Origin of the sequence: Nonomuraea sp. NPDC049400 (genome assembly GCF_044466425.1) — a bacterium.
Classification (GTDB): Bacteria; Actinomycetota; Actinomycetes; order Streptosporangiales; family Streptosporangiaceae; genus Nonomuraea.
This window is the reverse complement of sequence record NZ_JBITMP010000057.1, coordinates 1-56,642: the sequence shown is the minus strand read 5'-3', so window position 1 is coordinate 56,642 and position 56,642 is coordinate 1. Positions and strand designations below refer to the sequence as shown.

Annotated in this window: 50 protein-coding genes (1 of these 50 running past the window's edge); 22 read left to right on the top strand and 28 right to left on the bottom strand. The window is 70.5% G+C overall.

All coding sequences use genetic code 11. The features are described 5' to 3' along the window. The 4 genes from ACIBVN_RS50365 to ACIBVN_RS50350 form a co-directional block, all read right to left on the bottom strand. On the bottom strand, positions 1-130 hold the start of the coding sequence (locus tag ACIBVN_RS50365; RefSeq protein ID WP_397148274.1) for a peroxiredoxin. The gene continues 344 nt to the left of window position 1, outside the view; 130 of the gene's 474 nt are visible here — the first part of the coding sequence; its start codon is at positions 128-130; the stop codon falls past the left edge of the window. Positions 131-148: 18 nt separating this feature from the next. Next, a complete protein-coding gene (locus ACIBVN_RS50360; protein WP_349457697.1) occupies positions 149-577 on the bottom strand; it encodes a DUF3052 domain-containing protein in 429 nt (142 codons plus the stop codon). A 117-nt stretch (positions 578-694) separates the two neighbouring features. Then, the gene (locus ACIBVN_RS50355; RefSeq protein ID WP_397148271.1) at positions 695-1,102 is read right to left on the bottom strand and encodes a secondary thiamine-phosphate synthase enzyme YjbQ; all 408 of its coding nucleotides are present in this window, start codon (positions 1,100-1,102) and stop codon (positions 695-697) included. Positions 1,103-1,111: 9 nt separating this feature from the next. Beyond that, on the bottom strand, positions 1,112-1,294 hold the full coding sequence (locus tag ACIBVN_RS50350) for a DUF1918 domain-containing protein (protein WP_397148269.1): 183 nt from the start codon (positions 1,292-1,294) through the stop codon (positions 1,112-1,114). A gap of 106 nt (positions 1,295-1,400) precedes the next feature. On the opposite strand from ACIBVN_RS50350, the gene ACIBVN_RS50345 reads away from it, so the two are divergent. The 6 genes from ACIBVN_RS50345 to ACIBVN_RS50320 all read left to right on the top strand — a co-directional run bounded on the left by ACIBVN_RS50345 (position 1,401) and on the right by ACIBVN_RS50320 (position 10,824). Beyond that, positions 1,401-2,819 (top strand): ATP-binding protein, encoded by a 1,419-nt coding sequence (locus ACIBVN_RS50345; RefSeq protein ID WP_397148267.1) that lies wholly within the window; start codon positions 1,401-1,403, stop codon positions 2,817-2,819. Beyond that, positions 2,816-3,469 (top strand): response regulator, encoded by a 654-nt coding sequence (locus tag ACIBVN_RS50340; RefSeq protein ID WP_397148265.1) that lies wholly within the window; start codon positions 2,816-2,818, stop codon positions 3,467-3,469. The genes ACIBVN_RS50345 and ACIBVN_RS50340 overlap by 4 nt, the downstream gene beginning before the upstream one ends. Positions 3,470-3,838: 369 nt before the next feature. Beyond that, positions 3,839-6,586: a pyruvate dehydrogenase (acetyl-transferring), homodimeric type gene (gene aceE, locus ACIBVN_RS50335; RefSeq protein WP_397148263.1), complete on the top strand. Its 2,748-nt coding sequence runs from the start codon at positions 3,839-3,841 to the stop codon at positions 6,584-6,586. 270 nt (positions 6,587-6,856) lie between these two features. Continuing rightward, positions 6,857-8,473 carry an IS200/IS605 family accessory protein TnpB-related protein gene (locus tag ACIBVN_RS50330; RefSeq protein ID WP_397148261.1) on the top strand — a complete coding sequence of 539 codons (1,617 nt, stop codon included), beginning with the start codon at positions 6,857-6,859 and terminating at the stop codon, positions 8,471-8,473. Positions 8,474-8,563: 90 nt separating this feature from the next. Next, positions 8,564-10,066, top strand: a complete 1,503-nt coding sequence (locus ACIBVN_RS50325; RefSeq protein WP_397148259.1) for an alpha/beta hydrolase — start codon at positions 8,564-8,566, stop codon at positions 10,064-10,066. 23 nt (positions 10,067-10,089) lie between these two features. Then, positions 10,090-10,824 (top strand): maleylpyruvate isomerase family mycothiol-dependent enzyme, encoded by a 735-nt coding sequence (locus ACIBVN_RS50320; protein ID WP_397148257.1) that lies wholly within the window; start codon positions 10,090-10,092, stop codon positions 10,822-10,824. Positions 10,825-10,988: 164 nt separating this feature from the next. On the opposite strand, the gene ACIBVN_RS50315 is transcribed toward ACIBVN_RS50320, so the two are convergent. After that, positions 10,989-11,348 (bottom strand): VOC family protein, encoded by a 360-nt coding sequence (locus ACIBVN_RS50315; protein WP_397148255.1) that lies wholly within the window; start codon positions 11,346-11,348, stop codon positions 10,989-10,991. Positions 11,349-11,429: 81 nt separating this feature from the next. Continuing rightward, on the bottom strand, positions 11,430-12,158 hold the full coding sequence (locus ACIBVN_RS50310; RefSeq protein ID WP_397148253.1) for a helix-turn-helix transcriptional regulator: 729 nt from the start codon (positions 12,156-12,158) through the stop codon (positions 11,430-11,432). Positions 12,159-12,747: 589 nt separating this feature from the next. Here ACIBVN_RS50310 and ACIBVN_RS50305 point away from each other — a divergent pair. After that, a complete protein-coding gene (locus ACIBVN_RS50305; RefSeq protein WP_397148251.1) occupies positions 12,748-14,409 on the top strand; it encodes a TROVE domain-containing protein in 1,662 nt (553 codons plus the stop codon). Positions 14,410-14,412: 3 nt separating this feature from the next. Here ACIBVN_RS50305 and ACIBVN_RS50300 read toward each other — a convergent pair whose 3' ends face one another. After that, positions 14,413-15,390, bottom strand: coding sequence for an aldo/keto reductase (locus ACIBVN_RS50300; protein ID WP_397148249.1), 978 nt, complete (start codon positions 15,388-15,390; stop codon positions 14,413-14,415). Between the two features lie 32 nt (positions 15,391-15,422). Beyond that, on the bottom strand, positions 15,423-15,821 hold the full coding sequence (locus ACIBVN_RS50295) for a sensor histidine kinase (RefSeq protein WP_397148247.1): 399 nt from the start codon (positions 15,819-15,821) through the stop codon (positions 15,423-15,425). Between the two features lie 99 nt (positions 15,822-15,920). Here ACIBVN_RS50295 and ACIBVN_RS50290 point away from each other — a divergent pair, with 99 nt between their 5' ends. From ACIBVN_RS50290 to nirD, 6 genes are all read left to right on the top strand, one after another. Continuing rightward, entirely contained in the window at positions 15,921-16,397 is a 477-nt protein-coding gene (locus ACIBVN_RS50290; RefSeq protein ID WP_397148245.1) for a GNAT family N-acetyltransferase, read from the top strand. 205 nt (positions 16,398-16,602) lie between these two features. Further along, positions 16,603-17,913, top strand: a complete 1,311-nt coding sequence (locus ACIBVN_RS50285; RefSeq protein WP_397148243.1) for an MFS transporter — start codon at positions 16,603-16,605, stop codon at positions 17,911-17,913. A 1-nt stretch (position 17,914) separates the two neighbouring features. Continuing rightward, on the top strand, positions 17,915-19,927 hold the full coding sequence (locus ACIBVN_RS50280) for a molybdopterin oxidoreductase family protein (RefSeq protein WP_397148241.1): 2,013 nt from the start codon (positions 17,915-17,917) through the stop codon (positions 19,925-19,927). After that, on the top strand, positions 19,924-21,321 hold the full coding sequence (locus ACIBVN_RS50275; protein ID WP_397148239.1) for an FAD-dependent oxidoreductase: 1,398 nt from the start codon (positions 19,924-19,926) through the stop codon (positions 21,319-21,321). The genes ACIBVN_RS50280 and ACIBVN_RS50275 overlap by 4 nt, the downstream gene beginning before the upstream one ends. Beyond that, on the top strand, positions 21,318-23,747 hold the full coding sequence (gene nirB / locus ACIBVN_RS50270) for a nitrite reductase large subunit NirB (RefSeq protein WP_397148237.1): 2,430 nt from the start codon (positions 21,318-21,320) through the stop codon (positions 23,745-23,747). Before ACIBVN_RS50275 ends, nirB begins: the two co-directional genes overlap by 4 nt. Then, the gene (nirD, locus tag ACIBVN_RS50265) at positions 23,744-24,064 is read left to right on the top strand and encodes a nitrite reductase small subunit NirD (RefSeq protein WP_397148235.1); all 321 of its coding nucleotides are present in this window, start codon (positions 23,744-23,746) and stop codon (positions 24,062-24,064) included. The genes nirB and nirD overlap by 4 nt, the downstream gene beginning before the upstream one ends. Here nirD and ACIBVN_RS50260 read toward each other — a convergent pair. Next, positions 24,061-24,714: a response regulator gene (locus ACIBVN_RS50260; RefSeq protein WP_397148233.1), complete on the bottom strand. Its 654-nt coding sequence runs from the start codon at positions 24,712-24,714 to the stop codon at positions 24,061-24,063. The two genes, nirD and ACIBVN_RS50260, sit on opposite strands and share 4 nt — an antisense overlap. After that, positions 24,711-25,781, bottom strand: a complete 1,071-nt coding sequence (locus tag ACIBVN_RS50255) for a sensor histidine kinase (protein WP_397148231.1) — start codon at positions 25,779-25,781, stop codon at positions 24,711-24,713. Before ACIBVN_RS50255 ends, ACIBVN_RS50260 begins: the two co-directional genes overlap by 4 nt. Positions 25,782-25,869: 88 nt before the next feature. Between ACIBVN_RS50255 and ACIBVN_RS50250 the strand changes: the two genes are divergently transcribed. Beyond that, a complete protein-coding gene (locus ACIBVN_RS50250; RefSeq protein WP_397148229.1) occupies positions 25,870-26,916 on the top strand; it encodes a hypothetical protein in 1,047 nt (348 codons plus the stop codon). 302 nt (positions 26,917-27,218) lie between these two features. After that, on the top strand, positions 27,219-27,791 hold the full coding sequence (locus ACIBVN_RS50245; RefSeq protein ID WP_397148227.1) for a nuclear transport factor 2 family protein: 573 nt from the start codon (positions 27,219-27,221) through the stop codon (positions 27,789-27,791). A 659-nt stretch (positions 27,792-28,450) separates the two neighbouring features. Here ACIBVN_RS50245 and ACIBVN_RS50240 read toward each other — a convergent pair. Beyond that, entirely contained in the window at positions 28,451-29,110 is a 660-nt protein-coding gene (locus ACIBVN_RS50240) for a FadR/GntR family transcriptional regulator (protein WP_397148225.1), read from the bottom strand. A 90-nt stretch (positions 29,111-29,200) separates the two neighbouring features. Continuing rightward, positions 29,201-30,229, bottom strand: coding sequence for an ADP-ribosylglycohydrolase family protein (locus tag ACIBVN_RS50235; protein WP_397148223.1), 1,029 nt, complete (start codon positions 30,227-30,229; stop codon positions 29,201-29,203). A 74-nt stretch (positions 30,230-30,303) separates the two neighbouring features. Between ACIBVN_RS50235 and ACIBVN_RS50230 the strand changes: the two genes are divergently transcribed. Further along, on the top strand, positions 30,304-32,226 hold the full coding sequence (locus ACIBVN_RS50230; protein ID WP_397148221.1) for a Xaa-Pro dipeptidyl-peptidase: 1,923 nt from the start codon (positions 30,304-30,306) through the stop codon (positions 32,224-32,226). Positions 32,227-32,261: 35 nt separating this feature from the next. On the opposite strand, the gene ACIBVN_RS50225 is transcribed toward ACIBVN_RS50230, so the two are convergent. The 6 genes from ACIBVN_RS50225 to ACIBVN_RS50200 form a co-directional block, all read right to left on the bottom strand. Further along, positions 32,262-33,983 (bottom strand): RNA polymerase sigma factor, encoded by a 1,722-nt coding sequence (locus ACIBVN_RS50225; RefSeq protein ID WP_397148219.1) that lies wholly within the window; start codon positions 33,981-33,983, stop codon positions 32,262-32,264. Between the two features lie 44 nt (positions 33,984-34,027). After that, the gene (locus ACIBVN_RS50220) at positions 34,028-35,218 is read right to left on the bottom strand and encodes an FAD-dependent oxidoreductase (RefSeq protein WP_397148217.1); all 1,191 of its coding nucleotides are present in this window, start codon (positions 35,216-35,218) and stop codon (positions 34,028-34,030) included. Next, a complete protein-coding gene (locus ACIBVN_RS50215; protein WP_397148215.1) occupies positions 35,215-35,937 on the bottom strand; it encodes a hypothetical protein in 723 nt (240 codons plus the stop codon). The genes ACIBVN_RS50220 and ACIBVN_RS50215 overlap by 4 nt, the downstream gene beginning before the upstream one ends. Positions 35,938-36,000: 63 nt before the next feature. Further along, the gene (locus ACIBVN_RS50210) at positions 36,001-36,210 is read right to left on the bottom strand and encodes a hypothetical protein (RefSeq protein WP_349457725.1); all 210 of its coding nucleotides are present in this window, start codon (positions 36,208-36,210) and stop codon (positions 36,001-36,003) included. Next, entirely contained in the window at positions 36,197-37,147 is a 951-nt protein-coding gene (locus ACIBVN_RS50205) for a hypothetical protein (protein ID WP_397148213.1), read from the bottom strand. The genes ACIBVN_RS50210 and ACIBVN_RS50205 overlap by 14 nt, the downstream gene beginning before the upstream one ends. Further along, positions 37,144-37,869 (bottom strand): hypothetical protein, encoded by a 726-nt coding sequence (locus tag ACIBVN_RS50200; RefSeq protein ID WP_397148211.1) that lies wholly within the window; start codon positions 37,867-37,869, stop codon positions 37,144-37,146. Before ACIBVN_RS50200 ends, ACIBVN_RS50205 begins: the two co-directional genes overlap by 4 nt. Positions 37,870-38,073: 204 nt before the next feature. Between ACIBVN_RS50200 and ACIBVN_RS50195 the strand changes: the two genes are divergently transcribed. Continuing rightward, positions 38,074-39,333 (top strand): Scr1 family TA system antitoxin-like transcriptional regulator, encoded by a 1,260-nt coding sequence (locus ACIBVN_RS50195; RefSeq protein WP_397148209.1) that lies wholly within the window; start codon positions 38,074-38,076, stop codon positions 39,331-39,333. Between the two features lie 185 nt (positions 39,334-39,518). After that, on the top strand, positions 39,519-40,352 hold the full coding sequence (locus ACIBVN_RS50190) for an SAM-dependent methyltransferase (protein WP_397148207.1): 834 nt from the start codon (positions 39,519-39,521) through the stop codon (positions 40,350-40,352). A gap of 88 nt (positions 40,353-40,440) precedes the next feature. Here the strand turns inward: ACIBVN_RS50190 and ACIBVN_RS50185 are convergent, their stop codons facing one another. Then, positions 40,441-41,259: a DUF4253 domain-containing protein gene (locus ACIBVN_RS50185; RefSeq protein ID WP_397148205.1), complete on the bottom strand. Its 819-nt coding sequence runs from the start codon at positions 41,257-41,259 to the stop codon at positions 40,441-40,443. A gap of 108 nt (positions 41,260-41,367) precedes the next feature. On the opposite strand from ACIBVN_RS50185, the gene ACIBVN_RS50180 reads away from it, so the two are divergent. Further along, positions 41,368-41,946, top strand: a complete 579-nt coding sequence (locus tag ACIBVN_RS50180) for an HAD family hydrolase (protein ID WP_397148203.1) — start codon at positions 41,368-41,370, stop codon at positions 41,944-41,946. Here ACIBVN_RS50180 and ACIBVN_RS50175 read toward each other — a convergent pair. Then, positions 41,943-42,593, bottom strand: a complete 651-nt coding sequence (locus ACIBVN_RS50175) for a TenA family protein (RefSeq protein WP_397148201.1) — start codon at positions 42,591-42,593, stop codon at positions 41,943-41,945. The genes ACIBVN_RS50180 and ACIBVN_RS50175 overlap by 4 nt on opposite strands. A 166-nt stretch (positions 42,594-42,759) precedes the next feature. Continuing rightward, positions 42,760-43,899, bottom strand: a complete 1,140-nt coding sequence (locus ACIBVN_RS50170; RefSeq protein WP_397148199.1) for a TIGR03118 family protein — start codon at positions 43,897-43,899, stop codon at positions 42,760-42,762. A gap of 121 nt (positions 43,900-44,020) precedes the next feature. Here ACIBVN_RS50170 and ppgK point away from each other — a divergent pair, with 121 nt between their 5' ends. After that, positions 44,021-44,743, top strand: a complete 723-nt coding sequence (gene ppgK, locus ACIBVN_RS50165) for a polyphosphate--glucose phosphotransferase (protein ID WP_397148197.1) — start codon at positions 44,021-44,023, stop codon at positions 44,741-44,743. Between the two features lie 99 nt (positions 44,744-44,842). Beyond that, on the top strand, positions 44,843-48,718 hold the full coding sequence (gene hrpA / locus ACIBVN_RS50160; protein WP_397148195.1) for an ATP-dependent RNA helicase HrpA: 3,876 nt from the start codon (positions 44,843-44,845) through the stop codon (positions 48,716-48,718). Here the strand turns inward: hrpA and ACIBVN_RS50155 are convergent. Together ACIBVN_RS50155 and ACIBVN_RS50150 are read right to left on the bottom strand one after the other, a co-directional pair. After that, positions 48,708-49,307 carry a Uma2 family endonuclease gene (locus tag ACIBVN_RS50155; protein WP_397148193.1) on the bottom strand — a complete coding sequence of 200 codons (600 nt, stop codon included), beginning with the start codon at positions 49,305-49,307 and terminating at the stop codon, positions 48,708-48,710. The genes hrpA and ACIBVN_RS50155 overlap by 11 nt on opposite strands. A gap of 116 nt (positions 49,308-49,423) precedes the next feature. Next, positions 49,424-51,427 (bottom strand): catalase, encoded by a 2,004-nt coding sequence (locus ACIBVN_RS50150; protein WP_397148191.1) that lies wholly within the window; start codon positions 51,425-51,427, stop codon positions 49,424-49,426. A 75-nt stretch (positions 51,428-51,502) separates the two neighbouring features. Between ACIBVN_RS50150 and ACIBVN_RS50145 the strand changes: the two genes are divergently transcribed. Continuing rightward, positions 51,503-52,156, top strand: a complete 654-nt coding sequence (locus ACIBVN_RS50145) for an HAD family hydrolase (protein WP_397148189.1) — start codon at positions 51,503-51,505, stop codon at positions 52,154-52,156. A gap of 77 nt (positions 52,157-52,233) precedes the next feature. On the opposite strand, the gene ACIBVN_RS50140 is transcribed toward ACIBVN_RS50145, so the two are convergent. From ACIBVN_RS50140 to ACIBVN_RS50120, 5 genes are all read right to left on the bottom strand, one after another. Next, positions 52,234-52,560, bottom strand: a complete 327-nt coding sequence (locus ACIBVN_RS50140) for a DUF5709 domain-containing protein (protein WP_397148187.1) — start codon at positions 52,558-52,560, stop codon at positions 52,234-52,236. 36 nt (positions 52,561-52,596) lie between these two features. Further along, on the bottom strand, positions 52,597-53,157 hold the full coding sequence (locus tag ACIBVN_RS50135; RefSeq protein ID WP_397148185.1) for a hemerythrin domain-containing protein: 561 nt from the start codon (positions 53,155-53,157) through the stop codon (positions 52,597-52,599). Positions 53,158-53,168: 11 nt separating this feature from the next. Beyond that, the gene (locus ACIBVN_RS50130; RefSeq protein WP_397148183.1) at positions 53,169-53,444 is read right to left on the bottom strand and encodes a MerR family transcriptional regulator; all 276 of its coding nucleotides are present in this window, start codon (positions 53,442-53,444) and stop codon (positions 53,169-53,171) included. Positions 53,445-53,447: 3 nt separating this feature from the next. After that, the gene (locus ACIBVN_RS50125) at positions 53,448-54,701 is read right to left on the bottom strand and encodes an MFS transporter (protein WP_397148181.1); all 1,254 of its coding nucleotides are present in this window, start codon (positions 54,699-54,701) and stop codon (positions 53,448-53,450) included. Positions 54,702-54,805: 104 nt separating this feature from the next. Next, on the bottom strand, positions 54,806-56,539 hold the full coding sequence (locus ACIBVN_RS50120; protein ID WP_397148179.1) for an ABC transporter ATP-binding protein: 1,734 nt from the start codon (positions 56,537-56,539) through the stop codon (positions 54,806-54,808). Positions 56,540-56,642 lie beyond the last annotated feature (103 nt).

Below are 56,642 nucleotides of genomic sequence, written 5' to 3'. Positions count from 1 at the left end.
CCAGCACGACGTTGGAGCCCCGGAACTGAGACAGGCTCACCGGGGTGCCGTGCTGGTCCTGCAGCTCGAAATCCGGAGCCAGGGCGCCGACCTCGGCAGGATTTGCGTTCACAGCATCATCCTGCCGCACGGAAGGCGCTCCGGCTCCCTACCGTTTGCCCTTGGGCGTGACGAGCCTGGTCCCGGACCAGTCGGGTGCGGCGGAGATGCTGCTGGTCTGCGAGAGACCCGCGGTGGCGGCATCCTCCCCGATGTCGCTCGGCTCCACGTGGCCCTCGCGCCCGGCCTTGGGAGTCAGCAGCCAGATCTGGCCGCCTTCGGCGAGTGCTCGCATGGCGTCGCTGAGGGCGTCGAAGAGATCCCCGTCGCCGTCGCGCCACCACAGCAGCACCACGTCGACGACGTCGTCGCTCTCCTCGTCCAGCAGCTCGTTACCGGTCAGGTCCTCGATGGAGTCGCGAAGCTCGTCGTCGACGTCCTCGTCCCAACCGATCTCCTGCACCACCTGACCCGGCTTGAGGCCGAGCCGTTCGGCCAGGCCGCGCTCGCCCTGCGCCTGACCCGCGGTCGCGCTCACGTTTATCCCTCCTGCTTGAGTGGCCCCGCTTATGCGGTTTATCGCTTCGGCACAGTCCACACGCTGTGACCCTCAGTCGTCAACGGTCGCCACGGGTACGGCCGTAGTCGGCCAGAATCAATCAGACAAAAACGACAGGCGAACCTGGCGTTGCGGGTTGTCGACGTTCAGATCGACGAGTGCGATCGACTGCCACGTGCCGAGCGCCAATCGCCCGCCCAGCACGGGGACGGTGGCGTACGGCGGGATCAGCGCCGGCATGACGTGCGACCGTCCGTGACCAGGCGAACCGTGGGCGTGACGCCAGCGGTCGTCGGGCGGCAGCAGATCGCGCAGCGCGGCGATCAGGTCGTCGTCACTGCGCGAGCCCAGCTCGAGCAGGGCGACGCCGGCGGTCGCGTGGGGCACGAAAATGTGCAGCAGCCCGTCCTCGCCCTGCGCACGCACGAAATCAGCGCAGTCGCCCGTGATGTCGTGCACCGTCTCTCGTGACCCCGTGGCCACAGAGATGATTTCAGATCTCACAGGGAAATCTTACTTATGCACCACGACAGCATCCGGACCGGGAAACACCAGCCCAGTGTGCCCATCGTCGAAGCGCACCATATAGGGAGGTCCGCCGTCGGGGCCCTGGACCTCCATGATCACACCACTCCGGTCCCCTTCGCCGACGATATGCCCGTGCACCAGGAGCCGGTCTCCTACCGCAGCATTCATACCTCCCACATTGGTACGCGGAAAGCCGTACGAAAAGAGTGATTCGCAACTTTTGCTCCCCCTGCAGGGGGAGGAAGAAAGATGACCGAAACGTTACGCTGCGCTGATGTGGCGTTTCGGGCTGCGCGGCCGGATGGCGGCGTCGTACGTGCTGGTCACGGCCACCGCGGTGCTGCTGGTCGAGGCCGTGATCGTGGCCCTGTACGTGATCCCGCAGGCCAACGCGACCGACCTGGCCTCGGTGCTGCGGGACCAGGCGGGACGGGACGCCAAGGTGCTCAGCCAGGAGGCGGCCAGGCTGCCGCCGCCGCTGCCCGATGCCTCGGGCCGCGATCTCCTGCAGCAGGCGATGTCGAGGGCCCAGCGGCGGACCCTCGTGGGCGGCGCCGGGCCGCCCGAGCCGGGTTTCGCCATGCTGGAGACGCTCGTCGACCCGGAAGGCGTGATCGTCGCCAGTTCCGCGCCGGAGATCTACGGGCTGGACACCCGTCTGGACGTCCCGCTGCCGGGCCGTGAGGGAGGCGGCGGCAGGGCCAGGGCCAGGACGGGCCCGGCGGTCTGGCACTTCAGCCCCGTGACCGTGAAGACGCCGGTGGGCCTGCAGATCATCGGCTACGTCTACGTCCAGGCCCCGGCGGAGGCCGCGCCCGCCGCGCCGGTCCTGGGCTCGCTCGTGCCGCTGCTGGCGCCCGGGCTGCTGGCGCTGGGCCTGGTGGTGCCGGTCGGGCTGGTGTTCGGCCTGCTCAGCACGCGCCGGCTGACGGGCAGGGTACGCCGGCTGGCCGAGGTCACGACGGCCGTGGCCGGGGGCGACTTCCGGCCCAGTGTCAGGGTCACGGGCGCCGACGAGGTGAGCACGCTTGAGCGCTCGTTCAACGTCATGACCGACCGGCTCGGCGCGGCGGTCGAGGCGGCCAGGCTGACCGCGCGGGCGGAGGCCCGCCAGGCCGAACGCGGCCGGATCGCCAGGGAGTTGCACGACTCGATCTCCCAGGATCTGTTCTCGCTGAGCCTGCTGGCCGGGGGCATGCGCAGGGCCGCGCCCGACGCCCTGCGCGAACAGGCCGAGGCGATGGAGCGCACCGCCGCCCGCACGATGCGCGAGATGCAGGCGCTGCTGCTGGAGCTGCGGCCGGTGGCCTTGGAGGACGCGGGCCTGCTGCCCGCGCTGGAGGAGCTCTGCCACGCGTACGCGACGCGGCTCGGCGTCGAGGTCGAGGCCGTGCTGGCGGAGGTCGCGCTGTCGCCTGCGGCCGAGCACGCCGTGCTCCGCCTCGTCCAGGAGGCGCTCGGCAACGCGATCAAGCACGCCGAGCCGGCCAAGATCACGGTACGGCTGAGCCGCGACGGCGGCCCGGTCACCGTGGAGGTGTCGGACGACGGCCAGGGCTTCGACCCCGCCGGCGTGGCCGCCAGGCACGGCATGGGCCTGGCGCTGATGCGCGAGCGGGTGGAGGAGCTCGGCGGCCGATGGGAGATCCACAGCGACGGGAGCGGCACAACAGTGAGAGCGAGCCTGCCATGACGATCCGGGTCCTCATCGTCGATGATCACGAGGTGGTGCGCCAGGGGCTGCGGTTCGTCCTGGAGCAGGAGGAGGGGATCGAGGTCGCCGGCGAGAGCGGCGACGGGGCGGCGGCGCTGCACGCCGTCCGTGGGCTCCGGCCGGACGTGATGCTGCTCGACCTGGTCATGCCCGTCATGGACGGGCTCGCGGTGCTGGAGAGGCTGCGCGGGCAGGCCGAGCGGCCCGCGATGATCGTGCTGACCTCGTTCCAGGAGGAGGACAGGGTCGTGGAGGCGGTACGGCTGGGCGCACTGTCGTACCTGTCCAAGACGACCGCGGTCGACCAGGTGGTGGCGGCCGTGCGCGCCGCGGCCCGCGGCGGCAGCGTGCTGGAGCCCGGGATCGCCGCGCTGCTGCTCAGGCAGGTACGCCAGGGCGGGCGCCCGCGGCCGCTCGACCTGCTGACGCCCAGAGAGCGGCAGGTGCTGTCGGCCGTGGCGAGGGGGCGGTCGAACTCGGAGATCGCCAGGGACCTGCGCATGGGCAGGGAGACCGTCAAGACGCACGTCTCCAGCATCCTGGCCAAGCTCGGCGTGGTCGACCGCACCCAGGCCGCGATCTTCGCGCTCCAGCAGGGCCTCGTCCCCCTGGACGAGGCCCTGGGGTGAGGCTTGACCGGCCCCGCGGAGCCGTACCGGGAGGGTGGCGGTTAGACTCCCTCGGTCACATCGCGCTGTCGCGGGTGAGAACCTCCCGTCTGCGGGGGAGAGTGGAGAGTACGGGCAGCGGCTAGGGGACATTCGAGCGAAATTTCGTCTGTTTTCCTGTCTTGTTAAATTGCTCCCGCGATGTAACCTTTGGGGGCGATTCGTCCTACCATCGGTGGTCTAGGCCATCTGATCGTCTCTGCCAGCAGAGACCTCTGGTTACCGGCCAGTAGAGATGCGTTTTCTACGGCTAGCGACCAGGATGGAAGGCGACCCGCAGGGCTAGACCCAAAAGACCAGACATCAGTCATCCTCGGAAGGCGAGACCCAGTGGCTTCCGGACGCCAGCGATTCTCGATCATCAGCGACGGCCTACCCAGCCAGCTGCCTGATGTCGACCCCAGCGAGACCAACGAGTGGCTCGAGTCTCTCGACAACGTCGTCAAGACCGAAGGCCGCACCAGAGCCCGCTACCTCATGCTGCGCATGCTGGAGCGGGCGCGCGAGCACCAGGTCGGCGTGCCGGGTTTGCGGAGCACCGACTACATCAACACCATCCCGCCGGAGCGCGAGCCCTGGTTCCCGGGTGACGAGCACGTCGAGCGCCGCATCCGCGCCTACATCCGCTGGAACGCGGCCATCATGGTGTCCAGGGCCAACGCCCGCACCAACGTCGGCGGCCACATCGCCACCTACGCCTCGGCCGCCTCGCTCTACGAAGTCGGCTTCAACCACTTCTTCCGCGGCAAGGACCACGGCGAGTCCGGCGACCAGGTCTTCTTCCAGGGGCACGCGGCGCCCGGCATCTATGCCCGCGCCTTCCTCGAGGGCCGGCTCAACGAGGCCCAGCTCGACGCGTTCCGCCAGGAGCTGTCGCACGGCTTCCACGGCCTGCCCTCCTATCCCCACCCCCGGCTCATGCCGGACTTCTGGGAGTTCCCGACGGTCTCCATGGGCCTCGGCCCGATCGGCGCGATCTACCAGGCGCGGTTCAACCGCTACCTGCTCAACCGGCAGATCAAGGACACCAGCCGCAGCCACGTGTGGGCGTTCCTGGGCGACGGCGAGATGGACGAGCCCGAGTCGCTCGGCGCGATCGGCCTGGCGGCCCGCGAGGAGCTCGACAACCTCACGTTCGTGATCAACTGCAACCTGCAGCGGCTCGACGGACCGGTACGCGGCAACGGCAAGATCATCCAGGAGCTGGAGTCGTACTTCCGCGGCGCCGGCTGGAACGTGATCAAGGTCGTGTGGGGCCGCGACTGGGACCCGCTGCTCGCGGCCGACGTCGACGGCGTGCTGGTCAACCAGATGAACACCACGCCCGACGGCCAGTTCCAGACCTATTCCGTCGAGTCGGGCGCCTACATCCGCGAGCACTTCTTCGGCTCCGACCCGCGCCTGCGCAAGATGGTCGAGCACCTGACCGACGACCAGATCCGCAAGCTGTCGCGCGGCGGCCACGACTACCACAAGGTCTACGCGGCCTTCAAGTCGGCCCGCGAGCACGTCGGCCAGCCGACCGTCATCCTCGCCCAGACCATCAAGGGCTGGACCCTGGGCAAGGACTTCGAGGCGCGCAACGCCACCCACCAGATGAAAAAGCTCACCAAGGCCGAGCTGAAGGAGTTCCGCGACCGGCTCTTCCTGCCGATCCCGGACTCTGCGCTGGAGGGCGACCTGCCGCCGTACTTCCACCCGGGCGAGAACGACCCCGAGATCCAGTACATGAAGGAGCGCCGCGCGGCGCTCGGCGGCGTGCTGCCCAAGCGGGTCGTGCGCGCCAAGCCGGTCACGCTGCCCGGCGACGAGGTCTACGGCGGCTTCGCCAAGGGCTCGGGCAAGCAGCAGGTCGCCACCACCATGGCGTTCGTGCGGCTGCTCAAGGACCTCATGCGCGACAAGGAGATCGGCCACCGGTTCGTGCCGATCATCCCGGACGAGGCCCGTACGTTCGGTCTGGACGCCATGTTCCCGACGGCGAAGATCTACTCGCCGCACGGCCAGACGTACGAGGCCGTCGACAGGGAGCTGCTATTGTCGTACAAGGAGGCCGTGCAGGGGCAGATCCTGCACGAGGGCATCAGCGAGTCGGGCTCGATGGCCTCGGCCATCGCGGCCGGCTCCGCCTACGCGACGCACGGCGAGCACATGATCCCGGTCTACATCTTCTACTCGATGTTCGGCTGGCAGCGCACCGGCGACCAGATGTGGCAGCTGGGCGACCAGATGGGCCGCGGCTTCCTGCTCGGCGCCACCGCGGGCCGCACCACGCTTAACGGCGAGGGCCTGCAGCACGAGGACGGCCACACGCCGCTCATCGCCTCGACCAACCCGGCCGCGGTCTCCTACGACCCGTCCTGGGCGTTCGAGGTGGCCCACATCGTCAAGGACGGCCTGCGGAGGATGTACGGCGACCAGCCGGAAGACGTCTTCTACTACCTGACCGTCTACAACGAGCCCTACCTGCAGCCCGCCCAGCCCGCGAACCTCGACGTGCAGGGCCTGCTCAAGGGCCTGTACAAGTTCGCGGAAGGGCCGCAGACCCAGGGGCCCAAGGCCAACATCCTGTCCTCCGGCGTGGCGGGCCCGTGGGCCATGGAGGCGCAGCGGCTGCTGGCGGAGGACTGGGGCGTGTCGGCCGACGTGTGGTCGGCGACGTCGTGGTCCGAGCTGCGTCGCGAGGCCATGGCCTGCGAGGAGCACAACCTGCTCAACCCCGACGCCGAGCAGCGGGTCCCCTACGTGACCCAGGTGCTCTCCCGGGCGCAGGGCCCGTTCGTGGGCGTCAGCGACTACATGAAGGCCGTGCAGGACCAGATCGCGCAGTGGGTGCCGGGTGACTGGTCCTCGCTGGGCACCGACGGGTTCGGCCTGTCCGACACGCGCTCGGCGCTGCGCCGCCACTTCCACGTGGACGCCGCCTCGATCACGCTGGCCGTGCTGACCAGCCTGGTCAAGCGGGGTGAGCTCGACGGCGAGGTGCTGCGCGAGGCCATCGCCCGCTACCACCTCAAGAACGGCGTCACCGAGGCCGGTGGCGCGGAGAGCAACGACACCCAGTCGATGGGCGTCTGAGTCATCCACGAGCGGCGCTCCCCGCGAAGATCTTTCGCGGGGGCGCCGTTCGGCCTGTGGGGCTACGCCGCAGCCACCGGCAATCTCGTGCACGTGCTCCATTCAGCGGGTTAACTTCTAGTATCGTTACGGCAACGCAACGTGAAGACTGGGAGAGGTAAGTGCCCGTCATGCTGGCGTGCCTGTTCGGCCGCGACCGAAAAGCGCTGACGGCGCGTCCACGTCGGTCGACCGCGGACCGCGCCGGCATCGCGCCGGAGGCCCTCCAGCATGGCTGAGCTGCGCCCGATCGCCCCCGCCTTCGTGGTGCCCGGCCCGTCTGGTGTCGCTGTCCGTGATCGGCTCAAGCACCTCACGCCTGAGGATGACACGGTGCTGCGCCTGGTCGGCGCGCATCTGGGCGCGCTGGCTTCGGCCGACTTGAAAACCCGGTGCGCTGATGGGCTGGGGCACTGCACTGACTCGTGGGCGGCGCGTAAGCGTGAGCTGACCGGGTTGTCGTCGGCGCGCTGGGCTGGGGCCATCACCAAAGCGTCCCATGATCAGTGGGCGCTGGCCCGCCGCTGTCAGGCCGACCACATCCGCGACCTCCAGGCCGCCATCGCCACGATCACCCGTCGGCTGTCACTGCCCATCGGGAAAAAGGGCACCCGCAAGGAGCCGGGCGGCTACCGCTCGGCGCAGGAATGGTTCGCCAAATCCCGCCGCCTGCACCTCCTGCAAGACCGGCTCAAGCGTCTGCGGGCCGACCAACAGGCCGGGCGGGTGCGCGTGGTGCGGGGCGGCAAACGCCTGCTGAACACTCGCCACCACTTGGACGCCGCGGGGCTCACCACCGATGAGTGGCGGCAGCGCTGGGAGGCTGAGCGCTGGTTCCTGGCCGCCGACGGCGAGTCCGGCAAACGCTACGGTAACGAGACCATCCGCATCACCCCGGACGGCGAGGTGTCGATCCGGCTGCCTGCGCCGCTGGCCCACCTGGCGAACGTGCCGCACGGCCGCTACGTGCTGGCCTCCCGAGTGCGTTTCGCCCATCGGGGCAGCGAATGGGCCGATCGGATCGAGGCCAACCGAGCCGTGGCCTATCGCATTCACCTGGATGTGGCGCGCGGGCGCTGGTACATCACTGCCTCCTGGCAGATCCCTGCTGCCCCGACCGTGCCCCTCTCGGTTGCGCTCGCCGCAGGGGTGATCGGGGTGGACACCAACGCCGACCACCTGGCCGCCTGGCGCCTGGACGTCCACGGCAACCCGATCGGCAACCCCCGCCGCTTCCACTTCGACCTGTCCGGCACTGCCGAGCATCGTGACGCGCAGGTTCGCCATGCTCTGACCCGGTTGCTGCACTGGGCGCGCGCGTGCGGGGTGAAGGCCATCGCCATCGAAGACCTCGACTTTCAGGCAGAGAAGAGCCGGGAGAAGCACGGCCGCCGCAAACGCTTCCGCCAGCTCATCTCCGGCATGCCCACCAGCAAGTTGCGCGCCCGGCTCATCTCGATGGCCGACCAGAGCGGGATCGCGATCATCGCCGTCGACCCGGCCTACACCTCCAAGTGGGGCGCCCAGCACTGGCAAAAGCCCCTCACCACCACCAAACGTACGACCACCCGCCACGACGCAGCCGCCGTGGCGATCGGCAGACGCGCCCAAGGGCACCCGATCCGGCGACGGACGGCACCGCCCCCTGCCCACCAGAGCGATGGGCAGGGGCATCGGACCGTCCAGGCCAGAGCGGAAACCCGCGGGCGTGAGGGACCCCGCCCCCGCATCCCCGGACCACGGACACGATCCGCCGGCGCCGGACGCGGCGCGAACGCGGGCGACCAGAACGCTCAACACCGTTCGGAGCGTTCGGCTGAGCATGCGCAACCCATGTTCAGACCTTAGGAACGTTACGTGCCGCCTCACCCGGGTATGGTGCGCCGTCCCGTATTGTGGGCACTACTTCCCCCTGAGAGACGAGGGGAAATCTGTTCTATGCGACGCGTCCTAGCCGCCGCCCTGCTCATGACGGCCGCCGCCGGCTGCTCCACAGTTCCGGCCGCCGAGCCCGCCACGCAGTCCACGGCGCACACTGACACGATCGACTGGGGACCGTGCACCGACATCAAGCGCCCTGACGGCGAGCCGCCGGCCCGCCAGGACTCGTCCGTACGGTGTGGGAAGCTCGCGGTGCCCCTGGACTACGCCAAGCCCGACGGAGAGAAGATAGAGCTGGCGCTCATCAAGCTGGCGGCCACGGGCAAGGGCAAGAAGCTGGGCTCGGTGGTGTTCAACTTCGGCGGCCCAGGCGCCTCGGGCGTCGACACCCTCGACCAGGCCGGCAAGGCGCTCACCGCGCTGCGCGACCGCTACGACCTGGTCAGCTTCGACCCGCGCGGCGTCCAGCGCAGCTCCGGGGTGCGCTGCGGCGACACCGCCGAGATGGACAGGTACACCTCTTTGGACACCCTGCCCGTCGACAACGAGACGCACCAGGAGACCGCGGCGGCCAACAAGCAGTTCGCGGCGCTCTGCAAGCAGGACTCCGGGAAGATCCTCCCGTACATCGGCACCGTGAACGCCGCCCGCGACATGGACAGGATCCGCGCCGCGGTGGGCGATCCGAAGCTCAACTACGTCGGCATGTCGTACGGCACGCAGCTCGGCGCCGTGTACGCCACCGAGTTCCCCAAGAACGTGGGCCGCATGGTGCTCGACGCGCCGCTGGACCCGACGGTGACGTTCGAGCAGCGGACGCTGGTGCAGACGCGGGGGTTCCAGCGGGCGTACGAGAGCTTCCTGCGGGCGTGCGTCAAGAACAAGTGCGACATCGGCAAGGACCAGGCCACCGCCAACGCGAACATCGAGAAGCTGATGAACCAGCTCACCGACAAGCCGCTGACGGTCCGCGGGCGCGAGCTCACCCAGGGTCTGGCCGGCACGGGCGTGGCGGCGGCGCTGTACTCGGAGCTGACCTGGCCGTTCCTGGAGCAGGCGCTCAGCGAGGCGCTCAAGGGCCGGGGCGAGGCGCTGATGTACCTGGCCGACTCCTACACGGGCCGCGCCGAGGACGGTAAATACTCGACGCAGATGACCAGCTTCCCGGCCATCACCTGCGTGGACACCTCCGAGCGGCCCAGCGAGCAGGAGATCCGGCGCACGGAGGCGGCCGCCATGAAGATCTCGCCGCTGTTCGGCAGCGAGGGCTCGGGCGGGCTGTGCCGGTTCTGGCCGGTGAAGGGGAGCGACGGGGCACGGCACGTGAACGCCACCGGGTCCGCGCCGATCGTCGTGGTCGGTGGCAAGGGCGACCCCGCCACGCCGTACGAGTGGGCGCCCAAGCTGACGGCCCAGCTCAAGACCGCCACCCTGGTCACGTACGAGGGTGAGGGGCACGGGGCCTACCTGTCGGGGAGCAAGTGCGTGCAGGGGCTCGTCGACGGGTTCCTGATCGACGGCAAGCTCCCGGCGAAGGGCGCCACCTGCCCGGCGGCCTGATCCGGCCCGTCTAGTGTGGCGCTGTGACGTACGACTCGCTTATCGACACAGAGGCCGCGCGCCTCGGCGCCCTGGCCGCGGACCTGTCCGTCCCGGTGCCCACGTGCCCGGGATGGACGCTGGCCGACCTGGTCACGCATGTCGGCCAGACGCATCGCTGGGCCGTCCACGTGCTGCGCGACCAGGTCCAGGAGCGGATCTGGTCGCGCCAGGTGCCCAGCGGGCTGGCCGAGGGCCGAAGCGGCGACGCGGCGTGGCTGGCCGCGGGGGCCGCCGAACTGCTCGACACGCTCCGCGCCACCGACCCGTCGCTCGCGGTGTGGACGTGGGGCCCTGACCGGCAGGCGTCCTGGTGGCCGCGCCGCATGGCCTTCGAGCTGGTGATCCACCGGGCCGACGCGGAGCTGGCGCTCGGCATCGACCCGGTCATCCCGGCGGAGGTGGCGATCGACGGCGTCGAGGAGTTTCTGCACAACCTGCCGTACGCCGGCTGGATCACCCGGCGGCTGGCGGAGCTCGGCGTGGAGGGGGCCACGATCCACCTCCACGCGACCGACGCCGACGGCGAGTGGACCATCACCCAGGGCCCGGCCGGGAAGATCTCCTGGGAGCGCGGGCACGCCAAGGGCGACAGCGCGGTCCGGGGGAAGGCCCAGGACCTGCTGCTCCTGTTGTACGGCCGGCGCTCACCCGACGCGCTCACGGTCCACGGCGACGCGGACCTCCTCGGCCGCTGGCTGGCCACGGCCGCTTTCTGAGCTTGGGTGGCCCTGGACGCGCCGCCGCTCGGCGATCGGCGGCGTGCCCAGGGCCGGGTGAACCGCTCTGTGCGAAGCGAACCGTCCGTGTGCCGGAGTCGGCGGGGAAGGCGCTCCCTCCGGCCCGCGAACGGATGATCACCCAGGTGTCGTGACGTCGCCGATCACCTTCGGTGGAAGATCCCGAAGACGCTGCCCGACGTGTCACGCAGGTAGGCGAAGTCGGTGCCGGCGCCGTCGTCGATCACCTTCATGATCACCTTGCCGCCGAGCGACTCACTCTTGGCGCAGGCCGCCTCGACGTCGGCAACCTGCACGTGGAAGATCGCATGCGCGGGGAACTCGCCCTTGGTGTTGAACAGCCCGCCGGCGGGCTGCTCACCACCCGGATACTTGATCATCCGGTAGTCGAGCGGCCCCTCGTCGTCCCGGGCGAACGTCCAGCCGAACAGCCCGCCGTAGAACGCCTGCGCGCCCTCGGGGTCGTCGGTCGCCACCTCGAACCAGGTCACCGTGTTGTCCATCGTCGTCTCCAACTGTTTTTTCTCGAACAAGACAACGATCTAACGGGTTGGCGACAACCCTATGTCGGTGTTTTCGGTTGACTAATCGAGCACAGTGCCGTGCACGATCATCTCGGGCACGTCGGGGGCGAAGCCTTCCAGCGGCCGGTCGGGACAGCGCTCGGCGGTCACGGTCGCGGCGGCGATCCGATCGAGCCGGAAGACCCGCACGTCCTCGCGCAGCCGGCACCACGCCACGAGATACCAGAACCCGCCCCGGCCGCCCAGGAACACGCCAGGCTCCACGTCGCGGGAGGTCAGCATGCCCTTGGCGTCGGCGTAGTCGAGCCGGAGCACGCGCCGCCGCAACAGCGCCTCCTCGATGGTCCGGGAGATCCCCTCGGCGCCGAGCGGCTGGGTCTGCGCGCCCGGCTCGGGCGGCAGGTGGACGAGCTGCACCCGTCGCGCCAGCTCCCTGGCCAGCTCGCCCTCGGGCCCCGGCATCGCGGCCACCACCTTGCGTAACGCGCTGCGCGCCTGCCGCCCGAACGGCTGGTCGCCGGCCTGGCTGAGCGCCACCGCGATGGCCACCGCCTCGGCCGGGGTGAAGTTGAGCGGGGGGAGGGTCATCTTCTTGTCGATGGCATAACCGCCCTTGCGGCCCGGCTCCGCGTAGATCGGCACTCCTGACTCCTGCAGGGCGGTGATGTCGCGCTCGATCGTGCGCACGCTCACCTCGAACCGCCTGGCCAGCTCGCGTGCGGAGCGGCAGCGGGGCGCGATGGCGCGCAGGTCCTCGACGAGCGCGTAGAGCCGGTCGGTACGATTCACAGCCGCGACGCTACGCCCCGCCACCGACAATCGCGGCGAGTCCTGCGGCCCGGCAACCCCTGCCTCACCGCACGGCCACACGGGTCTCACGCTCCGGACGCGCCCAATAATCAGATGTGATTCGGCGCACTGATCGCTACTGTGGACGACAGCTCACAGGACAGAGGGAGGTGCGGGTCGAAATGGTGTCGGTCATCTTTCTGAAACAAAGAACACATCCGGTGCCGGGCACAAATCCGCGCTCTCTGGAGTCGCCTGAGCAGGTCAGGTCCGGTGCCGGCACGGGTCGAATCTCGTCGGTTATCGCCTTTTAAGCGGGTGGTCGCGGGTTCGAATCCCGTCGCGGACCTCGGGTTCGCGTAGCTCAGTGGCCAGAGCACCAAACGGCCGGTGAGTCCGCCAAATCCGTGCCGGCTCCAGATCTGATCGCCCCGCATTCCCGCTGATGGTACGGGTCGAATTCCGATCGGTTATCACAGGTTCGATTCCTGCCGGGGGCACCCCCTTGCCCCCGGCGCCCATTTGGCGGGCAATCCGGTCGGAGCCACCACATCCGTGCTGCCCGCATGGCTGACAAGGAGCGCAAACAATGGCTCGTGATCCCCTCGCGGCGGTCTCGGCGATCGCCACCCCGCAGACGCGCCCCATTCCCGGCCGTGCCGACCAGGTGAGGAACGCGGCGGGCGGCTACGTCTTCGACAAGGACCTGTGGCGCAAGCTGGAGGACTTCCTGATCCTCGGCACCACGGGCGGCACCTACTACGTCACAGCGGACAAGCTGACGGCCGACAACGCCGGCGTGCTGTTCCAGGCGATCGCCGAGGACGGCCCGCGCGTGGTCGGGCTGCTGACCGCCGTCTCGACGGCCCGCCCGCCGCGGGCGCCGAAGCAGCGCCCCGCCCTGTTCGCCCTGGCCGCCTGCTACGCCAAGGGCGACGCGGACACGCGGCAGGCCGCGAAGCACGCGCTGGCGAAGGTGGCACGCACCACCGACCATCTCGCCCAGTTCTTCGGCTACTACAAGAACCTGGGTGGGAAGGCGACGGCTCGGGGGACCGCTCCCGTGGCCGGCCGTTCGCTGCGTACGGCGCTGGCCTCCTGGTTCCTGACCGGGAGCGCGGACGATGTGGCGTTCAAGGCGTGCAAGGCGCGCCAGCGCAAGACGCCACAGGGCGAGGCGTTCGACCTGCGTGACGTGCTGCGCATCGCCCACCCCGCCGCGGACGACGAGCAGCGCAAGGTGCTGTTCGGGTGGATCGCGGGGAACGTGGCGGACGAGCGGGCTCGCGAGGCGCTGCCGGCCGTGCACCGGTTCCTCACGGCGAAGGCCGTCACCGGCGCGGACGAGGCCGTGCGGGTGGTGACGGAGCTGCGGGTGCCGTGGGAGTTCCTGCCTGACGCGATGCTGCGCGAGCCGAAGGTGTGGGACGCCCTCGTCGAGACGATCGGCATGACGGCGCTGCTGCGGAACCTCGCCAGGATGACCCGCATCGGCGCCCTCACGCCGATGGGCGAGGCCACCCGGCGTGCGGTCGCCCGGCTCACCGACCGCGAGGCGCTGCTGAAGGCCCGCGTCCATCCCATGGACGCCTGGCTGGCCATGCGCGTCTACGCGTCCGGGCAGGCCCGGCCGAACCCGCGCGCCGACCGCCAGACGTGGCAGCCCGTGCCGGCCGTCCTGGACGCGCTGGAGGAGACGTACGAGCTCTCCTTCGGCTCGGCCGAGCCGTCGGGCAAGCGGCTGCTGGTCGCGGTGGACTCCTCCGGCTCGATGTCGTACGGCGACGTCCGCGCCGGCGGCTCGCCGCTCGGCACGCCGTACGAGGTCGGCTGTGCGATGGCCGTCATGCTGTCCCGCATCGAGCAGGGCAACGTGCACGTCATCGACGTCGACACGATGGTCCATGCCTCGAAGGTGACCCCTCGCACGAACCTGCGCGAGATCGCCTCCTGGCAGCCGTCCGGTGGCGGCACCGACCTGTCGCTGCCGTTCACCTGGGCGGCCAGGAAGCGGCTGAAGGCGGACGGGATCGTGCTGTTCACCGACAACGAGACCTGGGCGGGCCCCGCCCACCCGACCCAGGCCCTCGGGGCCTACCGCCGCAAGATCAACCCGCGGGCCCGCGTCGTCGTCGCCGCGATGACCGCCGCCGGTTACTCGATCGGCGACCCGGATGATGACGGAGTGCTCAATGTCGCCGGGCTGGACGCCTCGCTCCCGCTCGTCGTCAACGGATTCATCCGCCCCTGAGCGCTACCAGCGGTGGTGAACCTGGGGGCGGATCAGGTCGTCGTAGACCTCCTGGACCGCCTTCAGGGTCGCCGCGTCGAGCGGGGGCAGGGCCGCCGCGGACGCGTTGGCGGTGGCCTGGGCCGGGTTGCGGGCGCCCGGGATGACCACAGAGACGCCCTCCTGGTCCAGGATCCAGCGCAGGGCGAACTGGGCCATCGTCACGCCCGGGGGCACCAGCGGGGCCAGGCGGCGGACCGCCTCCAGGCCCGTGCCGAAGTCCACGCCCGAGAAGGTCTCACCGACGTCGAACGCCTCCCCCTGCCGGTTGTAGTTGCGGTGGTCGTCCGGGCCGAAGGTCGTGTGCTCGTCGTACCGGCCGGACAGCAGTCCGCTGGCCAGCGGGACCCGGGCGATGATGCCCACCCCGGCGGCGCGGGCGGCGGGCAGGACCTGCTCCAGCGGCTTGAGCCTGAACGCGTTGAGAATGATCTGCACGGACGCCACGCCCGGCCGCGCGATCGCCGTCAGCGCCTCCTCGCACGTCTCCACGCTGACCCCGTACGCCGCGATCTTCTGCTCGGCCACCAGCGTGTCAAGGGCGTCGAAGACCGCGTCCGTCGAGTACACCGCAGTCGGCGGGCAGTGGAGCTGGACCAGGTCGATGGTGTCCACGCCCAGGTTGCGCCGGGAGCGCTCGTTCCAGGCACGGAAGTTGGACATCACATAGTTCGAGGGGAGCTGCTCGAGCCGGCGGCCCATCTTGCTGGCCACGGTCAGCTCCGGGCGGCCCTTGGCGAAGCGGCCGACGATCTGCTCGCTGCGCCCGTCGCCGTAGACGTCGGCCGTGTCGATGAAGGTGACGCCCGCGTCCACGGCGGCACTCAGGGTGGCGACGGCGTCGTCCTCCGTCACCTGCCCCCAGTCGGCGCCGAGCTGCCACGCGCCCAGGCCGACGATGCCCACCTGGCGTCCTGTCCGTCCCAACGTGCGTTTTTCCATAGGCAACAGTGTCCAGGATGGTCACGTGGACCCTAGCCGAGGGGCGCGACGGCGCTCACCGTGGTGCCCCCGCCGAGCACACTGTTGATCTTCAATGTGCCGGAGATCCTCGCCAGGCCGGCCTTCATGGCCAGCAGGCCCCGCCCCTCCGTCTCCAGCGGGAAACCGACCCCGTCGTCGCTGATGGTCAGCCGCAACCCGCGCGCCCCCGCGGTGACCGCGATCGACGCGGTACGCGCCCTGCTGTGCCGCTCCACGTTGTCGAACGCCTCCCGCACGGTGGCCACGACCGCCTCCGCGACCGGCGCCGGCACCTCGCGTCCCGGCAGCGCCCACACCTCCACCGCGATCCCCGTCCGGTCCTCCCACCGGGTCAGGTAGTCCTCCAGAACCTGCGAGAGCCCACGCTGCCCGTCCAAGCGAAGTTGCATGTTTCCCCCGTTCCCCGTTGTTCTCTCTGGTTTGATCCCCATAACTTGAGAAAAGTTCCATTTTGCGTACTCGGTGGGGTCCCCTCCAGACTGAACGGCATGATTCGACCCGCCACGCCCGCCGATGTGTCCCAGATCGTCAGCATGATCCGTGAGCTCGCCGAGTACGAGAAGGCCGCGCACGAGGTCCGGGTGACCGAGCAGCAGCTCGACGCCGTGCTCTTCTCCGACCGCCCCGCCGCGTTCGTCCACATCGCCGAGGAGAACGGCGAGGTGGTGGGCTTCACGCTGTGGTTCCTCACCTTCTCGACCTGGCGCGGAGTGCACGGCATCTACATGGAGGACCTCTACGTACGCCCCCAGCACCGCGGCGGCGGCCACGGTCTGGCGCTCATGCGGGAGCTGGCCGCGATCTGCGCCGAGCGCGGTTACCAGCGGCTCGAATGGTCGGTCCTCGACTGGAACGAGCCCAGCATCGGCTTCTACGACAAGCTGGGCGCGGTGCGCCAGGACGAGTGGCTGAAGTACCGGCTGACCGACGAGCCGCTCCAGCGCCTGGGCGCCCGCCGGGACTGATCCTCACGTACGGTGACGTGATCGACGCCGATGTTTCGGCGGGCAACAGTTGATCATTACGAACATGTTTCGTCCGTGACGCTTGTGCGTGGCTTGTTACAGCGGTGAATCACTCGTAACGAACGCACAGCCACGGATTGTCAAAGTGCGTAACGAGCGCTTCCTACCTTGGAGATCCCCCGGACGCCGAGTGTAGGAGAGTTCGATGGCGCGGTGGATCGCTGAGTGGCACCCCGATGACCCAGCCTTCTGGGAGAGTTCAGGCAAGCGTGTCGCACGGCGCAACCTGATCTTCTCGATCTTCGCCGAGCACCTCGGCTTCACCGTGTGGACGGTGTGGAGCATCGTGGCCACCAAGATGGGGGCCTACGAGTTCTCAACCGACCAGCTCTTCTGGCTGGTCGCGCTGCCGAACCTGGTCGGCTCGGTGCTACGCGTGCCCTACACGTTCGGCCCGGCCAAGTTCGGCGGGCGCAACTTCACCGTGGTGAGCGCCACGCTGCTGCTCATCCCCGCCGTGCTGCTCGGGGTGGCGGTCAACAACCCGGCCACGCCGTACTGGCTCTTCCTGGTGATCGCGGCCCTGGCCGGCTTCGGCGGCGGGAACTTCGCCTCCAGCATGGCCAACATCACCTACTTCTACCCCCGCAAGAAGCAGGGGGTCGCGCTGGGCCTGAACGCGGCCGGCGGCAACATCGGCGTCAGCTCCGTCCAGCTCGTCATGCCGCTGGTGATCGGCGCCCTCGGCCTGGCCGCCGCCGGATGGTTCTGGATCCCGTTCGTCGTCGTGGCCGCCGCCTGCGCGTGGTTCTTCATGGACAACCTCACCAGCGCCAAGGCCGACCCGCGCCAGCAGCTCGCGGTGGCGGGCAAGGCCCAGACGTGGATCATGTCGTTCCTGTACATCGGGACGTTCGGCTCGTTCATCGGCTACTCCACGGCCTTCCCGCTGCTCAGCAAGAGCCTCTTCCCCGAGGCCCCGTTCGCCGCGGTGGCGTTCGTCGGGCCGCTGCTGGGCTCGCTGATCAGGCCGGTGGGCGGCTGGCTGGCCGACAAGCTCGGCGGCGCCCCCGTCACGCTGTGGAACTTCGCCGGGATGGGCGGCGGCGTGCTCCTGGTCTGGCTGGCCAGCTCCTCCGGCAACTTCTGGCTGTTCTTCCTGTCCTTCCAGCTCCTGTTCGTGACCGCCGGCATCGGGAACGGCTCCACGTACCGGATGATCCCGGCCATCTTCCAGGCCAAGGCGATCGCCGAGCGCGGCGAGAGCGAGGAGAGCCTGCTGCACGGCAAGCGCCAGGCGTCCGCCGCCATCGGCATCATCTCGGCGGTCGGAGCACTGGGCGGGTTCCTCATCAACCGGGCGTTCGGGATGTCGTTCGCCGCCGCCGGGACCCCGGCACCCGCCTTCCTCGCCTTCGGGGTCTTCTACGTGACCTGTTTCGCCCTGACCTGGTGGTGCTACACCCGCAAGGTCGGCGCCTCCGTCGTGGCCAGCCTCGCCTATGCCCGGGTCTGACGTGACGAACACTCACTGCCCGTACTGCGCGCTCCAGTGCGGCATGGAGATCGGCCCCGGGCTGGCCATCAGCCCCAGGACCGACATCCCCGCCAACGCCTCGGGCGCGCTGTGCCAGAAGGGCTGGACGGCGGGCGAGCTGCTCACCAACGGCGAGCGCCTGACCACCCCGCTCCTGCACGGCGAGCCCGTGGAGTGGGACGTCGCCCTCGACTACGTGGCGGAGCGGCTGGCCGCCATCCGCGCCGAACACGGCCCCGACGGCGTGGCCGTGTTCGGCGGCGGCGGGCTCACGAACGAGAAGGCCTACACGCTCGGCAAGTTCGCCCGGGTCGCGCTGGGCACGAGCCAGATCGACTACAACGGCCGGTTCTGCATGTCGTCGGCCGCGGCCGCCTCGATCAAGGCGTTCGGGATGGACCGCGGCATGCCGTTCCCCATCACCGACCTGGCCGAGGCCGACGTGGTGCTCCTGGCCGGCGGGAACGTCGCCGAGACCATGCCGCCGTTCGTGCGCCACCTGAGCGGCCCGCGCGTGATCGTCATCGACCCGAGGCGCACGCAGACGGCCAAGCTGGCCTGGCTGCACCTGCAGCCCACGCCCGGCACCGACCTGGCCCTGGCGCTCGGGATGCTGCACCTGGCCATCGCCGACGAGCTCGTGGACGAGGCGTACGTGGCCGCCCGCACCACCGGCTTCGAGGAGGTCCGCACGTCGCTGGCCTCCTGGTGGCCGGAGCGGGTGGAGCGGATCACCGGGGTGCCGGTCTACCGGATGCGGCAGGCGGTCAGGGCACTGGCCGCGGCGGGCAACGCCTACATCCTGACCGGGCGCGGCGCCGAGCAGCACGCCAAGGGCACCGACACGGTCAGCGCGTTCATCAACCTGGCGCTGGCGCTGGGCCTGCCCGGCCGGCACGGCTCCGGGTACGGATGCGTGACCGGTCAGGGCAACGGACAGGGCGGCAGGGAGCACGGGCAGAAGGCCGACCAGCTCCCCGGCTACCGCAAGATCGACGACCCGGCGGCGCGGGAGCACGTGGCCGGCGTGTGGGGGGTCCCCGCGGACAGCCTCCCGGGGCCCGGGCGGTCGGCGTACGAGCTGCTCGACGCACTCGGGACCCCGGGCGGGCCGCGGGCGCTGCTGCTGTTCGGGTCCAACCCGGTGATCTCCGCGCCGGCCGCCGAGCACGTGGCCGAGCGCATCGCCTCCCTGGACCTGCTCGTGACCTGCGACTTCGTGATGTCCGAGACCGCCGCGCTGGCCGACGTGGTGTTCCCGGTGACGCAGTGGGCCGAGGAGAGCGGCACCATGACCAACCTCGAGGGCCGCGTCCTGCTCCGCAGCCAGGCCGTCGCGCCGCCCGAGGGCGTCAGGAGCGACCTCGACGTGATCGCCGGACTGGCCGAACGGCTCGGGCACCGCTTCGAGACCGAGCCGGTCAAGATCTTCGACGAGCTGCGCCGGGCGAGCAAGGGCGGGCTGGCCGACTACTCGGGCATCACCTACGAGCGCATCGCCGCCGAGAAGGGCGTCTTCTGGCCCTGCCCGGAGCCCGGGCACCCCGGCACGCCGCGCCCGTTCCTCGACTCCTTCGCCACTCCGGACGGCCGGGCCAGGTTCGTGCCCGTCCAGCACCGGCCCGCGGCCGAGGAGACCGACGAGGACTACCCGGTCTACCTGAGCACCGGCCGGGTGCTCGCCCACTACCAGAGCGGCGCCCAGACCCGCAGGATAGCGCCGCTCGTCCAGGCCGCCCCCGAGCCGTTCGTCGAGCTGCACCCGGACCTCGCCGAGCAGCTCGACATCTCGCCGGGGGACATCGTGCGCGTCAGCAGCAGGAGGGGCGAAGGCAAGGCCGTGGCCAGGATCAGCGACGCCATCAGGCGCGACACCGTTTTCATGCCCTTCCACTGGGAGGGCGCCAACCGGCTCACCAACCCGGCGCTGGACCCGACGTCGAGGATGCCGGAGTTCAAGGTCTGCGCGGTCAGGGTGGAGAGGGACTCATGATGAGGCTCGTCGTCGTCGGCAACGGGATGGCCGGGTCGCGGCTGGTCAGCGAGGTACGCGACCGGGACCCGCACATCAAGATCACTGTTTTCGGCGCGGAGTCGCGCCAGCCGTACAACCGGGTGCTGCTGTCCAACGTGCTGGCCGGCAGCTCGCGCCCCGATCAGGTGCGCCTGGTCGACTCCTCGTGGTACGACGCCCACCACGTCGAGGCCGCGTTCGGCGACGCGGTCGCCCACATCGACAGGGACACCAGGCACGTGGTGACCGAGAGCGGGCGGCGCGAGCCGTACGACCTGCTGGTCCTGGCCACCGGCAGCGAGGCGATCGTGCCGCCGATCCCCGGCGTGGAGCGGGCCATCCCGTTCCGCACGCTCGACGACTGCGAGCGCATCATGGAGGTCGCGCGGCAGGCCCGCAGGGCCGTGGTCGTCGGCGGCGGACTGCTCGGCATCGAGGCGGCCCGCGGGCTGGCCGGGCGCGGGCTGCCCGTGACGCTGCTGCACCTGGCCGGGCACCTCATGGAGCGCCAGCTCGACGTCGAGGCGGGCGAGGTGCTCGGCGAGACGCTGGCCGGGCTCGGCGTGGACATCCGCACCGGCGTCAGCGCCGAGTCGGTGGCGGAGGACGGCGTCCGGCTGACCGGCGGCGAGCTGGTCGAGGCGGACCTCGTGGTCCTGGCCTGCGGTGTGCGCCCCGTCACCGGGCTGGCCTCTGAGGCAGGGCTGGAGGTGCGCCGCGGGGTCGTCGTGGACGACGAGCTGCGTACCGACGACCCGTCGATCTTCGCCATCGGCGAGTGCGCGGAGCACGACGGCACCGTGTACGGCCTGGTCGCGCCCGCCTGGGAGCAGGCCACCGTGGCCGCCGACGTCATCACCGGCGGCAAGGCGCTCTACCGGGGCTCCAGGCTGGTCACCAGGCTCAAGGCCAGGAGCGTCGAGCTGGCCGCGATGGGCGAGACCCAGCTCACCGAGGAGCACGCGGAGGTGGTGCGCTTCAGCCACCGGGCCCGCGGCACGTACCGCAAGCTCGTCATCCGCGACGGGCGGCTGGTCGGCGCGATCGTGCTGGGCGAGAGCGACGCCGTGGGCACGCTCACCCAGCTCTTCGACCGCGGCGCGCCGGTGCCGGGGGACCGGGCGGGGCTGCTGTTCCCGGGGTTGTCGACGGCGCCGGTGGCAGAAAGCCCGACGCTGATCCCGGACGCGGCCAAGATCTGCCAGTGCAACAACGTGACCAAGGGCCAGATCAGGGCGTGCTGGGAGGCCGGGGCACGCGACGTGGCCGGAGTGGCGGCCGCGACCAGGGCCACGACCGGGTGCGGCACCTGCCGCGACGCGGTTGAGGGCATCGTCGGCTGGCTGTGCGAGCAGGAAGGGATTTCCGTATGAGCAGGATCGTCGTCGTGGGATACGGGCCGACGGCCCACCGGCTCGTCGAAACCCTGGTGAACAAGGGCTTCGACGGCCGGATCACCGTCATCGGGGAGGAGCCGCGCCCGGCGTACGACCGGGTGGCCCTGACCTCCTATCTGTCCGGCACCACCGCGGAGGACCTCACCTACCAGGTGCCCACAGGCGTCGTGACGAGGCTGAGCAGCCGCGTCACCGGGATCGACAGGGACGCCCGCCACGTCACCCTCGCGGACGGCGGCACCGAGTCCTACGACGTGCTCGTGCTGGCCACCGGGTCGGCGCCGTTCGTGCCGCCGGTGCCCGGCGCCGAGCACGCCTTCGTCTACCGGACCCTCGAGGACCTGGACGCCATCAGGGTGGCCGCCAAGGACGCGGTCGAAGGCGTCGTGGTCGGCGGCGGGCTGCTCGGTCTGGAGGCCGCCGACGCGCTGCGGGCGCTCGGGCTGAAGGCGCACATCGTCGAGATGAGCCCCTGGCTGATGCCGCGGCAGGTGGACGAGGGCGGCGGCTCGGTGCTGAAGTCGCACATCGAGGGGCTCGGGCTGAGCGTGCACGCCGGAGCCGGCGTACAGGAGATCGTCGCCGGCGACGACGGCCAGGTCGTGGGGCTGCGCAAGCCGGACGGGACGCTGGTGGACGCCCAGGTCGTGGTCTTCTCGGCGGGCATCAGGCCGCGGGACGAGCTGGCCAGGTCGTCCGGCCTGGAGGTGGGCGAGCGGGGCGGCATCGTGGTGGACTCCTCGATGCTCACCTCCGACCCCTCGATCTACGCGATCGGCGAGTGCGCGCTGGTCGGCGGCATGGTCTACGGGCTCGTCGGGCCGTGCAACACGATGGCCGAGGTGGCGGCCGACCGGATCATGGGCGGCGCCTCGGCCTTCGAGGGCGCCGACATGTCCACGAAGCTCAAGCTGCTGGGCGTCGAGGTGGCGCAGTTCGGGGCGATGACGGGGGCGCTCGACGTCACCTACATGGACCCCGTGGGCGGCGTCTACAAGAAGCTGTTCATCAGCGACGACGCGAAGACGCTGCTCGGCGGCATCTGCGTGGGCGACGCCTCCCCATACACCTCCCTGCGGCCCTTCGTGGGCAAGCAGCTGCCCGCATCGCCGTCCGACCTGCTCTTCAGCGGCGCCGGGGCCAACCTGGACCTGCCCGACGAGGCGCAGGTGTGCTCGTGCAACAACGTGTGCGCGGGCGACGTCCGCACGGCCATCGCCGACAAGGGCGTCACCGACGTGCCCGGCATCAAGGCCTGCACGCGCGCCGGCACGACGTGCGGCAGCTGCGTGCCGATGCTCAAGCAGCTGCTGGAGAAGTCGGGCGTCGAGGTCAGCAAGGCGCTGTGCGAGCACTTCACGTACTCGCGGGCCGAGCTCTTCGACATCGTACGCGTCCGCAAGATCACCACGTTCTCCCAGCTCATCACCGAGCACGGCCAGGGCAGGGGCTGCGACATCTGCAAGCCGGCCGTGGCCTCGATCCTGGCCTCCCTGCACAACGGGCACGTGCTCGAAGGCGAGCGGGCCACGCTGCAGGACACCAACGACCAGTTCCTGGCCAACATGCAGAAGAACGGCACCTACTCGGTCGTTCCCCGCATCCCCGGCGGCGAGATCACGCCCGACAAGCTCATCGTGATCGGCGAGGTGGCCCGCGACTTCGGGCTCTACACGAAGATCACCGGCGGGCAGCGCATCGACCTGTTCGGGGCCCGGGTCGACCAGCTCCCGGAGATCTGGCGGCGGCTGGTGGACGCCGGGTTCGAGTCGGGCCACGCGTACGGCAAGGCCCTGCGCACGGTGAAGTCGTGCGTGGGCTCGACCTGGTGCCGCTATGGCGTGCAGGACTCGGTCGGCCTGGCCATCGCGCTGGAGCTGCGCTACCGCGGCCTGCGCTCACCGCACAAGCTCAAGTCGGCCGTCTCCGGCTGCGCCCGCGAGTGCGCCGAGGCCAGGTCGAAGGACTTCGGGATCATCGCCACCGAGCAGGGCTGGAACCTGTACGTCGGCGGCAACGGCGGCTTCAAGCCCCGCCACGCCGACCTGCTGGCGACGGACCTGAGCACGGACGAGCTGATCAGGACCATCGACAGATTCCTCATGTTCTACATCCGCACGGCCGACCGGCTGCAGCGCACCGCCGCCTGGCTCGAGTCGCTGGACGGCGGGCTCGACTACCTCCGCGAGGTGATCATGGAAGACTCGCTCGGCATCTGCGCCGACCTGGACGCGCAGATGGAGCACCACATCGCCACGTACGCCGACGAGTGGGCGGCCACCCTGGACGACCCCGAGAAGCTGAGCAGGTTCGTCAGCTTCGTCAACGCCCCCGGCGTGCCCGACCCGTCGATCGTCTTCGCCAGCGAGCGCGGCCAGATCAAGCCGGTGATGGCCCGATGAGCTGGACGCGGATCTGCGACTACGAGGCCATGCTGCCGGAACGCGGCGTCTGCGCCCTGGTGAACGGTGTGCAGGTGGCCGTCTTCCGCACCTACGACGGCACGCTGCACGCGCTGGACAACCTCGACCCGTTCAGCGGCGCGTACGTGCTCTCGCGCGGCATCGTCGGCACCAGGAAGGGCGAGCCGACCGTGGCCTCGCCGCTGCACAAGCAGGTGTTCTCGCTGGTGTCGGGGCGATGCCTGGACGAGGACGCGGTGTCCGTGCCGGTCTATCCGGTACGGGTGGCCGAGGGCGGCGTGGAGGTCGGCCTCTAGTCGCCCGGTAGGACCACGCCCAGGTCGTAAGCTCGCACCACGGCCTGGGTGCGGTCCCTCGCCCCCAGCTTGCCCAGGACGTTGCCGACGTGCGTCTTGACCGTCTCCCTGGTGACGTACAGGGCGGCGGCGATCTCGGCGTTGCTCAGCCCGCGGGCCAGGTGGCGCAGGACGTCCAGCTCCCTCGGGGTGAGGTCGTGGGTGACGGCACGCCGGCGTGGGGCGGCGATGCGGCGCAGCGCGTCGGGGAAGAGCACGCCGTCCCGCAGCCGGATCGCGGTGACGAGGTCCGCCGCGGGGGAGCGCTTGAGCACGTAGCCCGCCGCGCCCGCGCGTAGCGCGCCCCAGACGAGCTGGTCGTTCTCGAACGTCGTGACCACGACGACCCGGGTCCGTGGCGAGAGGCGGGCCAGCTCCTGGGTGGCGCGCAGGCCATCCATGCCGGGCATGCGGATGTCCATGAGCACCACGTCGGCCTCGCGGCCCAGCTCGACGGCGGCGTGGCCGTCGGCCGCCGTCCCGATCACCTCGATGTCGTCGTGCAGGGACAGCATGGTGGCCCAGCCGGAGCGGATGAGCGGCTCGTCGTCGGCCAGCACCACCCGGATCACCCGGCCGTCGCCTGCCACGTGCCGGTCCTGCCGGCTCACGCGGGCAGGGTCGCCTGCACCCGCCATGTGCCGGCCACCTCCTCCCGTTCGAAAGCGCCGCCGGCCAGGCGCGCCCGCATCCGCATCCCCACCAGGCCGCGCCCTTCTCCCGACGGCGCGGCCCCGGCCGTCGCGTTCTCCACGACGAGCACGACCTCCTTCCCGCGCCCTCCAGCGCCATGACGGGCGTGGCTTCGCACGGCCAGGTCCAGCCGGACGGGCCCGCGCCCGTGCTTGAGCGCGTTGGTGACGGCCTCCCTGGCGATCGCGTACGCCGCCCGCGACGTCGCCTCCGGCACCCGGTCCACCGGGTCGGCACGGCACTCCACGTCCAGCCCGTGCACGAGCGCGCCGAGGGCGGCCAGCGTGGGCGTCTGCGCCGTACTGCCCTCGTCGAGCACCCGCAGCAGCACGTCCAGCTCCTGTTGCGCGCCACGCGCGGCGCTCACCAGGTGGTCGAGCGACCGTTCGGCCGCCGGGACGGTCTCCGGCCGCCGCAGGGCCGCCTGGGCCGCCATGGCCTGCACCAGGACGACGCTGAGCGCGTGCCCCACCGAGTCGTGCAGCTCCAGCGCCAGGCGCTGACGGCGGCCGAGCTCCTCGATCACCAGCGACGGGTCCGAGCGCAGCAGCCTGCGCGCCACCCGCTGCTGCCCGGCCCCCGCGAGCACCATCACCGCCGCCACGGCCACCACCATGACGGACACCTGCGCCAGGTCCCCGTGAGCGGGCGGCCAGCGGGTGAGCGCGGGCGCGAGCGCCAGCGCCCCGGCGCTCAGCGTGGCCCCCACGAACAGGTGCAGCGCCGTCAGCACCCGCAGGTAGACCGGGTCGGCGCGCTCCGGCACGGCCACGCCGAGCAGCTCCGACAGGGCGATGACCTCCACGCGCGGCACCGGCGGCAGGCACGCCACGAGCGCCGACGCGGGCAGGCACGCCGCCCACAGCAGCAGCACCCGGGGCAGGGACACCTCCGTCACGAGCGCCACCGCCAGGACCGCCGCCACCGGCGTCAGCAACGCCGCGCCGAGCAGCTGGTAGAGCACCGCCTTCCAGGGAATGGTCACGGCTCCCGACGCTAACGGAGCCGCTCAGAGACCACCTCCCCCGCGTGGGGGAAGCGGCGACCGGGCCGCGTTCCTAGCGTGGTCGGCCATGAGATCACTCGGAATCCTGCTGTCAGCGGCAGTGACCGCCGTCGGCGTGCTGTGGTGGACGACGCCCGCGTCGTACCCCTTCGGCGCCCGCGACCGGGTCACCGTCTCGTTCTCGCACCTGTTCGAGCACGACCTGTGCGGCGCCATGATGGTCGCCGCCGGGCTCGTCGGGATCGCGGTCTCGCTGCTCGGGCCGGGCCCGCTGGCCCGCGCCGGGGCGGTCGCGGAGGTGCTGTTCTTCGGCGTCGTCATGTCCGACGGGGGCATCATGTCCGCGCTCGGCTACGTGGTGGCCCTGTCTCTCCCGGTCGCCCTCACCGTGCTCGTCGTGCTGGCCTGCGTGCGGCGCAGGCTCTGGGGGTACGTCGCGCTCGCCGCTCTCGTCGCGCTCATCGCGTGGGTGTGGGGCCCGCTGATGACGTACGCCGGCAACGTCACGGCCGCGTTCGGCTCGTATGCGGGCCGCGTCGCCTGGACGTTCGCGAACGCGGTGGCGTTCGGCGCCTGGGTGTGGATGGCCCTCCGGCTCTACGGTGGCGCGCTGCCGCGCTGGGCAAGGCCCGGCCCGGCGGCCCGGTGGGGCAGGGCAGCCACGATCGGGGCGGCGCTGTGCCCGCTGCCCTACGCCGCCTACCGGCTGACCTGGCTGACGCCGTGGCCGACCGACTTCTCCGCCACCGGGCACGCGGCGGACCTGCCGATCCGGTTGCAGGGGTCGCTGCTGGGGTTCGCGGCGGTGGTCGCCTGCGTGCTGACCCTGGGGCTGACCGCCCGATGGGGCGAGGTGTTCCCGCGCTGGATGCCGGTGCTGCACGGGCGCCCCGTCCCCGTGCGGCTGCCCGTCGCCCTGGGGGGAGCGGTGGCGGGCGCGTGTCTCCTGGCGGCACCCGGGGTGACGGTGAACTTCATCGAGCGGGAAGACCTCTTGCCGCTGCTGCTGTTTCCGTTCCCACTGTGGGGGATGCTGCTCGGCGCTGCCGTTCTGGCATATTGGCTGCGCCGCGGGCACGCCGGCGGCTATGCTCCAGTCTCCACCGGGGGATAGACGTGGGGGCTCGTATGGGCCGCCGGCAGCACGCAACGCCGTCCTGAATCGACGCTGTCGCAACGTTCGGCGTCCTCGCGTTGAGGGAGAGGCCCGGGGTTCGCCTGAATTCGCTGCACTGGACGGACGCTATCGGCGGTGCCCGGTGAGCTGGTCTCGCGCTGGCAACGATCAAAGCTCTGACCGGTCTCAACAATTCCAGTGAACCGTTACTGTGAGTAATACCCCGTCGAGGTAAAGGCGTCGTGCGGAGTGGCCAAACCCCGCATTCGCTCATGACCGGCAGGGGCATCAAAGCGGCCATGAGCAAGATTTTTCTGCGCAGAGGGCTCCTGCTGGCGGCGGTCGTCCCCGCCCTCCTGGCCGCGGCCTGCGCCGCGGGCGGTGACGGTACGCAAGCGATGAAGGGAGCGGCGAGCCCGGCGACGCCGACGGAGGAGACGTCACCCACCGAGACCGAGCCCGAGACCGATGGCGAGTCCCCGGAGGAGACGGAGACCGAGCGCGCCACGCCGACCGATACCGGCGCAGGGCTGCCCCGCTCGGCCATCGAGGACTTCTTCTCTGCGCTCAAGTCCGGGAACCTGGACCAGGTCGCCGGCGCGTTCGCCGGCACCGCGGTGGTCGAGCTGGACGGCGAGGCCACGGCGGAGAGCGCCGAGGCGATCCGCGGCCTCTTCCAGAAGCGGCTCCAGACCGGGGGCGAGCGGCAGGCCACGCACACCATCGAGGATGTGCGCACGATCGGCGACAAGAACGCCGTCGTCCGTTCGACGAGCAAGGCGGGCAATCGGACCCACCGCGAGATGTTCCTGCTCATGAAGGACGGCGCGGAGTGGAAGATCTCAGAGCTGATGAACAACCAGCCGTCGTGACCCCGGCTGAGCGCCGCGGGGTCGGGGATTATTGAGCGGAAATCGAACATTTACCGCGATATTTATGGAACGGCTAAGTCTGCGGGGTGTCGCCGGGGATGCGCGGAGTGATGCGGCGCTGGTCGACGAGCGCCAGGTACACGGCGAAGGCGCCGCGCGCCCATGTTTCCGCCTGTCGCGTGGATACATGATCTCCTCGCCCTCGTGCGAGACGATCATGTATCCACGCCAAGGGCTCCGTCGCCACGCGACCAAAACGTTCTCGTAAACGAGCACGTCCAGCATCGCGTTCAGATATTCGCGTCCGGCGGCGGACACGGCGCAAGCCTCCTCGCTCCTCGCCGAATTCTCGCCTGACCTCCATTGTGCGCGTCCTGCCGGGAAATGTCGCAGGACCTTGGCGGTTCCGTGAAGAGAATTCTTCCTGCGTGCCGTTCACGCGATGATTACGCCCTCGCCGCAAGGGCAGATGGCTGCCGGTGCCCCGCACCATGAGGCCGCCGAGCGGGGCTTGGGTAGAGCCGGGGTGCGCCTGCGACGCCGCCTTGCTGAGCGGCACAGCGTCGCGGCGCACCCCGGCTTTCCACATCGGCCGGCCGACCGGGCGGCGAGGGCGTTGTGCGCTGTGCCGGGACTCGTGGCACTCCGGGCCGACCGATCTAGAGGTCGCGTTCTTGCCGGTCGAGGATGGCGACCGACACGGCGACCGCTCGGGCCGCGTCGCCGTCCTCGATGGCGCGCAGCAGATCGTCGTGGGAGGTGTCCGGGCCGAGCGCGGTCTGCTCCTGGGGTCTGACGCTGTCGCGCAGGGCGTCGCTCATGCTGCGGTAGAGGTCGGCGAGCAGCGGGTTGCGGGCCGCGTCCGCCACCAGCACGTGGAAGGCCACGTCCGCGTCCGCGAACCCGTCGAGGTCGCCGACCCGGGCGGCCGCGTCCCTGCGGGCCAGCGCCTCGCGCATCGCGGTCAGGTCCTCCTCCGTGCGCCTGCCCGCGGCGAGCCGGGCCGCGACCAGGTCGAGGCCGCGGCGCACGTCGATGATGTCCATGGCCGCCGCCGTGTCGAGCCGCCGCCTCAGGGCGACCTTGGACTCGTCGGTGGCGGTCACGTACGTGCCGTCGCCCTGGCGGGTGTGCAGGAGCCCGGCGTGGGCCAGGACGCGGACCGCCTCGCGTACGGACAGCCTGCTCATGCCGAGGCTCTGCGCGAGCTGGCTCTCGGAAGGGATCTTGGTGCCGACCGGCCACACCCCGCGCGCGATCTCCCTGCGGAGCTCGTCGATGGCGGCGTCCACGAGCGAGGTCCGAGCGACGTTTCGCATGCGCCTTCCCCTCATCGGCTGGAGAAGATCCAGCCTAGACGCCGACCGGCGGCTCGGCGCGGACCGGGCCGCGTAACAATGTGATCTTGGTTACCCGGCCAGCTCCGCGGCGAGGCGTTCGATCGTGTCGCGGCCCTCCAGCGGCCGTAGCCAGGCGCTCGGCAGTGCGGCGACGCCGTGGCGGGCGCCGAGCAGGTTGCCGCACACCGAGCCGGTGGAGTCGCTGTCTCCCGAATGGTTGACCGACAGCAGGAGCGCGCGTTCCACGGAGGGCTCGGCCAGGGCGCAGTACACGCCGATGGCCAGCGCCTCCTCGGCCACCCATGCGCCGCCCAGCGACTCGACCCGTTCCGGCGAGTGCCCGCCGCCCGCGCCGGCCAGTCCCACGGCCGCACGCAGGGCCGCGCTGGTCTCCTCGTGCGCCGGGTACGTGGCCAGCAGGTCCAGGGCGCCGCGGACGGCCGTCTCGAGGGACTCGTCCGCCATGAGGTGCGCGATGATCGCCGCGAACGCCCCCGCGGCCAGGTAGCCGGTCGGGTGCCCGTGCGTGATCTGCGCGCACGCCGCCGACACCGCGAACGCCTCCCGAGGGTCGTGCCACGCGATCAGGCCGAAGGGGGCCGAGCGCATCACGGTGCCGCAGCCCTTCGAGCCCGGGTTCACCGGACCGGGCTCGCCCAGCGGGGACGGGCCGGGGAACGGCTTGTGGAGGCCTGACAGGCAGGCGTTGCCCGGGGCTCGCCGCGAGTACAGCCAGCCCTCCTCGCGCAGCCGCCCGGTGCGGTGCGGGCGGCCCGCGGGCGGGGGAGTGCGGTGGTCCTGGGTGTCGAGCCAGCGCAGGTACGCCTGCCGCACCGCCGCCACCACCAGGTGGCCGGGCGCGTCGCCAACCTCCGAGGCGCGGGCGCGGAGGAGGCCTTCCACCGTGAAGAGGGTCATCTGGGTGTCGTCGGTGATGAGGCCGGATTGGCCGCGCCATGTCGTGACATATCCGGTGATGCCCTCCGCCCCGTGATCCCTGCGGATCTCCCGCAGCGACTGAAACTCGATCGGCGCCCCCAGCGCGTCGCCGATGGCGCCGCCGAGGAGGCAGCCCCGGACTCGATCCACTACGTCCATACGAGAAATCTTGTCAGGTCCCAGGCGGTCTGAGAGATTGCGGTGTATTTAGCCAAATGTCCCGGAGGTCACGCGTGCCACAATTACGACCGGCCCTCCTCGCCGTCGCCTTCACTCTGGCGATCGCGACCCCTGCCCAGGCGGCAGCCGGACCCACGATCACCGTCGAGAACGGCCGTACGCAGCCGGTCTTCTCCTACGCGGACGCCGTCCGCGAGCACGTGTACGTCGAGTCGACCGTCGACAGCGACCTGGACGGCAAGCTCGACAAGGTACGGGTGGACATCATCAGGCCCAAGGAGTCCGGCCCGGGGCTCAGGGTGCCGGTGATCATCGATGAGAGCCCGTACTACGACAACTCGGGCCGCGGAAACGAGTCAGAGCGCAAAATTTATGACTCTGCCGGAAATGTCGCCAAGTTCCCGCTCTTCTACGACAACTACTTCGTGCCCCGCGGCTACGCCGTCCTCAACGTCGACATGCTCGGCACCACCAGGTCAGAGGGCTGCCCGGACATCGGCGGCAAGGCGGACGTGCTGGGCGGCAAGGCCGTCATCGACTGGCTGAACGGCCGCGCCAAGGCGGTCAAGGCGGACGGCACCCCGGCGGTGGCCGACTGGACGACCGGCAAGGCCGCCATGATCGGCAAGTCGTACGACGGCACCCTGGCCAACGCCGTCGCCGCCACCGGAGTCGACGGCCTGAAGACCATCGTCCCCATCTCGGCGATCAGTTCCTGGTACAAGTACCAGCGCTCCAACGGCGTCATCTACAACTACGACTACGCCTCCTGGCTGGCCAACTACGTCGACACCGACCCTGAGCCCAAGTGCCAGCCGGTACGCGACAAGATGGACGCCGAGGACGGCGACGACACGGGCGACTACAACCCGTTCTGGGCCGAGCGCGACTACATCAAGGGCCTGCTCGGCGACGCCTCCAAGGTCAAGGCCAGCGTCTTCGTCGTGCACACGGTCAACGACCTCAACGTCAAGCCCGACAACTTCTCGGCCTGGTGGCAGGCCCTGGCCGCCAGGAACGTGCCGCGCAAGATCTGGGTCGGCCAGACCCAGCACGTGGACCCGTTCGACTTCGAGGGCCGCAGGGCGCTCTGGGTGGACACGCTGCACCGGTGGTTCGACCACTGGCTGCACGGCGTACACAACGGGATCATGAACGACCCCCGCGCCGACGTCGAGATCGGCCCGGCGCGCTGGATCACGCAGCGCGACTGGCCGGCGCCGTACGCGCTCAAGGCGTCGCTGCGCCCGGCCGCCGACGGCTCGCTCGGGCTGAAGCCGGCCGCCAAGGACAGCACCGCGTCCTTCACCGACGTCGCCATGAGCGAGTCCGACATGGTGGCCGACGTCGGCACGGCGAACCCTGGACGGGTGGCGTTCACCACGGGCGAGCTCCCGCTCAACCTGCGCCTGTCCGGCACGCCCACCGCCGAACTGCGGGTCAAGCTGGACAAGACCACCGCCAACCTCACCGCCCTGCTCGTCGACTTCGGCGAGGACACCCGCGTCGACTGGCGCCGCGGCCAGGGCATCACCACGCTCGCCGAGGAGGACTGCCACGGCGAGAGCACCGCGATCGACGACGCCTGCTACAAGAAGGTCGTCACGAACGTGGCCACCCGCCCGCTCGAGATCGTCGCCCGCGGCTGGATCGACGTCCAGAACCGCGGCTCGCTCAGCCAGCCCACGCCGCTGCCGCCGGGCACGTACGGCACGGTCAAGTGGCTGACGCTGCCGCAGGACTACACCTTCAAGAAGGGCCACAGGATCGGTCTCGTGGTGGCGGGCACCGACTCGACCTACAGCGAGGAGGCCGGCACCGGTGCGAACGTGACCCTCGACCTGGCCGGGTCCAGCGTCGCCGTCCCGTTCGTCCTGGGCACGCCGCTGGCCGACGTGCCGAAGGACGCGGCCACGTTCCGCGGTCCCGACCGGGTCGAGCTGCCGCAGCCCGAGCCGGAGTTCTCGTTCTTCTAGCGGCCTTACGGGCCTCGGGCGGGAGCCCGGGGCCCTCACCGGCAGTAGACGACCCCGCGTTCCCTGTCGAGCATCCGCACGCCGCCCTTCCCGGCGACCGTCCACGTCACGCTCATGGTCAGGGCGCCGCGCCCGGCGGTGGTGCCGCCGGTGTCCTTGCCGTCGCCCGTGGTCCTGCCGGCCCACCGTACGGTGATCTTGCCTCGCTCCACGCTCGGCGAGCAGCCGTGCCGCGAGAGCGGCGCGCGCACCTTGAAGGTGGTTCCGGAGACGGTGATGCCGTCCGTGCCGGTGGCCGAGGTGATCTCGCAGCTTCCCGTGCACGACAGCGCGAACGTGCCGGTACGCCCGGAGCCCAGCGACACCGACGACGGCGTGAGCCTGGCCACCGGCGGCGCGGGCCTCGGCAGCGTGGCCTTCCGCGCCATGCTCGTCAGGCCGGAGCCGGCGACCGGCGCGACCTCGGCCACGTACCCCGAGGGCGGCTCCTGCAGCACGCCCGTCTGCGCGGCGGCCTTGGTGAGCGTGGCGGGATGCCGCTGGGCGTTCACGACGGCCCAGACCAGCCCCGCCACCAGCAGGCCTACGCCCACGACCAGCCCGAGTCTGGCCACGGCCCTGATCGGCGGCCCGGCCTCAGGATCGTCGTCGTCCGGCCGTTCCCGCCAGAACTCCTGCACCTGCCCGTCCCGCAGCTCGACCAGATCACCGGTCATGGTGATCCCGCCGTACCGGATGATGGCCCCCTGGCTGTGGACGCCGTTGCTCGAGCCCTTGACGGCGGCGCTGTAGACGAGCTTGTCGCCGTACGCTCCGCCGCGGAAGGCCCGCGTGCGGCTCGGCGGCGTGAACGGATGCCGCCCGCGCACGGCCGGGGCCGCGGGAGGCTCCTGGTCGGCGGCAGCCGCGCCCGCCGCCGACCAGGGCTTTCCCGATGTCGCCGTCGTGGGGCCGGCGACCGGGACTTGCGGCATGGCGTCGGCGACCGGGGGAGCCGGGGAAGGGCCGGTCTCCACCAGTGTGCGGGCCTGCACAGGGAAGCCGTCCGCCCGCCAAAGAGGCCCCTCGCCGGGCAACGGCTGCGCCAACGCCAGCCGGTTGGGAAGCGTGCCGGGCAATGTGGTGATCGGCAGGCGGCGCAGCAGCGCCGCCGCCGACACGGTCCTGGGCGCGGCCCGGCAGGTCGCGCAGGACTGGATGTGACGGCCGATCCTGGCCCTGGCCCGCCGGCCGGGCGCGGCGACCCAATCCGACACCCGCGCCGTCAGGTCGGGGCACCCGTCGTGGCCGCGCGCGGCGATGATCGCGGCGAACCACTCCTCCAGGGAGGCGGCCGCCCGGGTGACGATGGCCCGCACTTCGTCCTGGCGGAGCTCGAAGATCACGGCGAGCTCCGTGTCGGCCAGGCCGTGCCGCAGAGACAGGTCGAGCAGCTCGCGCTGCGGGCGGTCCAGGGAGAGCAGCGCCTCGGGCAGCAGCTCCGACATGCGGCCGGGGCGCGACCAGGAGCCGATGCTGGCGGGCTTGGCCACGACCGCCCGGTGCGCGCGGGCCACCGCGTACAGCCAGGGCCGGCGCAGGGCCGGGTCGACCACGCGGTCCGCGTACAGGTGCGCCGTCAGCGCCGCGCCGGCCACCGCCTGCTCGGCGTCGCCCGCGGCGAGCTCTGTGCGGCAGTAGTCGTAGAGGCGGGCTCCGTGCTTGTCGCACAGCTCGCGAATGGCCTGGCGAGCGTCGTCAGACAGGGTTCGCCACATCCGGCATCACACCTCCTCCAGTCAGTACGCGGATACGGGGGTCGTCACCTCTTCCCCGGCACGGTGTCCAGGAGCTTCCTCGGCACGGTGTCCAGGAGCGAGGCCTGAGCCAGGTAGGCGCGCGTCGCGTCCGGGTCGCCGGCGATGGCCCGCAGCCCGGCCATGGCCGCCGCCAGCCTGGCGCTGTCGTGCTCGCGCACGCCCGCGAGCCGGGTCTCACCGCGCGGGACCACCCGTTGCAGCAGCACCGAGCGCCGCCGCCAGGCCCACGCCTCCAGCGCGGCAGGCGGGGCGAAGCCGCCGATCACGGCCGCGATCACCTGGCCCACCTCGGCGGCGTCGTGGATGCCCGCGTTCATGTTGAGCCCGCCGACCGTGGAGGTCAGGTGCGCGGCGTCGCCCACGAACAGCACCCGGCCGCACCGGTACGACGTCAGCACGCCCCTGGACAGCCCGAACCGGTCGGCGCCCGTCACGTGGATCGGCCCGCTCGCCCCCGGCAGGGCCCGGCGGACCAGCAGGGACAGGTTGGGCGGCGACAGCGGCTCGTGCGTGTCACAGGGGATCTTGAAGATGATCCGCCAGTGGTCCGGCAGCCCGAGCAGGGTGCACGACTGCTGCACGTCCCGCACGTACGTCAGCGGCGCCAGGCTCGGCAGCAGCCGGTCCAGCGGCGAGTCGGTGAACACCCGCAGTGCCTGTGTCGGATAGGCGGACCTGGGGAACGGCAGCCCCAGCGAGCCGCGCACCGTGCTGTGCGCGCCGTCGGCGGCGATCATGTACCGGGCCCGCGTCCAGGTGTGGCCGACGCGGACCCGGATCCCTGTGCCGCCTTCCGCCACTCCGTCCACGCGGGTGCCGAATCGCACGTCCACGTCCGGGTAGGCACTCAGGGCGGCGAGCAGCAGCGGGGTCAGCGAGGCCTGGTCGGCGTGGATCCTGAACGGATGCCTGGTCAGGCCGTTGAGCCGGTTCATGCCCATCTCGGCCAGCACGATCCCGGACCGGTCGCGCCACTGCACGCGGTCAACGACGCGGCCCTTGGCGACGAGCTGGGAGGCCACGCCGAGGTCGTCGAGCAGGTCGAGCGTGGCCGGGTGGAACGTGCAGGCCCTGGTCTGCTTGCTGAGCTCGCTCCCGCGTTCCAGCACGGTGACCGGGATCCCGGCCCTGGCCAGGGAGAGCGCCGCGGTCAGCCCCGCGGGCCCCGCTCCCACCACGATGACGCCGTTCATGCCGCGCCTCCCATGTAGCGGCGGTGCGGCAAGCGGCCGAACGTCACGTGTTGCCCGATGGACCTGGACAGCGCCCACCAGGCAGTGCAGAGGTTGGAGGTCAGCAGGACGCGGTCGTTGCCGGCGCTGAGCGGCCCGAGCACGGGCAGCGTGGCCATGCCGGTGCCGGTGAACAGCAGCACCGCGTCCCCGGGCAGCTCCGCCAGCTCGACCTGGCTGATCAGCTCGGTCGGGGTGACCGCGTACGAGGAGTAGCCGTTCTTCGCGCGTACCTGGACGACCTGGGTGACGTTGAGCCCGGCCGTCTTCCAGAACCGCTCGGCCAGCTCCGTCAGCCACGGCTGGTACGGCGAGACCAGCACGATGTCGCCCACCTCGGCGTGCTCCATCGCCTCGCGCGTGGCCTGCGTGGCCGTGGCGAACGGCACCCCGGTCGCGGCCGTCAGCTCGGCGCACTGCTCACGGTCCTCGTCGGGGCCGAGCAGGTAGCGGGGCTCGCTGCAGGCCATGACCATCGCGCTCAGCGGCAGGCCGTCGAAGGCGTAGACCATGGAGGGCAGGGCCTCGTTGTAGCTCTCCAGCCGTTCGGCCAGGGACCCCGGCCGTACGGGGAGGCGCGTGACGTGCATGTCGGCGCGCGACCCGAGCAGGCGGGTCAGCTCGGGCTCCGCCGAGGGGTTCGCGGGCGCCACGATCACGCCCACCCTCCCGCGGCTCACTGCATACTCCGGGCGAGGACGGTGCGCATATGGGTTCTCCTCCTGTGCGGGAAGGCTGAGGGTTCAGGAAGCGCGGTGCCGCAGTGCCTGGTCGATATCGGTGATGGCCTGCACGGACACCTGCCGGATGCGGCGCAGCCGGTGCACGGTGCGCGCCGGTTCCGCCGGCGGGGGGTCGCCCTGGTCCTCGCCCCAGGACGGTGGCGGCGCGTGCCGCGCCCCGCGCGCGTGGAACTCATGTGGTTGAGACCTGCGCAGCTCATCGGTGAGCATGATCGCTCCTGTTCGTCGCGGGTTGACCACCCATCGCTTCTGGCCATCGCTCCTGGGCGGTGGAACGGCCGCGCGGCTCGGCGAGGAGCCGGCGTGGCATCGCCGGCCCCTCTTCCGCCGCGCGTTGAGATCGAGGTTCGGTCTCACGGCCCGACGCCCCGGCGACCCGCACCAGCGCCGTGGCGGCGAGCAAGACGGCGGCCAGGAGAACGGCCACCAGGACGGAGGCACGCCCGGACCCGGGCACCTTCAAGAACGGCCGGTCGATCAGCACCATGGCGCCCACCACGCCGATCGCCCCACCCAGCATCGCTCCTCCGCCCGGAGCGACGCCTCCGCCGTGGCCGGCCCCGACGAGCCCGACGCGGCGGGCGGCCACCACGGCCGCCGGAATCGCCGCGATCATGGCTGTCAGCAGCCCGGCCGTCTCCACATCAGGCGGTCCCACGGCGAGCACGGCGGACCAGGCCGTGCCGGACAGGCAGGTTGCGCCCGCCGCCGATGGGAAACCGCGTCGCCGCCGGAGCCGCGGATCGATCGCGCTCGCGTGACGCCGCCACGAGGCCGGGATCGGCCCCGCGAGCAGCACCGCGAGCACGGCCGTACGGCCCGGCGGACGCTGAGAAAGCCAGCCCCAGGCGCTACCCCTCGAGTCGGCCAGCACGCCAGCCGCTACCGCGCTGGCCGACAACACCGAGCCGAACAAGTCGGGCACGTGCCGCACGGTGCCGGGGGGACGGGGAAGCGCCGGGGCCAGCGGCAGACGCGCCGCCATCGAGGGGGCGGGCCGGCCGTACTCGGCCGGCAGCCGCCCGCCGCCTGATGGCGACGCCGGCATTCCCGCTCCATCGCACGCGCACCAGAGCACGACGCCCCAGGGCCTGCGGCCGGTGGGCGGCGCGCCGGGCGGCAGCGCGAGCGAGGCGGGGATCATCATGACGACACCGGTGCCCTTCCGGCCACGTTGGGCACGCTGACGCAGACCATGCGCTCCGTCAGCCCAACCCCTGGTGAGGACGATGTCGACGAACGAGCGCGCGCCCTGGCCGGCACCGCACCACCGGCCACCGTGCGCGCGACTTTCGAGGCGAGCGCGAGATGCTCGCCGCAGCGACGGCTCACCTTGGCCTCCAGCCCGGCCACCTGGGCCAGCCTGAGCCTCAGCGGCTCCAGCGACGACCGGCGTTCGAGGCCGTCGAGATCGGCCAGCCGGGCGGGCCAGCGCAGCGCGTCGCCGCAGCGAGCTTCCACCTCGGCCGGCAGGTCCTCGATCGGGAACCCCGCGTGACGCAGCCGGGTGGCGATCATGACGGCCATGAACGCCGTCCTGTCGAAGTCGGCCAGCCGTCCCGCCAGGGCCGCGCTCAGCATCCTGGCCCGGTGACTCAGGCAGACCGCACTCCACCCGAGCAACAGCAGCCGATCAGGTCCCGTCTCCGTGTGCCATCCGGCCAGCCGCAGCTCGCGGGCCATCCGGTGGTGGAAGCGCCACCGGTGACGAGGGCTGTCCAGCCAGACCTCCAGGCCGCCCAGCGGCAGGCTCGCGACGTGCACACCGGCTCCCACCACCGGCCCTGCCACGCGCCCGCAGATCCGCTGGACCACCTGCTCCTGGCCGGTGGAGGCCGGACCTTCCAAGAACAAGGAGTCCGTGGTCATGTCCGGTCACCTCCTCCCCGTCTGGCTGTTAAGCCTCAGTTACCAAGCGCCTCCGATACTCCGCTTATAAGTGGGACTATGTCAACTGACAGTTTGCGCATAAGTTGATACCTACTCGCGGGGCAGAGCTGGCCCGCATGGCAGGGGACAGTGGGCCTCGCGTCCCTTACGCTGGAAAAGTTCACGGGCAGTAGGAGGTGTGCCGTGGCGAACTTCGCCGAGCGGCTCGATCTCGCGCTGACCAAGCGCGGCTTCACCGGCGCCCAGGTCGCCTCCGCCCTGACGGAGGCGGGCATCCCCATCACCCGCGCCTACGTCAGCCAGCTGCGCACGGGCAAACAGACCAACCCGACGCTCCAGGTGCTCAGGGCGCTGGCCTCCTGCCTGCAGGTGAGCGTCGGCTGGCTGGTCGGCGACGACTACGTCGAGTCCGGCGCCGTCGAGGACCTCCAGTTGCGGGCGGCCGCCGTCGGGCTGGGCGCCTCAGGGCTCTCCGAGAGCTCGCTGGCCGTCCTGCGCGGCGTCGTCGAGCTCGCCCGCAAGGCCGAGGGCCTGCCCGACGAGGCCGGGTCCACGTCCTCCGACATCCCCGAGGCGGCCGCGCCGCTGAGCGGGCCGCAGCGCCGGGCGCTCGGCAAGCGGCTGCACGGCCTGCGCCTGGCCGCCGACCTCTCGACGCAGCAGGTGGAGACCGCGATCGGCAAGGGCGCCGCCGCGATCCCGGCCATCGAGGAGGGCAGGATCGCCCCGGCGCCCATCACCGTCGAGCGCCTGCTCACCCTCTACGGCGTCGCCGCGCCGCCGATCCGCGAATACGTGCTCTCGCTGGCCAGGGGCGAGCGCGAGGCCGCCTGGTACGACGCGCTGTCGGTGCCGGTCTGGCTGGCCACCGCGTACGCGCTCGAACAGCGGGCCACGGTGATCCGCACCTACCAGCCCCAGTTCGTCCCGTCGCTGCTGCAGACCGAGGAGTACGCCAGGGCCGCCGTCACCGCTGCCGGGCCGGCGACGCTCGGGCAGCAGACGGTCGACGAGGCGCTCGCCCTCGTGCTGGCCCGCCAGGAGGCCGTGGCCCGCGACGGCGGCATCGTGGTGTGGGCGGTGATCGACGAGAGTGTGCTGACGCGCTCGATCGTCGGCCCGCACGTCCAGCTCCGCCAGATCGAGCAGCTCCTCGACCACGCCAAGCGCCCCAACGTCTCGCTGCACGTGGTGCCGATGGAGGATCCCGCCTACGTGCCGCGCACCGGCCCGTTCACGCTGTGGCGCTTCGCCGAGGCGTTCGAGCCGGACATCGCGTGCGCCCACGGCATCGAGTCCGACGAGATCGTCACCGACACCGCCGCGGTGGAGGCCTACCACCAGGCGTTCACGAAGCTGTCGGTGACGACGACCACGCGCGAGGAGACCTTCGAGGTCCTCAATTTCCATCGCGAGCGGCTTTCGCGTTCACTCGGAAAGTGATCTCTTTCCCGAATGAGTGATCGTTATTCTCGTTAGAAGGTTAGCCAGATATACCGAAAACTGATGGCTTTTCCGGTTGTCATCTGCTCCTGAACGAGGATCATATGTTCTGGGTCATCGAGTGTGGGGTCCGAAAGGATCAGCTTTTCCCGAGATAGTGGGCGAGGGGAAAGGGGCAACACTCAATGCGTCAGCGTGCCATCCGAAACCTGGCGAAGCTGGAGATGACCCAAGCAAGGATCACCCGGGTTCTCGACGCCGCCGCGGGTGGAAAGAACAATTTCGTAGCGGACAGAGATGCGATGCGCCGCTACGACCAGGCCGCTCCCATCGTGACGACGGCCGCGCGGGCCGTGCTGCAATATTTATGCCGCGTGGTACGTCACCTGGCGACGGAAGGCGTGGACCAGTTCGTGATCGTCGGGAGTGGCGTGCCCAGCGGCCTGCCGGCGGGCAGACAGTTGCACGACGTCGCCCGTGACGCCCTGGGCGTCGTGGTCCCTCGTGTGGTCTACGTGGAGAACGACCCGATGGTGCTGGCCGGAGCACGGGCGACCATCGAGCCCGTCACCGATCTCGTACGCGTCGTAGAGGGCGATGTGCGCGAGATCGACGACATCCTCGATGACCGGGTCATGCAGACGTTCCTCGACTGGGACCGGCCCATGGCCGTGCTGCTGCTGTCGACCCACAGCCTGAACGACGACGAGTACTTCCACTACGTGATCAAGCGGATCCGGCAGGCGGTGCCGGAAAGAAGCTACCTGTCGCTGCTGCAGACCACGTTCGACGCGATTCCACCGGAGCTGCTGCCGGCCATTCACAACCTGCTGGCGATGACGCTGCCCGGTCACGCGATTCGTACGAGAGAGGAGGTTGCGGCGTTGCTCGAGGGTCTGGTGCTGGTGGATCCGGGGCTGGTGTGGGTTCCGGAATGGCGGCCGAACGGTCTCGACACCGCCTGCCTCGATCAGCCGAGCTCCTCGGGAAGTTACGGCGCCGTGGCGCGCATCCCATGAGTCCCCTCAAGGGACCGTGCCCCTGACGGTGGGACGGGCACTCTGTCACCGCCGCGGGGTGCGGCCCTGCGGAGGATCGGGTGTGGGGTCAGTCCCACCAGAAGGACCAGGCGTGTCCGCCGATGATCTGCTCGGCGTAGCCCTCCAGATCGCCGGGCCCCTGGACGATGTTGTCGGGGCAGAACGTCCAGTGCTCCGCGGCCACCTGTAACGCGTGCTCAGGATCGACAGGTGGCGCGGCCACGCTCAGGTCCAGGGTGTTGAACCCGACGCTCACCACCCGCGCCCCGAACCGGTCCTCCCAGCTGCGCACCACGGCCGCCATGGGCACCATCCACTCGTTGTGGTGCAGCGCGCCCTGCCAGCCCATCACGGCCAGCGCGTCGGCGCCCCTGGGGGCGGCGACCAGACCGAGCGGCATGCCCTTGGGGGCCAGCTCGCGCGCGAGCCAGTCGGCGACCGCCCCGGGATCGGCCTTGAGCACGCCCGGCGGGGCGGGACCGGGACAGATCGCCCCGTACGGCTCCAGCTCGGCCAGCGCGCCCTGCGGCATCTGGGTCACCCACTCCTCCCACACCTCGGTCATGAACCCCTCGGCGGTGAAGTGGTCGATCTGGCGTGGATCGTCCGGCACGACCTGCCCGACCCCCCAGGGCTGCGCCGACTCGTCCAGCAGCACCGGCCACAGGCCGCTGTGCGGGTGCCACTCGCGCATCCGCACCCAGTCCTCGCCGGTCGCCGCCTCCTCGCTCATCCAGAACGCCGGCCTGGCCGCCTCGCCCTGCCCGGTGTAGCCGGGATCCGGCCAGACCGCCTCCCCCGGCGGCAGCCCAGCGGGCAGCCTGCGCCCTCTGCCGCCGTCGGCGAACAGCCGGCCCAGCTCGAGTGGCAGCCGGTGATCGTTCATGCCCTACCGTTCCGATACCGAATCCTGTCTCGGAGATGGTAGTGCCGCCGGTCGCCCCGGCACCTTTGGTGGCGCGCGAAAAGCAGATCACTGCCACAATGAGGGGCTGTGATCCCCTTTGACGCGGTTCTGTCTGACCTCGATGGAGTCCTCCGCCACTTCGACCACGCCGCCCAGGCCGACATCGAGGCGCGCTACGGCCTTCCGCTGATGAAGACGGCCCTCGACCCCGAGCTGATCATGCCTCCCACGCTCGGCCAGGTCACCGAGGAGCAGTGGTTCGAGTCCATCGTGGCCGCGCTGGGCGGCGACGAGCGGGCCCGCAAGGCCGTCGAGGAGTTCGCACAGGTGCGCTACTGGGTGGACGAGGAGGTCAGGGCGCTGCTGGCCAGGGCGCAGCAGCACGTGCCGGTGGTCATCGTGACCAACGCCATGGACCGGCTGGAGGAGCAGCTCGACCTGCTGGGGCTCACGCACTTCGCGGACGACGTGGTCAGCAGCGCCAGGGTGGGCGTGGCCAAGCCCGATCGACGGATCTACGAGATCGCGGCGGAGCGCGCCGGGGTCGCGCCCGAGCGCTGCCTGTTCGTGGACGACCGGCTGCAGAACGTGGAGGGGGCCAGGGCGCTCGGCATGACGGGCGTGCACTACCGGACGTACCAGGACCTGGCGGCCGTCCTGGGTTAGCCGGACTGGCTGGCCATGTCGAAGAAGGCCCGCTCCAGCTCGACCGCGCGGCGGAACACGCCGAGCACCTCCGCACGGCGCCGCTCGTCCAGCTCCGCGCCCAGGCGGTCCAGCTCGCCGCGCAGGAAGGCCACCCAGGCGCGGAACTCCGCGCCCTCGTGCAGCTCGATCCACTCGCGGTACACGAAGCTCTCAGGAAGCGGCTCCTCGGCCCGCGACGCCCACCCCAGGTAGCACCACTCGGCCACGCACAGCACGGCCGCGATCAGCAGGTAGTCCTGCGCCGTCCGCACCTCGTCCATGAGCCCTCTGAACGCCGCCGTCACGGGCTCCAGCGGCATCTCGGTCCGCCCGCCCAGCTCGGCCAGCGCCCGGTGGAAGTACGTCTTCTCCTCGGTGGTGGCCACCTGCCCGAGGAACTTCCCGTACGGCACCCGCGCCTCGAACGTGTCGGCGCTCGCCACGGCCGCCCCGAGCAGGGCCGTGAACGAGTCCACGAACTGGAAGTCCTGCTCCAAATAGCGCCGCATGTCCTCGTCGGCCGCCGTGCCCGTCGTGATCGCCATGGCGAACGGGTGTGTCACCACGGCCGTCCACTCGGGTTCGCACTGCTGCCTGAGCCACTCGCTGAAGGTCCCTTCGCTCACGCTCTTGACCGTACCGAAGAAGGACCCCCTCGCCTCCGGATCGGGGTGGTTTCCGGCGCGGCTCGCGCAGACCGCGCCGGAAACGCCTGTGTGACCGCCGCCCCCAGCCTCGGATCGGCGAGCTGCGCACCTCGCCAGGCTGGGGGCGACGGCGAGCGAGCGCCGGTCAGTACCCGCCGTACGGGTTCTGGGAGGACGACGGGCTGGCAGGCGCGCTCGACTTGTGGCCCGACGGGTGATTCGTCGGGGTGCTCGACGGCGTGCCGGTGGACGTCGGCTTGGTGCCCTGCGGGGCGATGATGCCGATCAGACCGTGCTTGGTGCCGTCGATGCCGGCGGAGAACCACAGGGAGTTCTCGCCGCCGGTGGTGGCGGTGCCGGGCTCCAGGTCCCAGAGGCCGGGCAGCACGACCGTCTTGCCGTCGGCGTTGCGGAGCGCGCCCAGGTGGCGCGAGCGCTTGTACGCGTGCACGGTGCCGTCGCCGAAGTTGCCGACCAGCAGCGCGCCGGCGTACTGGCCCCAGCCCTTCGGCGCGGCGGTCAGGCCCCAGGGGGCGTTCAGCCCGACCCTGGAGATGCGGCCGGTGACGCGCCCGCCGGCGTTGAAACGGCTGACGAAGCCCTTGCCGGCGCCGAAGACGGGCTTGCCGGTGGACTGGTCACGCAGGGCGTAGGACACCCAGATGCTGCCGTTGACGACCGCCACGTTGTAGGCCTTGTACGTCGAGGGGACCCCAGGGTCCCTGAACTGCCAGCTCTTCAGGCGGATGCGCTGGAAGTCCTCGTCGAAGGCGTGGATGCGCCCGCTCGCGAAGTCGGCGGCCAGCAGGAAGGCGCCGTCGTCGGTCTCGACGAGCTCCAGCCCCTTGTAGTCGGCGCCGCGCGTGAAAGCCGCGATGATCGCGTTGGCCGGGTCGACCTCCGCGTTCCAGCCGCTGATGGCGCCGCTCGGGCTGGAGAAGATGAACGAGGCGGGCTTGCCCTTGACGGTGAAGCCCTCGCCTGGGTTGAACACCTGGCCCGTCGGGGCTCCGCCCGGAATGGCCACCTCGGTCTGCTCCTTCTTGCCCGTGCCGGAGTAGACGGTGGCACTGCCGGTGCCGGTGTTCGAGACCCACAGAGTCTTGCCCATGGCCAGGCCCCACGGGTTGACGACCTTGGGGTCGGTGACAGGGGCTTTGCCCTTGACGTCCGACACAAGGTTGATGACGTCGAAACGGTTCCTGGTGGTGGCGTGTGCGGGAGTGGTGAGAGTCGCTCCCAGAACGACCGCAACAGCGCAGAGTGTGATGATGCGTGGCCGCATCCGTTGCCTCCTAGTTAGCGCTTGTGACGCGAGATACGCGGAGGCGTGTGAGGGGGTTCACCCGGTTCCGGAAATATCAGGACGGGAGTTTTTCGTGTCCTGAAGGGGAGAGGGGATTGACATGAACGTGATGGGCATCGACATCGGCGGCTCGGGAATCAAGGGAGCGCCCGTCGACACCGAGGCAGGCGCGCTGGTCAAGGACCGTTTGCGCATTCCCACGCCGCAGCCGTCCAAGCCGGATGAGGTCGCTGAGGCGGTGGCGTCAATTGTCAAGCATTTCGGCTGGAACGGTCCCGTCGGGGTCACGTTCCCCGGTGTGGTCAAGGACGGTGTCGTGCTGACTGCCGCCAATGTGGACCACTCGTGGATCGGGGTCGACGCGGCCGGGCTCTTCGGCGGGGCGACGGTGCTGAACGACGCCGACGCGGCCGGCGTGGCCGAGATGACCTTCGGGCGCGGACGGGGGGAGCGGGGCACCGTGCTGGTGCTGACGTTCGGCACAGGGATCGGGAGCGCGCTGTTCACCGACGGGACGCTTGTGCGCAACACCGAGCTCGGGCACCTGGAGCTGCACGGCAAGGTCGCCGAGCACCGGGCCGCGGCTCGGGTGCGCGAGGAGCACGACATGAGCTGGGAGAAGTGGGCCGAGCGGGTGGAGGAATACCTCAAGCACGTCGAGATGCTGTTCTCGCCGTCGTTGATCGTGATCGGCGGGGGAGCGAGCAAGAAGGCGGACAGGTTCCTGCCGCACATCACGCTCGACACGCCTGTGGTGCCCGCCGCGCTCCAGAACGAGGCGGGCATCATCGGGGCGGCTCTCGCGGCCGCCGGTGGCTCGTAGGGCGCGACCCGGTCAATATTGGGATGCGCGCCACGCCACGGTCGGGCAGCATGGGCGGTTGGCTCCGGGGAAGCCGGGCTCAAATATCCTGAAAGCAGTATGGGAACGCCTTCCTTGTCCTCTCCACTGGCCGAGCTCCATTCCCGCCTGCCCGAGCTCATGCCGCGCGACCAGCGGCGGCTGCGGCGCAGGCTCGACGGCATGCGCCGAGTGCGCTCCCGTGACACCCGAGACAAGATCGTCGCGGAGATCCTCGCCGACGTCGAGCGGGCCGAGCAGCGGCTGGTCCGGCGCCGCGAAGCCGTGCCGGTGGTGACATATCCGGAAAACCTGCCGGTCTCCCAGCGCAGGGACGACATCCTGGAGGCCATCCGCGACCACCAGGTCGTGATCATCGCGGGTGAGACGGGCTCCGGCAAGACCACCCAGATCCCCAAGATCTGCCTGGAGCTGGGCCGCGGCGTGCGCGGGCTCATCGGCCACACCCAGCCCCGCCGCATCGCCGCCCGCACAGTCGCCGAGCGCATAGCCGAGGAGCTCGGCACCGGCCTCGGCGAGGTGGTCGGCTACAAGGTCCGCTTCACCGACCAGGCGAGCGACCGCACGCTGGTCAAGCTGATGACCGACGGCATCCTGCTGGCCGAGCTGCAGAACGACCGCATGCTCGACCAGTACGACACGCTGATCATCGACGAGGCCCACGAGCGCAGCCTCAACATCGACTTCATCCTCGGCTACCTCAGACAGCTCCTGCCCAAGCGGCCCGACCTCAAGGTCGTCATCACCAGCGCCACGATCGACCCCGAGCGGTTCTCGCGCCACTTCGACGACGCGCCGATCATCGAGGTCTCCGGGCGCACCTACCCGGTCGAGGTGCGCTACCGGCCGCTCGAGGAGGACGACGACCAGACCCAGGGCATCGTGAACGCCTGCAAGGAGCTGGTCGGGGAGGGCCAGGGCGACATCCTCGTCTTCCTGTCGGGCGAGCGGGAGATCCGCGACGCCGCCGACGCGCTCGCCAAGGCCGAGTTCCGCAACACCGAGATCCTCCCGCTCTACGCCCGCCTGAGCGCCGCCGAGCAGCACCGCGTCTTCCAGGGCCACACCGGCCGCCGCATCGTGCTGGCCACCAACGTGGCGGAGACGTCGCTCACGGTCCCCGGCATCAAATACGTCGTGGACCCCGGCTTCGCGCGCATCTCCCGCTACAGCCACCGCACCAAGGTGCAGCGCCTGCCGATCGAGCCCATCTCGCAGGCCAGCGCCAACCAGCGCAAGGGCCGCTCGGGCCGCACCTCCGACGGCATCTGCATCAGGCTCTACGAGGAGGAGGACTTCCTCAACCGGCCGGAGTTCACCGACCCCGAGATCCTGCGCACCAACCTGGCCTCGGTCATCCTGCAGATGACCTCGATCGGGCTGGGCGACATCGAGGCGTTCCCGTTCGTGGAGCCGCCGGACCGCCGCCAGGTGAAGGACGGCGTCAACCTGCTGCACGAGCTGGGCGCGTTCGACGCCCACGGCAAGCTGACCGGCATCGGCCGCAAGCTGGCCGGCCTGCCCGTCGACCCGCGCCTGGGCCGCATGGTGCTGGAGGCCGAGAAGAACGGGTGCCTGCGCGAGGTCATGGTGATCGCCGCGGCCCTGTCCATCCAGGACCCGCGCGAGCGCCCGTCCGACAAACAGCAGCAGGCCGACGAGAAGCACCGGCGTTTCGCCGACCCCGAGTCCGACTTCATGGCCTACCTCAACCTGTGGAACTACCTGCGCGACAAGCAGAAGGAGCTGTCGTCCAGCGCGTTCAGGAGGCTGTGCAAGGCGGAGTTCCTCAACTACCTGCGGGTCCGCGAGTGGCAGGACATCTACAGCCAGCTCCGCCAGTCGCTCGGCGCCCAGCCCAACAGCCAGCCCGCGCAGCCGTACCACGTGCACGTGTCCCTGCTGGTCGGGCTGCTGTCGCACATCGGCGTCAAGGACGTCGTGGACAAGCAGCAGCGCGGGCAGGACGGCCGCAGGCCGATCCAGGAATATCTCGGCGCCCGCAACGCCCGCTTCGCCGTCTTCCCCGGCTCCGCCCTGGCCAAGAAGCAGCCGCAGTGGGTCATGTCGGCCGAGCTGGTCGAGACCTCCCGGCTCTGGGCGCGGGTCAACGCCAAGATCGAGCCCGACTGGGTCGAGCCGCTCGCCCAGCACCTGGTCAAACGCGCCTACTCCGAGCCGCACTGGGAGAAGAACCAGGGCGCGGTGATCGCCCTGGAGAAGGTCACCCTGTACGGGGTGCCGCTGGTGGTCGGCCGCAAGGTCAACTACGGCCGCATCGACCCCGACCTGTCGCGCGAGCTGTTCATCAGGCACGCGCTGGTCGAGGGCGACTGGGACACCCACCACCGCTTCCTCAAGGACAACCGCAGGCTGCTCGAAGAGGTCGAGGAGCTGGAGAACCGGGCACGCCGCCGCGACATCCTGGTGGACGACGAGGCGCTGTTCGACTTCTACGACCAGCGGGTGCCCGCCGACGTGGTCTCGGCCCGTCACTTCGACTCCTGGTGGAAGAAGGCCAGGCAGGAGACGCCCGACCTGCTCACGTTCTCGCCGGAGATGCTGGTCAACGAGGGCGCCGACGTCAGCACCCGCGACTACCCCGACACGTGGAAGCAGCTCGGCCAGCGGATGAAGCTGACCTACCAGTTCGAGCCGGGTGCGGACGCCGACGGCGTGACCGTCCACGTGCCGCTCCAGGTGCTCAACCAGGTCAGCTCCGACGGCTTCGACTGGCAGATCCCCGGCCTGCGCGAGGAGCTGATCACCGCGCTGATCCGCTCCCTGCCGAAGGCCCTGCGCCGCAACTTCGTCCCCGCCCCCAACTACGCCAAGCAGGTGCTCGCGGGGGTCAAGCAGGGCGGCGAGCCGCTGCTGGCGGCGGTGGAGCGGGAGCTGCTGCGGCTCACCGGCGTACGCGTGCCGCGCGAGGCCTGGCAGCTCGACCAGGTGCCCGACCACCTGCGTATCACGTACCGGGTGATCGACGACCGCAAGCGCACGGTGGCCGAGGACAAGGACCTCGACGCGCTGAAACGCCGCCTCGCCCCGCGCCTGCGGCAGACGCTCTCGCAGGCCGGTGACGACCTGGAGCAGACGGGCCTGCACACGTGGAGCTTCGGGACGCTGCCCAAGGTGTTCGAGCAGGGCCGGATGAAGGGCTACCCGGCGCTGGTGGACGCGGGCGACTCCGTCTCGGTCAAGATCTTCGAGACGGCGGCCGAGCAGCGCCGCTCCCACTGGCCCGGCGTGCGCCGCCTGCTCCTCCTCAATGTCACCAACCCGGCCAAGTCCCTGCTCGGCGGCCTGTCCAACCAGGCCAAGCTGGCGCTGTCACGCAGCCCGCACGGCGGGGCGGTGGCGCTGTTCGACGACGTGGTGAACGCGGCGGTGGACAAGCTGATGCTCGACGTCGGGGGCCCGGCGTGGGACCCGGTGGCCTTCGACCGCCTCTACCAGCACGTACGGGCGCACCTCTACGACACCGCGGCCGACGTGCTGTCGAAGGTGGAGCAGATCCTGAGCGTCTGGCATGCGGCAGGTGGCCGGCTCGACGCCCTGCGGGCGGGCGCGTCCACGGACGACATCCGCGACCAGCTCGGCAAGCTCGTCTACCCGGGCTTCGTCACGGCCACGGGCTACCGGCGCCTTTCCGACCTTCTGCGATATATCCGGGCGATCGACCGCCGCCTCACCAAGCTCCCTGAGGAGCCCTGGCGCGACCAGGAGTGGATGGACCGGGTGCACAAGGTCGAGGACGACTATCACGACCTGCTGCAGAAGCTCCCCCCGGCGCGGAGGGGGGATGCGGACGTGGTGGAGATCCGGTGGATGATCGAGGAGCTGCGGGTGAGCTTCTTCGCCCAGACGCTGGGCACTCCTACGCCGGTGTCGGAGAAGCGCATCGCCAAGGCGATGGAGAAGCTCACACCTTGAAGATCGAGGTGTCGAGTTCGAAGTCGATGGGCGCCGGCAGCTTGATCGGCGTGCCGATGAGCGTCGTGTTCCGCACCTGGTAGGCGCCGTTCTTGATCTCGCTGAACACGGTCACGGCCGGCTCGTCGGCGATCGGATCGATCAGCAGGTAGACCGGCACCCGGCCCAGGGCGTAGAGGCGCACCTTCTCCTTGTAGTCGATGTCCACACTGCTGGGCGAGACCACCTCGGCGGCCATGAGCACCCCAGAGGACTGCAACTCCCACTTCCCCCAGCGGGGGCAGTCGGAGGGAGCCAGGACGTAGTCTGGTTCCAGAGAGTCTCGAGGCCCCTCGATGCAGATGCTTGGGCCGCCTGGGGAGCCGCGCCATCCTCGCTCCCTCCGCAGCGGAAGGAGAGCATCGTGCAGGTCGGCGGCCAGCCAGGTGTGCTCGGGGTTGCCCATCGGGCTCATCAGGAACTTCCCTTCGATGACCTCAACCCGGAAGCCGGGGAGGGGGGGTAGGACATCGAACATCTCGCGAGCGGTCTGCGGTAGACGCGGAAAGCTCGCGTAGGTGGATTCCGTCTGGTGCTTCTCTTCCATCATGGCGACCATGGAATCTTTCCCTTCGTATTCGAACGGACACGCTAAGTATTCCATCCCGCGCACGCCCGCGCCACACGAATCGGCCGCCCTCGTGGGACGGCTGGCTCGCGTACCTCTCACGCCGGGACGGCCGCCACGTCGCGCTCGTAGAAGCGGTGCCCGGCCACCGCCGTCGCGAACTTCTCTGCGATGCCGTCCCCCATCACCACCCCCACGTCGTTGGGCAGTCGTGCGGCCTCGAGGAGCTCGCGCCCGGACCCCACCGCGCCGATGGCCTTGCCGTGCTTGAACGCCTCCTTGACGAAGAACTGCGCCCGCCCCACGGGCGCCAGCGCGGCGCCGTCCGCGGCCACGACCGCGTCGTAGAGGACCGAGTTGGCCGCGCTGAGCTGGCGGTCCACCGGGATGCCTGCCACGCTGCCCTCCGCCGGGGCGATCACCTCGCAGATGGCGCCCTTGCCCTCCAGGGACTCGCGCAGGGCCGTCACCTCGCCGGCGTCCGTCCCGTCCGCCATGAGGATGGCGATCTTGCGGGTGGCGACGCTCTGCGGCTGGCCGGTCATGCTGAGCGCGGGTGAGGCGTTCGAGTGCACCTGGGCCATCGGCGGCTCCGGAAGGCCCAGCCCGTCCGCCACCCGCGATGCCAGGTCCGGGTGGATCTGGCCGAGGTGCCGGACCATGGCCTCCTTGATGTGCGGGCGCTCCACATGTCCCAGCTCGAACAGGAACGCGGCCGCGATGTGCTGCTTCTCCCAGTCGGCCATGCTGTTCCAGAACAGGGTGGCCTGGCTGTAGTGGTCGACGAAGCTGGGGCTGCGCTTGCGGATCTTGGCCCCGTCCACCCGCTCCTGGTAGTGCCGGTAGCCGTCAGCCGCCGCAGGGTGGCCGCCGCTGATGGAGTTCGGCGCGTAGCTCGTGCGCGACTCGTGGATCAGGTGCTGGTGGAAGCCGTCGCGCTGATCGTTGCGCACCTCGTTCACCGGCCGGTTGATCGGGATCTGCGGGAAGTTCGGCCCGCCCAGGCGCAGGAGCTGGGTGTCGAGGTACGAGAAGTTCCTGGCCTGCAGCAGCGGGTCGTTGGAGAAGTCGATGCCGGGCACGACGTTGGCGGTGTGGAAGGCCACCTGCTCGGTCTCGGCGAAGAAGTTGTGCGGGTTGCGGTTGAGCGTCATCTTGCCGATGGGCCGCAGCGGCACCTGCTCCTCAGGGATGATCTTCGTGGGATCGAGCAGGTCGAAGTCGAAGTCGTGCTCCCGCGACTCCGGCACGAGCTGCACGCACAGCTCGTACTCGGGATAGGCGCCGCGCTCGATCGCCTCCCACAGGTCCCGGCGGTTGAAGTCGGGGTCGTTGCCCTGGATGCGCAGCACCTCGTCCCACACCAGCGAGTACGTCCCCAGCACCGGCCGCCAGTGCCACTTGACGAACGTCCCCTGCCCCGCGGCGTTCACCAGCCGGAACGTGTGCACCCCGAACCCCTGCATCATCCGGAAGCTGCGCGGGATCGCCCGGTCGGACATCAGCCACATGACCATGTGCAGCGACTCCGGCTGCAGCTGGATGAAGTCCCAGAACGTGTCGTGCGCCGACTGCGCCTGCGGGATCTCGTTGTGCGGCTCCGGCTTGACCGCGTGCACGAAGTCGGGGAACTTGATGCCGTCCTGGATGAAGAAGACCGGGAAGTTGTTGCCGACGAGGTCGAAGTTCCCCTGCGAGGTGTAGAACTTCGTGGCGAACCCGCGCACGTCCCGCACGGTGTCGGCCGAGCCGCGCGAGCCCGCCACGGTCGAGAAGCGCACGAACGTCGGCGTCGGCTTCGACGTGTCGTTCAGGAAGGCCGCCGCGGTCAGGTCGCCGAGCGGCTCGTAGAGCTGGAAGATCCCGTACGCGCCGGCGCCCCTGGCGTGCACCACGCGCTCGGGGATGCGCTCGTGGTCGAATCGGGTGAGCTTCTCGCGGAAGTGGAAGTCCTCCATGAGCGTCGGCCCGCGCTCGCCCGCCCGCAGCGAGTCGTCCGTGTGGTCGACCCCGATGCCCTGGTCAGTGGTCATGTTGACGTCGTCGACCGGGACGCGGTGGGCGTCGAGCTGGCGGTCCTTCGCGTCGCGCTTCGATGGCATGGAAAAATCCCCCTGATAGCAATTTGCTGGGCTTTACACCAGTGCCCATGCGGGCGGGTTGAAACGGGGGGATCGATGATCAAGGCCGTGGTGTTCGACGTCGGGGAGACGTTGATCAGCGAGGACCGGATCTGGGCGCGCTGGGCCGACCGGCTGGGCGTGAGCGGGTTCGTGCTGATGGGCGCGCTCGGCGGGATGGCCGCGCTCGATCGCCCCCACGACGATGCCTTCGAGCTCGTACGCCCCGGCTTCGACCTCCTCGCGGAGGAGGCCGCATGGGAACGCGACGACCCCGACGGCCTGCGCAACCGCTTCGACGCCGACGATCTCTACCCCGACGTGCGCGACGCGCTGGCGGCCATCCGCAAGGCCGGGTACCAGGTGATCATCGCGGGAAACCAGCCGAAACGGGCGTATGACGCGCTGGTCGCCATGGATCTGCCCGCCGACTCCGTGCACACCTCCGAGGGATGGGGCGTGTCCAAGCCGGCCCCCGGTTTCTTCGCCAAGGTCGCGGCGGTGGCGGGGCGGGAGCCCGGCGAGATCCTCTACGTCGGCGACCGGCTGGACAACGACGTGCTGCCCGCCGCCGCGGCGGGCATGCGCACCGCGCTGCTCCGCCGCGGACCGTGGGGCTACCTGCACGCCGAGCGCACGCAGGCGGCGGCCGCCGACGCGGTCGTCGACGACCTGCACGCGCTGCTGCCCGTGCTCGAACGCCTCGCGTGACGCGCCGGCGCGCCTGACACGGTGCTGGGACGCCTCGTGTGAGGCGCGGGCGTGACTGATGCCCGCGCCGGGACGTCTCACGGGAGATTCTCGTCGGGGTCGATGCGGACGGCACGCTCTTCCGCAGACAGGTCGTTGCCGTCGTCGTCGCCCCAGTCCAAGCCGAGTTCCTCGCCCTCGGTGTCGGGCTCCAGTCCCTCGTCCGGCTGCGTCAGCCGGTGCTTGGGCCGGGGCTCGTGGAGCCGGTCCTTGGCCTCCCGGCGCAGGCGTTCGTCGAGCGTGTCTCTGTGCTGGGGGTCGTCCTCGACGACTTCATGGTAGAAGCCGAGGTCGTCGGTCCACTCCTCGACCTCGATCTCCTGTTCGTCGCTGAGGCCGAACCGGTCCGGAGGTTTTTCGGTCATACGCGCCCTCTACCCAGCGAGCAGCCCGAAATCCTCCTATTTGGCGTGCCGTAGGGCGTCGGCCAACTCCTTCTTGCCCATGTGGGACCGGCCGGGAATGTCGGCCTTCTTGGCCTTCTCGTACAGCTCAGCCTTGGTGACCCCCTCGCGCGAGCCGACCGGGGCCGCCTGCTTGGGGACGCCGAGCGCCTTCAGCTCCTCCGCCCTGCGCTCCTTGAACGCCTTGCCGAGCTCCACCAGCCCCTTCTCGCCGACCGACTTCGCCAGGGCGGGCAGGATCCTGCTCTCTTCTTCCTCGACGTGGCGCGTGACGGACTTGATCAGCTTGTCGAGCGTCTTGCGGAACTCCGGCGTGCCGGGCTGGGCCCGTACGAGCGCGTCGAGCAGGATCTCGGCCTCTTTGTGCTCCTCGACGCTGTGGTGGGCGTCGATGCCCGGGTAGACCCGGTCCTCCTCGGCCCGCGCGTGTGCGATCAGCAGGGCGTGCAACTCCGCCACGGTGGCAGACGGGTCGCCTTCCTGCTTCTTGAGCCGCTGGAAGAGGCTCTCCACGGTCCGGTGGTCACTGGTGATCAGAGTGATGACGTCGGTTGCCATGGTGGCCACCGCTACCCAGGTGGGCGGTGTCCAATCGGGGTCACTCCAGCTCGCGGATCCTCTCCCGGGCCGCCCTTCAGCTCCTGGCGCAGCGCGACGAGCTCCCGCTCGAGCTCGAGGATGCGGCGGATGGCGATGAGCGTCATGCCCTCGTCGGCCATCCGCGTGACGTGCTGGACGATCATGATGTCGCGCCGGGAGCAGCGCCGCCGGCCGCCGCTGGAACGGCTCGGGCTGATGACGTCGTGCTGGTCGAGCCGCCGCAGGTAGGCCTGCTGGACCTGCACCTGTCAGGCGTTCTCCAGGCGCGGGCGCAGCCGTACGGCCTGCATGAAGGTGCGGCCGGACAGTCTGGCCAGCCCGACGGCCGCAAGCAGCGCGGCCGCCACGCAGGACACGCCGCCGATCTCCAGTGCGACCCGCGGCCCGAGCGCGTCGCTGAGCCAGCCGAGCAGCGGCCCGCCGAGCGCGCCCGATCCCGCGCTGACGATGGACAGCGCCGCGATGACCCGGCCGCGCATGTGCTCGGGGCTGTCGAGCTGCGCACGCGCCGAGACGGTGGTGTCGAGCGCCACCGCGCCGGCCGCGATCGGCAGCAGCACGGCCCCGAACATCCACAGCTCCGGCATCAGCCCGCTCACCGCCTGCGCCACTCCGATCACGAACGCCGTGACCAGGAGCAGCCGGATCGTCAGCTGGGGCCTGGCGGCGGCCAGGAAGCCGCCGAGCACGGTGCCGACGGCGAAGATCGTGGACAGCAGGCCGTACCCGCCGGCGCCCGACTCCAGCGGGCCGGCGCTCATGGCGGCCATGGTGACCTGGTAGTTGCGCCCCACGCTGCCCGACACGAACCAGAGCGCCAGCACGACCAGCAGCCATGGTGTACGCAGCACGTACCCCAGACCTTCGCGCACGGAGCCGCGCTGCCGCTCGGCGGGGGCGAGCTGGTGGAACTGCTCGCGCCGCATGGCCAGCACCGCCGCGATCACCACGAAGAAGCTCGCGGTGTTGATCACGAACAGTCCCTCGTTCCCGGTGAACGGCAGGAGCACGCCCGCCAGGCTCATGCCCAGGATGCGGCCCGCGGAGCTGAGGATGGAGCCGAGCGCCATGGCGTTCGGCAGGTCGGCGGGCGGCACCACCTCGGCGCCGAACCGCCCGAGCGCGGGCCCGCCCAGCGCCGTGATCACGCCGCCGGCCAGCGCCACGCCGTAGATCGGCAGGACCGACTCCACGCCGCTCGCCGTGATCAACGCCAGCACGGCGGCGAGCGCGGCCTGCGCGAGCTGCGCCACGATCACGACGGGCCGGCTCGGCAGCCGGTCGGCCAGCGCGCCGCCCCACATGCCCAGCAGCAGTGTCGGCAGCGCCTGCATGACGAGGCTCAGCCCGACGCTGGTCGCCGAGCCCGTCAGCGTCAGGATGAGCCAGTTGACGCCCAGCACCTGCATCCAGGTGCCGGTCACGGAGACGAGGTCAGCTCCCGCCCAGAGCCGGTAGTTGTGGTGCCGCAGAGCCCTGAACGTGGAGGAGGAGAAAGACAAAACGGGTCCTAGCCTTGGAGATTCACCGGGGGGTCAAACACGGTGATCTCAGAGGCGGATTCCGGTCTGGCCGGAATGTGAGACAAGACACGTCTAATTGAGGTTTAAACAAGCTCGAGCGGTTCGTCCCGGCTCACCAGTGCCGCGTAGTGGCCGCCGCGCGCCATCAGCTCGTCGTGGGTGCCGCGCTCGACGATCTTCCCGCCGTCGAGCACGACGATCTGGTCCGCGTCGCGGACGGTGGACAGGCGGTGCGCGATCATGATGGTGGTACGGCCCTGCGCCAGGTTGTCGAGCGCCTCCTGCACGGCCCGTTCTGTCTGGGTGTCCAGCGCGCTGGTGGCCTCGTCGAGGACCAGCACCGGAGGGTTGCGCAGCAGCGTGCGCGCGATGGCCAGGCGCTGCTTCTCGCCACCTGAGAACCGGTAGCCGCGCTCGCCCACCAGAGTGTCGTAGCCGTCGGGCAGCGAGGCGATGTGGTCGTGGATGCGCGCGGCTCGCGCCGCCGCCGCCAGCTCCTCGTCCGTGGCCGACGGCCTGGCGAAGCGCAGGTTGTCGGCGATCGAGGCGTGGAACAGGTACGTCTCCTGCGACACCACGCCGACCGCCTCGCTCAGCGTCTCGAACGTCAGCCCCCGCACGTCCACCCCGTCGATCGTGACCCGGCCGCCGGTGACGTCGTAGAGCCTGGGCAGCAGGTAGCTGAGCGTGGTCTTGCCCGAGCCGGTCTCGCCCACGATGGCCAGGCTGGTGCCCGCGGGGACCGTGATGTCCACGCCGGTGAGCGTGGGGGTCTCGCCGTACGAGAAGTCGACGCCCTCGAAGCGGACCTCGCCGCGGACGTCGCGCAGCTCCCGCGTGCCCGGGTGGATGTCGACCGGCAGGTCCAGATACTCGAAGATGCGCGCGAACAGCGCCAGCGAGCTCTGCGCGTCCACGCCCAGCCGCAGCAGCGAGACCATCGGCCGGAACAGGCTGGTCTGCAACGTCGTGAACGCCACCAGCGTGCCGACCGAGATCGCGCCGGTGTGGCCGACGGCCCAGTAGATCAGCGCAGGCATCGCGGCCATGACGAGCTGGATCGACGACTGCTTCCAGCGGCCTGACATGCTCACCCGCACGCCGACGTCGGCCAGCTCGTCGGAGGCCCGCCCGAACTGCTCGGCCAGCTCGGCTGAGCGGCCCATGGTGCGGCCCAGCAGGATGCCGCTGATCGACAGCGACTCCTGGACCATGGACGCGATGCCGGCCAGCTTGCGCTGCTGCTCGGCCTGGATGCGCTTGCGCTCCTGGCCGACGTTGCGGCTGATCCACACGAACACCGGCATCAGCAGCAGCGAGATCAACGTCAGCCGCCATTCGAGCGCGACCATGGCGACGACGGTGGCGATCACGGTGGTGAGGTTGGAGACGAGGGAGGCGGCGGTCGTGGTGAGGACCGACTGCATGCCGCCGATGTCGTTGGCGATGCGCGACTGCACCTCGCCGGTCCTGGTGCGGGTGAAGAACGCCAGCGACATGCGCTGCAGGTGACCGTAGACGGCCAGCCGCAGGTCGTGCATCACCCGCTGGCCCACCGTGGTGGAGATCAGCGTCTGCAGCACGTCGAACACGTTGGTGGTGACCGCCACCGCGATCATGCCCAGGGCCAGCAGCGTGAGCAGGGCCGCGTCCCTGGCCGGGATCGCCGCGTCCAGCACCTCGCGCAGCAGGAACGGCGAGGCCAGCGCCACCAGCGACGACAACAGGATGAGGACGCCCACCAGGGCCAGGCGGCCGCGGTAGGGGCGGAACAGCTTGATGATGCGCCCGATCGGGGCGCGTGGTTCCTCCGCCAAGTGGCGCCTCCTAATCAGTGTTAGCGAGTCGCCTTGCGGCAGACTCGGTGGTTGGTAGCCGTCCGGCAGGTGAGCACTTGCGCGTCCTGGACTTCGAGTCCTG

Bases quoted from the DNA above. Each gene is read 5' to 3' on its own strand.
- ACIBVN_RS50350 (WP_397148269.1), bottom strand. From the start codon at position 1,294: ATGAATGCTGCGGTAGGAGACCGGCTCCTGGTGCACGGGCATATCGTC.
- ACIBVN_RS50345 (WP_397148267.1), top strand. From the start codon at position 1,401: ATGTGGCGTTTCGGGCTGCGCGGCCGGATGGCGGCGTCGTACGTGCTG.
- ACIBVN_RS50340 (WP_397148265.1), top strand. From the start codon at position 2,816: ATGACGATCCGGGTCCTCATCGTCGATGATCACGAGGTGGTGCGCCAG.
- ACIBVN_RS50330 (WP_397148261.1), top strand. From the start codon at position 6,857: ATGGCTGAGCTGCGCCCGATCGCCCCCGCCTTCGTGGTGCCCGGCCCG.
- ACIBVN_RS50325 (WP_397148259.1), top strand. From the start codon at position 8,564: ATGCGACGCGTCCTAGCCGCCGCCCTGCTCATGACGGCCGCCGCCGGC.
- ACIBVN_RS50315 (WP_397148255.1), bottom strand. From the start codon at position 11,348: ATGGACAACACGGTGACCTGGTTCGAGGTGGCGACCGACGACCCCGAG.
- ACIBVN_RS50305 (WP_397148251.1), top strand. From the start codon at position 12,748: ATGGCTCGTGATCCCCTCGCGGCGGTCTCGGCGATCGCCACCCCGCAG.
- ACIBVN_RS50300 (WP_397148249.1), bottom strand. From the start codon at position 15,390: ATGGAAAAACGCACGTTGGGACGGACAGGACGCCAGGTGGGCATCGTC.
- ACIBVN_RS50295 (WP_397148247.1), bottom strand. From the start codon at position 15,821: ATGCAACTTCGCTTGGACGGGCAGCGTGGGCTCTCGCAGGTTCTGGAG.
- ACIBVN_RS50290 (WP_397148245.1), top strand. From the start codon at position 15,921: ATGATTCGACCCGCCACGCCCGCCGATGTGTCCCAGATCGTCAGCATG.
- ACIBVN_RS50285 (WP_397148243.1), top strand. From the start codon at position 16,603: ATGGCGCGGTGGATCGCTGAGTGGCACCCCGATGACCCAGCCTTCTGG.
- ACIBVN_RS50275 (WP_397148239.1), top strand. From the start codon at position 19,924: ATGATGAGGCTCGTCGTCGTCGGCAACGGGATGGCCGGGTCGCGGCTG.
- nirB (WP_397148237.1), top strand. From the start codon at position 21,318: ATGAGCAGGATCGTCGTCGTGGGATACGGGCCGACGGCCCACCGGCTC.
- nirD (WP_397148235.1), top strand. From the start codon at position 23,744: ATGAGCTGGACGCGGATCTGCGACTACGAGGCCATGCTGCCGGAACGC.
- ACIBVN_RS50250 (WP_397148229.1), top strand. From the start codon at position 25,870: ATGAGATCACTCGGAATCCTGCTGTCAGCGGCAGTGACCGCCGTCGGC.
- ACIBVN_RS50245 (WP_397148227.1), top strand. From the start codon at position 27,219: ATGAGCAAGATTTTTCTGCGCAGAGGGCTCCTGCTGGCGGCGGTCGTC.
- ACIBVN_RS50240 (WP_397148225.1), bottom strand. From the start codon at position 29,110: ATGCGAAACGTCGCTCGGACCTCGCTCGTGGACGCCGCCATCGACGAG.
- ACIBVN_RS50235 (WP_397148223.1), bottom strand. From the start codon at position 30,229: ATGGACGTAGTGGATCGAGTCCGGGGCTGCCTCCTCGGCGGCGCCATC.
- ACIBVN_RS50225 (WP_397148219.1), bottom strand. From the start codon at position 33,983: ATGTGGCGAACCCTGTCTGACGACGCTCGCCAGGCCATTCGCGAGCTG.
- ACIBVN_RS50220 (WP_397148217.1), bottom strand. From the start codon at position 35,218: ATGAACGGCGTCATCGTGGTGGGAGCGGGGCCCGCGGGGCTGACCGCG.
- ACIBVN_RS50210 (WP_349457725.1), bottom strand. From the start codon at position 36,210: ATGCTCACCGATGAGCTGCGCAGGTCTCAACCACATGAGTTCCACGCG.
- ACIBVN_RS50205 (WP_397148213.1), bottom strand. From the start codon at position 37,147: ATGATGATCCCCGCCTCGCTCGCGCTGCCGCCCGGCGCGCCGCCCACC.
- ACIBVN_RS50200 (WP_397148211.1), bottom strand. From the start codon at position 37,869: ATGACCACGGACTCCTTGTTCTTGGAAGGTCCGGCCTCCACCGGCCAG.
- ACIBVN_RS50190 (WP_397148207.1), top strand. From the start codon at position 39,519: ATGCGTCAGCGTGCCATCCGAAACCTGGCGAAGCTGGAGATGACCCAA.
- ACIBVN_RS50185 (WP_397148205.1), bottom strand. From the start codon at position 41,259: ATGAACGATCACCGGCTGCCACTCGAGCTGGGCCGGCTGTTCGCCGAC.
- ACIBVN_RS50170 (WP_397148199.1), bottom strand. From the start codon at position 43,899: ATGCGGCCACGCATCATCACACTCTGCGCTGTTGCGGTCGTTCTGGGA.
- ppgK (WP_397148197.1), top strand. From the start codon at position 44,021: ATGAACGTGATGGGCATCGACATCGGCGGCTCGGGAATCAAGGGAGCG.
- hrpA (WP_397148195.1), top strand. From the start codon at position 44,843: ATGGGAACGCCTTCCTTGTCCTCTCCACTGGCCGAGCTCCATTCCCGC.
- ACIBVN_RS50155 (WP_397148193.1), bottom strand. From the start codon at position 49,307: ATGATGGAAGAGAAGCACCAGACGGAATCCACCTACGCGAGCTTTCCG.
- ACIBVN_RS50150 (WP_397148191.1), bottom strand. From the start codon at position 51,427: ATGCCATCGAAGCGCGACGCGAAGGACCGCCAGCTCGACGCCCACCGC.
- ACIBVN_RS50145 (WP_397148189.1), top strand. From the start codon at position 51,503: ATGATCAAGGCCGTGGTGTTCGACGTCGGGGAGACGTTGATCAGCGAG.
- ACIBVN_RS50140 (WP_397148187.1), bottom strand. From the start codon at position 52,560: ATGACCGAAAAACCTCCGGACCGGTTCGGCCTCAGCGACGAACAGGAG.
- ACIBVN_RS50135 (WP_397148185.1), bottom strand. From the start codon at position 53,157: ATGGCAACCGACGTCATCACTCTGATCACCAGTGACCACCGGACCGTG.